Below are 57,671 nucleotides of genomic sequence, written 5' to 3' on the forward strand. Positions count from 1 at the left end.
TTGCTCGTGGTTAATCCCCAGCAGTTGCTTGGTGCGTTTTGGGTACTGCTGGATATAATGAAAAGGATTTTTCATGTTGGTAGACGGTGAAAAGACTGTTCTACCATTTTTTTGGGGTGCGGATTATATTTCGGACAGGTCTAATTTATCTCCGTTCCCACCCCACGCTGGCCCGATGGACTTTGCATCTACGACCCAGCTACTCGTATCCTGTTTACCGATAAACTCTTTGGTTGCCATGTCTACGGCGATGAAGTTTTTGATGACAACTGGAAAGGCTTAGATGAAGACCGACGCTTCTATTATGATTGCCTCCATGCGGCTCAATCCCGGCAGGTGGAAGTAGCCCTTGATAAATTGGCGGCTTTCTCAGCCAAGATGTATGCTCCCGGTCACGGGTCAGTTGTACGCTACAGCCTCAGCCGACTCACCCACGACTATCGGACGTGGAGCCAGCAGCAGAAAGAGCAAGACTTGACAGTCGCACTAATTTATGCATCCGCTTACGGGAATACGGCAACGCTGGCGCAAGCGATCGCAAAAGGCATCACCAAGGCAGGCGTTGGTGTAGAAACGATTAACTGCGAATTCACCGTTCCGGCAGAAATTGAAGCCGCCGTGCAAAAATGCGATGGCTTTATCATCGGTTCTCCTACTCTAGGGGGACATATGCCGACCCAAGTACAAACCGCCTTGGGAACTGTCCTCTCCACTGCTGCCAAAACCAAGTTAGCGGGTGTTTTTGGTTCATACGGCTGGAGTGGGGAAGCGGTTGATGAGATTGAAAGCAAACTCCAAGATGCGGGTTATCGCCTCGGCTTTGACACGATTCGGGTCAAGTTCAAACCCGATGATCTCACCCTGCAACAGTGCAAAGAAGCGGGGACGGATTTTGCTCAGTCGTTGAAAAAGTCCAAGAAATTCCGCACCCCCTCGCAACCGGTTAGTAACTCCCAAATTGACCGTACCGCACAAGCGGTAGGGCAAGTTGTCGGTTCGCTTTGCGTGTTAGCTGCCAAGCGCGGCGAGGTGAGTAGCGCCATGCTTGCATCCTGGGTTACGCAAGCGAGTTTTAATCCCCCTGGTTTGACTATTGCCGTAGCCAAAGATCGGGCGGTGGAGTCTCTAAGTCATACGGGAGATAAGTTTGTCTTGAATATTTTGAAGGAGGGGATGAACGTGAGGCGGCACTTCCTCAAGCCCTTTGCTCCGGCAGAAGACCGCTTTGCGGGTTTAGATACGCAGGAAGCTGAAAACGGCTGTCCGATTATCAATGACGCCCTTGCTTATTTGGAATGCACGGTTAAGAGTCGGATGGATTGCGGCGACCACTGGCTGGTTTATGCGGTTGTTGACAATGGTAAGGTGATACAGTCTACGGGGATGACGGCTGTGCATCACCGTAAATCGGGCTGCCAGTACTGAGATCGTTCTCAAACCGCTCGAAATTTGGACAAGATTCCCTTTTAGACTTTGGACAAAAGGGATGAATCGAATTCAAAACTTTGTTGAAGAACATGGCAAACGTGTGATTGCACTACCCCAAAAACAGCTTGTAAGCCGGATTCTTATTCTCATCCCAATAGCGATAACCCAGTGTATCGAGAAAAGCCTGCCATTGTTCCATCTCATGCGGTGGCACCTGCATTCCCACTACAATTCGCCCATAATCTGCCCCGTTGTTGCGGTAGTGAAACAGACTAATATTCCAGTTGGGACTCATGGAACCGACAAACTTCATTAATGCACCAGGACGTTCGGGAAACTCAAAACGGTAGAGTAATTCATGATGAGCGAGGGGAGAACGTCCGCCCACCATGTGCCGCAGATGCAGTTTCGTCAGTTCGTCATCGGTTAAGTCAAGGGTTTTGAATCCACAAGCTTCAAAGGATTCAGCCATCTTTGCCGCGTCGGCACGGTTTTGGATTTGCACACCGACAAAAATATGGGCTTCTTTTTCATCAGCAATGCGGTAGTTAAACTCGGTGAGGTTGCGTTTGCCCATACAGTCACAGAACTTGCGGAGACTGCCCGGTTCTTCGGGAATCGTGACGGCAAAGATGGCTTCGCGGCGTTCGCCAAATTCTGCCCGTTCTGCCACAAAGCGGAGGCGATCGAAGTTCATGTTAGCACCGCAGGCAACGGCAATTAAGGTTTGGTCTTGGATTTGCTCTCGTTCTGCATAGGCTTTAGCGGCTGCGATCGCAAGTGCTCCGGCTGGTTCTAAAATCGATCGCGTATCCTCAAACACGTCTTTAATCGCGGCACAGGTATCATCGGTATCCACCAGGATAATTTCATCGACATAGTCCTGACATAGGCGGAAGGTTTCTTCCCCCACTTCCCGCACCGCTACCCCGTCAGCAAATAAGCCCACTTGAGGCAATCGCACCCGTTTCCCTGCTTTGAGCGATTGATTCATGGCATCGGCATCCACTGGCTCAACACCTATAATCTTGATATCGGGGCGCAACCGTTTCACATACGCCCCTATACCGGCAATCAATCCACCACCCCCAATTGCTACAAAAATGGCATGGATGGGTTGCTGGTATTGCCGCAGAATTTCCATCCCAATGGTTCCCTGTCCGGCAATCACATGCGGATCGTCAAAAGGGTGAATAAAGGTTAAGCCCTTGTCTGCTTCCAGTTGACGGGCATAGGCATAGGCATCATCGTAGGTATCCCCCTGCAACACCACCTCTCCCCCACGGGCTTTGACGGCATCTATCTTCACCTGAGGTGTAGTGACTGGCATGACAATAATCGCTTGTGTTCCTAGCTGACGGGCGGCAAGGGCGACTCCTTGAGCATGGTTCCCGGCAGATGCAGCAATGACGCCTTGTGCTAGCAAGTCCGGCGGCAGTTGCGCCATCTTGTTGTAAGCACCCCGCAGTTTGAAGGAAAAGACGGATTGCATATCTTCCCGCTTGAGCAGGAGTTTGTTATTGAGTCGTGCTGAGAGGTTGGGGGCGTATTCTAGGGGCGTTTCTTGCGCGACATCGTAGACACGAGCCGTCAGGATTTGTACCAGGTAGTCGCAGAGCATGGGGTGAAGGGGGTGAGCAGATGCGGGGTGTAAAGAAAATTTTACTTTACTCGTGGGTTGAGATCCCCGACTTCTTTAAGAAGTCGGGGATCTGCGGGAACACTACTAAAGACGTTCTGTAACTCCTACCCATGCCCGAAAGACGGATTCCACTTCAGACCGGGAACTTTTACCATATCTACAATCGGGGGAAGAATCACCAAGCGATTTTTTTCGAGCGAGAGAACTATCTTTATTTTCTGCGATTAGTGAGGCAGCATCTCACAAGTAATGGAGTAGATGTTGTTGCTTACTGTCTCATGCCCAATCATTACCATTTTTTGGTTTACCTGAGAGATGAAACCCTGTCTAATGCCATGAAATCGCTCTCACTCTCCTACACAAAAGCTATTAATCAACGGTTCAATCGGGTTGGGGTATTATTTCAGGGGCGGTTTCAAAGTATCCACGTTGACCGAACCGATTATCTGGTTAATCTCTCACGCTATATCCATCTCAATCCGGTGAAAGTAGGACTGGTGCAGCAGGCTGGAGAATGGGAGTTTTCAAGTTATTTGGAATATGCAGGATTACGCAGAGGAACGTTACCCAAGACAGAGTTACTCGAAACACTGATTGAGGGAGAATTAACTTATCAGCAGTTTTTAGCAGATTATAAATTGCCCAATAGCATTGGTTTTAAACGGCTACTGCTGGACGAGTAGCCGGAGAGATTAGATCCCCGACTTCTTAGAGAAGTCGGGGATCTTCGGTCATTTTGGGAGCGATCGCTTCGTTATGAAACAATCGAGTCTAGTTCGCACACCTCGACCGTCCTAACTGAACATACAGCAAGGTCAATGTACCTACATGAACATTTCTACAAAGGAAGGAAAGTACTTATACAATTCTGCATAGCGTTTAACATCCTTGAGGGGGATACAGATTCGAGCTACGGCATTGCAATCATTTGTAGGCAATTGGCTATCTAAATACTGAATTTCCTTAAGTGTAAGATTTGGCACCTCTATTTCATAAGGATTATCTGATTCTGTTACCTTGAAATACTTACTAAAATTACATTGTTCAGCTACATTGCAGTAGCTCTGTTCAAAAACAAGCCATCCGACTGTTAACATGCGAGAACCGTCAGCATAACGAAAGTTAAAAATCTGTTTATAATTAAGCTTTTCCTCTTGCGAACGATATCAATGTCATCTAAAATTGTTTTTTCTAGTGGACTATCATAATCAAGCCATACAATTGATTTTTTACTCCATGGAAGTTTAGGCAGAACGTCATAGGAATCTCCGTACTCGATTTTAATACACCCAAAAGGTTTATTATATTCAAAACGCTCTTTGGCATCTTTGTCTTTTTCTATACTTATCATGTCTTCAATATGTAAAGACTTGTGAAAAAAAATGAAGTCACTAAAGTAAGTTGAACCAAAACCTACATATCTATAAGTTGTAAGTTCTCCGAACTACGAAAGTTAAGAGGATTTGGATGGATATCTACCTCATTTAGGCTAATACTTAAACCCTTCTTTATTTTTAATGAATATGCAATTGTTAATTCTTCCCTTAATTGGGACAAAAAATTTTCTAATTTTAAGTCATCTGCCACACTTTCATGCAATTCTTCAATTAATATTCGAGTTCCAATGTCCCTGGCTTCGTATTCACCACCTTCTTGAACTTCTCCTTGGAATTCAAATGTCCATTCGTCTTTCCTTTTCCACTCCTCTACATTTTCCGAAACTACAAATTTTGAATTAGATGTAGTTGATTCAACTGTAAATTTATTCCCTATCTTGAAGAAAGACCGCTTCATTCCAATTCCGAATCTTCCAATTGATTTTGGTGTTGCTTCTGCATCATTTGCTCTGCCAAATTTGAAAGCCTACTCCTCTGCCTCTTTTACAGTTATTCCCCCGCAATTATCTTCAATTTTAAAGAACTGTTTGTTAGCCAAGATTTTTATCCAAAGCCCTTCATAATTCTGATTGCTCTGTAAGCGTGTTGCGCCATCTACTGAGTTATCCACAAGATCGACAATCGCCCGAATAAGCGGGATATCTCGCACCAACATGTATATGAATAACTCTTTAGTTGGTTCAGCATGAATTACCCGTCGATTATCACTCATTTAATTTCACCTCTTTCTGAATAGACTTTATGTTGCATAAAGCATTGATTTCCAGCGTTAAAGCGATCGCTTCAGATTCACCTGGATCGAGTTGCGCTCTATTTTGCAATTGCTCAACCATTACACGATTACTAACAGACCGAACCTCAAGCCATTGAAGAGACTGTACTTCAACAGTTCCAGGAACAGGCGGATCGACAGTCAATTCTTGGTAAACGGCAGTTGGAATGAAGATGCGATTGTAAAGCTGTTGAAGCAAGTGAAGGTGTCCGATTGCCGCCAGATTCGTGAAGACAGAAGTATCACTAATGACTATCACAACCGACCCAATCCCCGCAGATTTTTTAGATCTAGCTCGAAGTCTTCAACATCGTAAACATACAAAGGGATGTGGCGCTGTTTGAGCAATTCCCGGAAGGCGTTAGGTGGCATCTGGGCAAGGTGACTGGCGTGACCAATCGTTAGCCGACCTGCTTGAAATAGCAGTAGCGCAATTTCTTGCTTAAATTCGACTGCTTCCATTTGGCAGGCGCGAAGGGTTTCGTCAGAAATGAGGACACTCATAGTTGAGATATAGAAACCACTACTCTTTCAGGATAACTTCCTCCCTATGTACTCCACCGTTACGATCGCCGGTGCAGGTTGGTTTTGGCTGCATATAGGCGCTGTGCGATCGCGCAAGCGAGAGGAGATCTTCAGATCGCACTTCTTCTTAGTGTAGGGTCAAGGCGATCGCTCCCTTCATCCAATTAGCTATAGCCTAACGCACCGTACAAGATCGGCGATCGCAATGAGCGTTTGGCACAATTAAGTTAGGCGATTGCGCCAAGCACACTACGAATAAAGGCGATCGCTACTTTCCCAAAACAGTAGTTATAGTTTGTCAACCAACAAGCTAGCTCACAGAAGACTTTCTCCAAGTACAGATTGATGAGTAAACACCCCGATCAAACTATCGCGGAACAGCTTCTTTCTGACCTAAGACAAGAGAAGCAGTTAGTTGATTTGATTATTAGAGGATGTATCGAACTTCGGTGGGCGCTTGCAGAAGACGAGCAGGAAATTGCCGAAGCAATGATTTACAATGCCTTCGAGACTTATGCCATTGAGAGAGGGATGTCACGAAAAGCAGCGGAGAGATTCTGCGAGGAACATCTAGAAAAATTAATTCAATCCGTTCTGACAATCCTCTAGATCGGGCGTGGATTCCACAAATCGCTACCTTAATTTAGTTTCTATTTCGCTAAAAACCGTCTGAGCATTAGTTTGGATTGCTTTGTATCTATCTAAAATGGGTTCAATCTCTTGTTCTTCCCGTTCCACGTAGTCATGGAATTGCACAAAAATCCGCTCAACTTCTTCGTAGATGAGGCTAAGTTTCTGATTTAAGCGATCGGTCACATCAGCTTTGAACCTATCTTTCTCATTGTCCAACGCTTGTTCAAACCGACGAATGATTTGATTCCTCTGCCATACTATACCAGCGGCGAACACCACAATACCGATACCTGCAAAGGCAATCCCGATCGCATCTAGAATTGCTTCTGCAACCGTAAACTCAATAATCCGTAAAATCATCCCACCAACGGCAACAAACGCTCCTCCAACAATTTCGGCAGCCATGTTGTCGGCATTGGAAGACAAGGATTGGATCAGCCCTTGCTCACTAAAGAGCCGATTCACTTTGCATTTGACACTTTCAATGACTTCTTGACGACGTTCTAGAATTTTGAGTGAAATGCTGCTACTTTGAATTTGAGTGGTTTGGATGCTATTGAGGTCTTGAGTCAATCCCTCAAGGAGTTGACGAACTCCATCAACAAAGTGCTGTGCGCCTTCATTCGATACCTCTTCAAGTGAGGATTTCAAGTCTCGCTGACAGCGTTCTTTAAATTCATCAATCCATGCCTGCATCGAGGCTTGTTTATTGAAGATGCCAGCAAATGATCGCCGAATTACGGTAAATACCGCTAGGCTTTCTCGAAACTCACGTTTAATTCGGGTTGAAATACTGTCGTATCGTCCGACGAGTCTATCTACAAGGTTGTCAATTTCATAGCGCGATCGCGTCTTACCCGCTTCAATTTTCTGTTTGATGCTTTCTGTTGTTCGCTTATCTGTCTCTAGCTGAAGTTCTAATGCCCGAATGTCACCCGCGAGTGCATCAATAATTTTTTGAGTGGTTCCGCTAACCGATCGCAGTTTAATCTTATAACTCTCCCCACTAGAAACCATATCTTTGATATAGTCTCTAACTTCACTGAATCCGCTGCCTTCTTCATGATTTAGTTCCCGCTCAGCCGAGGTTGCAAATATTATGGGAGACTTAATCTGTTTTTGATTGGCATATTCTTTAACTCGTTCAATATTTCTCTCTAAATCGGCTGATTTTAGCAGGTCAGCTTGTTGTAAAATAAAAACAACTTTTTTTCGCCATTCGGCACTGACAAAATCTAGAAAATCCCAAGCGCTTTTCTGATACGGATTTTTGCCAAACAACACAAAGAAGGTTAGGTCGCTGTTGGGAATATATCGTTCTGTAATAATCTGATGTTCCTGGATAACAGTATTGGTTCCAGGTGTATCAACAATCGAGATATCTTTGAGAATCTCAAGGGGTAAGCCAATCTTTCTTAAGTTTGGTCCCATTGGTTGGACAAATCGTTCATCAGAATAAACGATTTGCTGAATCGAATCAGTCCGGGGTTCAATATCGGTTTCACAGACCTCTGCTTGTAAGAGAGCATTAATGAAGCTGCTTTTGCCTGCTTTCACTTCACCGACTACGACAAATAGAAAAGGCTCATTGATATTTTTTCTAAGGTTCTCAATGGTTTCTCGTAGCTCAGCATGGTTGATGTCAGCAGCTAGACGATGGACGTTGTGGAGTAATTTGTCCAAATGCGATCGATAATCTTGTAAGGCTTCATCAACAATTTGGCGGCTCATCGTGCCTCTCCTCACGCTAGTTGCTGTCGATTCTTGGATCTGCTTTCATTAATAGACTAAGGATGCTAACAGCGTCACTTCCTAAAGAGGCAAAATCTCTACTTATTAGGTTAGTGGCAGGTATGCGATCGATCTAGCAGTTGGTAGTTGAGCCATTTGGTTGTAACCACCTCGCCGTTTGAAGGGAAAGATTTATCGTTCGCGTAGGTTGTGTTTGGCTGTAAGTAGGTACTGGTGCGATCGCCCGCCCAGGAAACCCACTTGTTCTCGTGGAGCGATCGCTCCCACCAAAACCTACAGTTAGAGGATAGAATCAGTTTGTCGCAGCATTGGTTTCCTACAATGAGCTATACATTGCCTAAGCTGCTGAATTGGCATAAAATCGCTTAAGCTATAAGCCTTTCAGAGTTTTTGCGACCTAAAAGTTATAGCCACTCCAATAATTGTTATGCCGGGAGTCAAGCAGTATGACATTTAGCAGTATTGTTGCATTATTCAGTGCCATGGTTGTTCTGGCTGCTATTCCCAGCGTTAGTGTATTGGCTGTCTCCACAAGATCCGCTACATCTGGATTTATTCATGGTATTTTCACCAGCCTAGGGATAGTTCTTGGTGACATCATTTTCATAATAATAGCCATCTGGGGTTTATCGCTTCTTGCTGAAACGATGGGAAGCCTATTTGTCCTAATAAAATACCTTGGTGGCGCTTATCTTATATTGTTGGGAATAGGGCTATGTAGGTCAAAATTCAAGGATATAAAGACGGAGGAGATTGTTAAATCCTCTTTAATGTCCAGTTTTCTGACTGGGCTATTTATTACATTAGGCGATCAAAAAGCAACCTTATTTTATCTTGGTTTTTTTCCAGCTTTTCTTGATATTTCAAAAATATCTTATTTTGACACCGGCCTCATCATAGCAATTACTACAGTAGCCGTAGGCGGCGTAAAACTTGGTTATGCATTCATGGCGGATAAAGCTAGATTACTTATTAGTTCCCCAATAAGAAAAGGAATGAACATGGCCGCTGGCTGTGTAATGATTTCTGTTGGAGTATTTTTAGTAACAAAGGTTTAATCATATGACCCATCAATTCTTTTTCAGGATGGGTAAGAGGGAGATAGTTTTAATAATTTAACGGGTGTGTTGGGTAATAAAAGCGTCAACCCAACCTACAGTAGTGCGATCGCGTAGGTTGGTTTTACCTGGATGTAGGCACCAGTGCGCTAGCGGCAGCGAGAAGAGCATAGCAGCTCGCTCTTTTCAAGTGCCATCCACAATGGTAAGCGATCGCCCCAGCAGAAATCCCCGCATGACCACGCCTCCCTCTGCGGAACCCACAAACCACGCCCCCTTTTACCGGATGAAAATAAAATTGGTGGGGAAGGGAAAGTATGACGTATAAGGGAACCGCCGTATTCAATCTATCAAATTAGTGAATTTGTGCAACCAGTTATGACGAAAGAACCTCTCTGAGGAACGATTTGATCCATGAGCTAGATGAAGTAAAAATAGAAAGCTAAATCTGATGGAGATTGTATTCTGTGAAACTGAATTATTTGACGAAACCCCTTTCCCTTGTAGGACGCTGGATAGCTACAACTCTGTTTTGCCTGTCAGCGTTTGCCTTGGTTTGGCAAGGTGCGTTTTTCTCCAACACTGCGGCAATAGCTGCTCCTACTGCAAACTTGATCGCATCAGCAGGCACGAGCGATCAGGTTAAAGGGAAAGCGAGTGAAGATGCTGGACGAGCCAAAAATTTCATCGAAGATACGAAAGATAAGGTTAAGGAAACTGCAAATAAAAATGCCGATCGCGTTGACCAAGCAACGGATGAGAATGATAGTTTCGTTGAACGCAAAGCCAAGAGAGATAGGGATCGCATTGAGCAAAGAGCCGATGAAGATGCAGCTCGGACGGAGAAAGCAGTAGACAATACAAAGAATGCTATTGAACGCGCTGTTGATGGCATCAAGGATGTTTTTAACAACTAGAGAATAGATACTAGCTTGAAAGGTCAATGTACATTGTTTCCTTCATCGCATCTAATGGAACCTGAAGCAGCGATGTATATTGATTGGTTTTGGCAAGTCTTCTAAACTTGATTGTGCCAAAAACTCTGCGGAGTCAATCCAGTGTTTCGGAGACTCCCTTAATCAAACACCTCAACAAGAGCGATCGCTTCGTTACTAACACAGCTATTGGTTTGCGAAGCGATCAGCTAAGCTAGCGCCCAAGGGGCGCTAGCTCCTACCAAAACCTACACTCAGACGACAAAATCAGTTTGTCGAATCATTGGTTTCCTGCAATAATCTACACGTCGCCTAAGTTACTGACGTTTGAAGCCTTAATTGAGCAATACGGCGACGACCTGCGCTAGGAACTCACTCTTATAAAGAAAGGGCATAGGTGCATCTCCAAGTTGCAAAAACGCTATTCCCTCTGCTGGAATAGGTGTTTCAAATATTACCTGGTTTCAGCCAGCTAAATAACTCGCCAACGCTTAACTTTAAGCCTGCAATAAAATCTGGAATTGGGAGTAACTGCTCTGACTCTTGCAAAAAGATGGGTTGTTGATTAGCCGGATAGGCAAGCAGAGATTTCTCTGCCGGATCGATTAGCCAACCCATCTGGCAACCCGCATTGAGACAATGCAAAATATTGCTTGTTACTTTGGTTTGGTTTTGGTCTGGAGATAAAATCTCAATTGTCCAGTCTGGATGAGCGGCGAAAACATTTGCAATATCGCCCTCCTCATCTAAAGGAATGCGATTCCAAGTAAAAACAGCAATATCCGGCACGATGGAACGCCCACCAAAGGTACACCGCAGTTCTGGAAGGGCTAACGCAATCTAAGGTTTTTCAGCAATATTATTAATGACCGTTACCAGCCGACCTTGTAATTTGCTATGTTTTCCTTGGGGCATTGGTTTTTGGACGACTTGACCATTGATGTATTCACTAGCAGGCTCGGTCTCTGGTAATTGCAAAAACTCTGCCAGGGTTAATGGTTTAGTAGAGACTTGAACCATAGTTTGAAGCTCTGATGTTGAATATATTCATTTTCTCAAACTTCCACTGATAATGCGATCGCTCATCACCGTAGGTTGGGTTGGCGGTTGGAAACCCAACATCTGATGATTCACTTCAGGATGAGAGAATTACACGCAATCGCAAGTGAAATCTCAATTTGGTAGGAGCGAGAAGAAAGCGAAATGAGTAACTATCGAGAGAAACCTATCCGACCGGAAGTCCAAGCTGATATTGAAGAATGGATAGTGTATGGTCGCTCTACTTTCGCGCTATCCGATCACTCTTCCCCTGCTGAAACGATCAAAACTGTCGGTGAGTTTATCGACTCTTGGCAGGTAGAACGACAGAACGGTAATGTTGTTGATGATCCAGAAACTATTACTGATACAGCTCTCAGCTTAGCAACACTTTGGGGAGATGCAGTTTGCAGAGAATTTGGTTGGTATTGGGCTTGCCTTGAGTACGAAGGCCAAGATTTGTATGCTGTAGTTTCACCCAACCGCGCCCTCGCTTGCTTTCCTCTCAACGACATAAATACTTTATTGCAAGATCCTGAAAGCGATAACTGTGCAATCTTATCGTTTAATATGATAAAGGCAGGGAAGATACCTCACTCAGAACCTCATCAATATCTAACACTAGGATTTGCAGCGAGGCACACACCTGGATAGATGATGAAGGTCTAGATGAAGAAGTAGACAAGCTCGTTAACCAGATTAATAATTAGCGAGATTAGCAGGTAGTGCGATCGCTCATCGCCGTAGGTTAGCTTGACGCAGGAAACCCAACATCTCATCATTCACTACCAACACGACTATCAAATTCAAAATGATGGGGTAAAACAGCGATCGCAAAATCTTAATTTCTCAAAAAATCAGGAGTCAGAAGATGATAATTCTCTTTCTAACGCCTGATTTCCCCTAACTATAGGTTTTTAGCCGAACTTGATATTACTCCAGATTAACCAAATTCATCGGAGCAGAAGAGGTTGGATAGAGACCATCAAAACTCCCCACTTTCTGTAAAAATTCTTCAGTTAACTTGACGAATGCTCTAGAACCCGAAGAATTGGGAGTTGCCAGAACAGCTGGCATAAAACTATCCACCGCTTTAGCCACATTGACATCCATCGGAATGCGATTCTCAAACAGTTGAGCCGGACTGAATTCTGCGCTAACTCGCTGCATCACCTGTTTGTAATACCTGTCGAAAAGACCACCACTCGACAAAATAAACACAATTCCGAGTAATTGAGAGTTAAAACAGCTATCATCACCGTAACTGTTTTTCAGCTTGGCAATCCGTCTTTCTAAAAGCTGAATTCCCACAACGGATAAAGGTTCTGGTCTAGCTGGTAGTAAATAAAAGTTACTCGCAACAATGCCACTTCGAGTTAGAAGATTGTAACCCGGAGCGCAGTCGAGAATAATAAAATCGTAGTCATTAACGACAGGCTCTAAAATCCCCTTTATTAATTCTTCTTCAAAGCCATTCCAAACATCACTAAAATCACAATTATCATTATTAGAAGCTTTTTTGTGAAGAAGCTCAGAGACTAAATATTCATCATAAAGGTCAATATCTCCAGGTAACAAACTCAGTTCTGGAATTTGACAGATATCGGATTGAATAACCTCTTCTGTTGTCCGTTTAATCCGACTATTTGGTTTTATTTCTTTATAAATGAGCTGACCCAACGTGCGCTTTTCTCTCCTCACCTTCGCAAACTCTTGAGGCGGCATTAGACTCAGTGTGGCGCTAATTTGTGAATCTAAATCAACTACTAAAACGCGCTTTCCGTGATATTTTGCCAAGCAAGTAGCCAAGTTTACGGTGAGGGTTGTTTTCCCAACACCGCCCTTCATGTTAACTGTGGCAATGATCAATCCCATTAATCGAATCCTCTTGGAGAAACGTTGCCTAATTTGGCACCCACTAATCCAGCTAGGTTAAAAGCTGGTTCAGGGGAATGGGGAATTGGGAATTCTTACTCATCCTTACCATTCCCCGTTCCCTATTTTTACTCAGATCAAGAGTTTACAGCAGCAAACTCCTAACCTATTGATTAACTGAATTATTAAAACCGCTGGAGTTCGGAATCGTGAGTGTTCTGAGGACGGAATCGGAAGTCTCAGAATTAATCACGGTTGGGGGCGTGGGGGTGACAGGAGTTGCCACAGGTGTAGCCTCGGTGGGTGTGAGAACTGCTGTAGGTGTAGCTGTAGGCGTCGTAGGCGTGGCGGAGGGGGTGAGTGTAAAGGTGAGGGGAGCCGCCGATGCCTCTGGCGTGAGCAGGAGGGGAGCCGTTGAGGGGGCGGTGTTGAAAGTTGTTGGAGCAGTTGATACCTCTGGTGCCGTCCCCGTGGGAGTTGCGAAGGGAGTGGGAGCGACACTGGTAGGCATGACAGTATCAGTAACAGGTGTGCTCAGAGGGTCAACATTAGAGGTAGAGTCGTCCTTCTGCAAAGGGACGATGACAGGAGAAGATGAACTCGCTTGAGGCGAGGTGCTTTGTGCCAAGACTGGAACAGCACCCCAGACACTAGCGGCCATTCCACCCAGAACGACCAGTGTCTGGAGTAGGCGAAATTTATCTTTTGATGGATACCCTTTGAGTTGGGATGGGTCACATTCCAAGTTCTGAAATTCCCTACTACCAAGGCTGTGGAAATTCCCAATCCCAAATCCTAAATCCCAAATGGTATGACTGAGCATGGTTAGACGCTGGCACAATTGGCAGTTAAAACCGACCTGTAGAGGCGCAATAACAGCAAGTCTACTACAAGTCGGGGAATTCACGATGACCGAAGTTCCAAGTTTGGGGGATTTCTTATCTTGTGCGTCAGTCTGACTATTGTTCAAGCCATACCGAAACTGACCCATCCTTGCAGCGGAACTCGCCCCAACCATCGCCATTGGTGTGTACAGGTTCTTTGATATGCTCAGTCAGGTCATGGAAGAGCGCATTACGCTTACCGACTTCCATCCACTTGCTACCCCCTGGCCCATCACTCATCAGTACCGCCATGGCTTTAGGATGCTCTTGATTGCCTAAGCGCGTCCAGCCGATGATGTTTTGATCGTCGAAGTAGTCATACTGATTACCATAAGCATAGTTCTGGCGGGCATGTAGGAACTTGTCGATCAGCCAGCGATGGGAATCCAGCCAGATTTCATGCCCCTTATCTTTGTAATGTGCTCCGTAATAGTCGCCATAGAACACGCAGGGGTAGCCCTCTCGACGCAGCAGGATGATGGCATAAGCCAACGGCTTGAACCATGACTCAACAACAGATTCCAGCGATTGCAACGGCTGACTATCATGGTTTTCCACGAAGGTAACCGCGAGTGCCGGTTGCTGCTGCATCAGAGTGCCGTTCAATATGTTCCGCATATCGTAGTATCCACCCAGCTTACTCGCACGATGGAAGTTGTAATGCAGTGGCACATCAAACAGCGACATCTTTCCCTCTGTCGCACTAATATACCAGTGCAACGCGGCAATGTTGTCTGACCAGTATTCACCTACGGTAAATAAATTTTGCTGTGCATGGTGACGCACATGATTGAGCCAGTCTTTATAAAACCAGGAGGGGATATGCTTAATCGCATCGAGGCGGAAGCCATTGACACCCGTCGTCTTTAAGAACCACTCCCCCCAATACTTAAGTTCGCCCTGCACTTGCTCCTGTTCCATATCCAAGTCACAAGCCATGAGAAAGGAGTAGTTCCCTTTCTCCAAATCGACGAAGTTATCGAAGTTTTTGCCCTCTAAGAGGTAAACCGTACTATTGTCCCCCAAGCGATCCTTACGGTGGTTAACCGCATCAAAGTGCCACCAGTGCCATTCCATACTGGAGTGTTTACCGCTACGCCCTGGAAAGGTAAAGTTAGTGTAAATCTCAATGTGTTGCCAATCACTCAATGGATAATTGCGGTTATCTGTGCTGAAGGGTAGTGCTTTGACCGTTTCAGGGTTATCTCCGCCGTCTTTTTGATTGAGGACTACATCGGCGTAGGCGTGCATTCCAGCATTCTGCACGGCTTTGACGGCGGCAATCAACTGCTCTCGTGTGCCGTACTTGGTGCGTATTGAGTTTTTTTGGTTAAATTCACCTAAATCGAAGAGATCGTAAACCCCATAACCGACATCATACCCACCGCCTTGACCCTTATACGCAGGTGGTAACCATAAGGCTGTAAAACCGGCTTGAGCCAAGTCTGCCGCTTTGTTTTTAACTTCCTCCCACAAGGTGCCATCGGCTGGGATGTACCAGTGGAAATACTGCATCATCGTGCCATTAACATCTGCCATACGGATTTCTCGCGGAGATTGGGTTATGGGTTGTTACAAGAGAATGGAAAATCATTCCAGACGCAAGTGGGAACTAACAGTTAAAATCTCAAGGATGAAAGATAAAAGCCTGATTCTTCATGTTTGTTTAATGTTGGGGTTAAAAGGGTAATTCTTCTTCATCCTGCTCTGTGACTTTCAACTGCAAAATATTTGTGGTTTCTTCTTCTACTGGGAGCTGTGCGATCGCATCTCCTAATTCCTTCTGAAGTTGCTTGGTCAGCGTTACCGATAAATCCAACTCAATCCCCATCTCTTGCGTCATTCTTGCCAAGGGGCTAAAGGGTACTTTTTTGGTGGTTCGCTTTTGACTTGTTAACTTAAAACCCTTGATTTCTTTAACTTTTTGTGCATCCATCGCTGTCTTGAGACGTTCTTTAAGTTGGCTCATTTCAGTATCCAACTGCTTCCATCGATGCTCAATTTGCCGATACCTCAGAGTAAGTGCTTCGATATCTTCTGTTGCTGGATCAGGTTCACTGATCTGCAACAATCGATGGTGTACTTGAGCCACATAAACAGCGTCCATTTTGGCATAATGCAGTTGATTTGCACTGAGGGGACGCCGCCCCCAATCACTCCCTTGTTCCGTCTTGTCCAATGGGGGTAAATGACAGAGTTGCTCGGCTAAGGTTTTGAGCTGGTGATTAGGAACAGGCAGAAGGTAGTAAGGAATTTTTTTAGCCATTTCAAAAGTACAGGTAACATTTTTAGCCTTGCTTTTTCCCAACAAATTAAGGTCATAGCTAGCCTTATGGAAAACCTTTTCAATGGCAGGATTGAGCATAATTTGCTCGATGAACTCAGCGATAAGTGAGGGCTGATCGAGAACATCTAATATTGAGACTTTTTCTGCCATTGTCAGCAGCGCTTGATAATCGCCACTCAGAGGAGTCGAATGCTCTAAAACTTGAATTAAAGATAGTCTGGGAGAATCGGTTTTATAGTCAGCGACTTCTGTATCTATCCAAAGGATTTCAGCTTGAGCATACTCAGAAATTCTGAGCTTAATTTCGTTAGATTTTGTAAAGTATGGCATTACCTGAAAGTGAATGGAACGAGAATAAGTGAGAGAGCAGTATTGTTGAGCGGTTCAGCAATCTCAAGATGAAGAAATTAAAACATCCAGATGATTTACACGCTCGTCATTGTAACAATGTGCTTAAATACTTCAACGGCTATTGAGGAATCCCATGAGTGCATCTTCGTCTGGAGATAACCGCTGGCAATTCTGGATTGATCGGGGAGGGACGTTCACGGATATTGTGGCGCGACGCCCGGATGGCACGTTATTGATTCACAAGCTACTCAGCGAGAACCCGGAACACTATACAGATGCGCCAGTGCAGGGAATTCGAGACTTATTGGGGATTCCGGCTGAACTCCCGATTCCCGCTGAACAGATTGAAGTTGTGAAGATGGGGACGACGGTAGCGACGAATGCGCTGTTGGAACGAAAAGGCGATCGCACCGTTTTAGTGATTACCCAAGGTTTCCGGGATGCCTTGCGTATCGGCTATCAAAACCGTCCCGATATCTTTGCCCGTCAGATTATCCTACCGGAAATGCTCTACGAACAGGTGATTGAGGTGGAGGAGCGTTACAGTGCTCAGGGTGAAGAGTTAATTCCGGTCAATCTTGAGACAGTTCGGCAGTCTTTGCAGGAAGCTTACGAGGCGGGTATCCGTAGCTGTGCCATTGTTTTTATGCATGGATATCGCTATCCAGCACATGAGAAGGAGGTAGCCACAATAGCACACACTATCGGTTTTACCCAAGTTTCAGTATCTCATGAAGTGACACCGTTGATGAAGTTAGTCAGTCGGGGTGACACGACGGTTGTTGATGCCTATTTATCTCCGATTCTGCGTCGCTATGTGGATCGGGTGGGGAGTCAGTTGAATGTTGACAAGTTGCAGGATGAAGGTGATCAAGAGTTGGATGTTGACCGGTTACAGGCTGTAGGTATAGCCCAAACGACGCTTCAACCGACTAACGTGCAACTTTCAGCCTCCGTGACACTGATGTTCATGCAATCCAATGGTGGACTAACAGATGCGCGGCAGTTTCAGGGGAAAGATAGTATTTTATCTGGCCCTGCGGGGGGGATTGTCGGGGCAGTGCAGACAAGTGCGATCGCAGGATTCGATAAAATCATCAGCTTTGATATGGGTGGCACGTCTACCGATGTCGCCCACTACAACGGGGAATACGAACGCACTTTTGAGACGGAAGTCGCTGGCGTGCGGATGCGGACACCGATGATGTCCATTCACACCGTGGCGGCAGGAGGGGGTTCGATTCTGCAATATGATGGGGCGCGGTATCGGGTGGGGCCAGAGTCAGCCGGGGCAAATCCTGGCCCAGCGTCCTATTCTAAGGGTGGGCCATTGACGGTGACGGATGCCAATGTGATGGTGGGCAAGTTGCAACCGGAGTTTTTCCCCAAGGTGTTTGGCCCGAATGCCGATTTGCCGTTAGATGCTGACGTGGTAAGGCAGAAGTTTAGTCAATTGGCGGCGGACATTGGGGATAATCGCACACCGGAACAGGTAGCGGCGGGTTTTTTGGCGATCGCCGTTGAGAAAATGGCGAATGCGATTAAGAAAATCTCGCTTCAGCGGGGGTATGACGTTTCGGAGTATACCTTGTGCTGTTTTGGCGGTGCGGGGGGACAACATGCTTGTTTGATTGCCGATGCGTTGGGGATGAAGCAGGTGTTTATTCATCCGTTTGCGGGGGTGTTGTCGGCGTATGGGATGGGTTTGGCGGATGTCCGGGTATTGCGGGAACGGGCAGTAGAGGCGAAGTTAGATGAGGGGTTGGTGTCTGAGTTAGAGACATTGTTGGAGGAGTTGGCGAGAGAGGGGAAGGAGGAAATTAACCACAGAGACGCAGAGAACACAGAGAACAAAGAAGAAGAGGAGGAGGATTTTCAAGTTTTTGGCAAGCTGCATCTGCGGTATGAGGGGACGGATACGGCGCTGATTGTGGATTTTGGGACTGTTGCGGCGATGCAGCAGCAGTTTGAGGCGGCGCATCGGCAACAGTATGGATTTATTGCACCGGAGAAGGGGTTGATTGTTGAGGCGGTTTCGGCTGAGGTGGTTAAACAGACGTATAACCCGGAAGAACCGATCATTGAACGTCAGACAGATGCCAAAGCGCAACCCGTCGCAACCGTTCAGATGTACACGGCGGATGCATGGCACGAGACGCCAGTCTATCAGCGAGAGAATTTACAACCGGGAGACTGTATCATTGGCCCTGCGTTAATTATTGAAGCCACTGGCACCAACGTCATCGAACCCAACTGGCAGGCAGAACTTAGCGATCGCAATCATCTCATTCTCAACCGTTCAACCTCTGATTCCCCCTCTGCCTCAGCCTCCTCTCGTCTGGGACAGTTCAATTGTGCCAACCCCGATCCCATCCTGTTGGAAATCTTCAACAACCTATTTCGTTCCATTGCCGAGCAAATGGGGATTACGCTACAAAATACCAGTTCCTCCGTCAACATCAAAGAACGTCTCGACTTTTCCTGCGCCATCTTTGACCAACAAGGGCAGTTAGTTGCGAATGCACCCCATATCCCTGTGCATTTAGGCTCAATGAGCGAAAGCGTGAGAAGTTTAATTGAAGCACACGGCGATACCCTTCAACCGGGAGATGTCTACGTTCTGAATAACCCTTACAACGGCGGTACTCATCTCCCCGATATTACGGTGATTACCCCAGTCTTTGCACCCTCCCCCTCTCCCACTCTTCCACTCTTCTACGTGGCTTCGCGGGGACACCATGCCGACATCGGCGGTATTACTCCCGGTTCTATGCCTCCCAATAGTACAACCGTCGAGCAGGAAGGGGTGTTAATTGACAACTTCCAATTAGTTGAACAAGGACGTTTCCGGGAACAGGAATTGAGAGAACTTCTCACTTCTAGCACTTACCCAGTCAGGAATATCGAGCAAAATATTGCCGACTTGAAAGCGCAAATTGCTGCCAATGAACGCGGTGTGCAAGAGTTGCTACGGATGGTGCAGCACTACTCCTTAGAGATCGTGCACGCTTACATGGGTTATGTACAGGATAATGCCGAGGCATCCGTGCGTCGTGCGATCGCAGTTCTCAATGACGGCAGTTTCACCGCTAAGCTGGATGATGGCAATCAAATTCAGGTAAGCATTACCATCGATCGCCACAACCTCAGCGCCAAGATTGATTTTAGTGGCACGTCTCCCCAATTAGAGAGTAATTTCAATGCGCCGTCTGCCGTGTGCAAAGCCGCAGTTTTGTATGTCTTCCGCACTTTGGTAAATGACGATATTCCCCTCAATGCCGGTTGCCTCAAACCCCTAGAAATTATCATTCCCGAAGGTTGTATGTTGAACCCACGCTATCCTGCGGCGGTAGTTGCGGGAAATGTGGAAACCTCCCAAGCCATTACCGATGCGTTGTATGGTGCCTTGGGAGTCTTAGCCGCATCTCAAGGAACAATGAATAATTTTACCTTCGGGAATGGGCGCTATCAATACTACGAAACCATCTGCGGCGGTTCCGGTGCGGGTGCTGATTTCGATGGCACAGATGCCGTACATACTCACATGACTAATTCTCGCCTAACTGACCCCGAAGTGTTGGAATGGCGGTTCCCGGTTTTGTTAGAAGATTTCTGCATTCGTCCCAATAGTGGCGGTAAGGGACATCATCATGGTGGCAATGGGGTAATTCGGCGGGTTCGTTTCTTGGAACCCATGACAGCGGCAATTCTATCGAGTCATCGTGTTGTTCCTCCCTTTGGATTGGAGAGAGGTGAAACGGGTGCTTTAGGGAAAAATTATGTGCAACGAAGTGATGGAACGGTAGAGGAATTGGGAAGTACTGCGGTTGCACAGATGAATCCGGGAGATGTGTTTACAATTGAAACACCTGGAGGCGGGGGATATGGTTCGCACGCTACCTAATTTTAAGGTAACAATTTATGAAAACAGCAACTCCTGAAATTGCCGAACAACGGGTCATTTTGTCCAATATCAGTTGGCAAACGTTTGAGCAATTACTCACAGAATTAGGAGATAAAAGAGCCACAAAATTGGCTTACAACGAAGGATCATTAGAGATAATGACACCTTTAGGGCCGCATGAAAATAGTAACCGCTTTATCGACGATATGATTCGAGCGATTGCTGATGAATTAAACCTGAATCTCAAAAAATTTGGTTCTCTGACATTGAAGCGATCCAAAAAGTTTAAAGGAGCGGAACCTGACTCCTGTTACTATATTCAAAATGAACCCATAGTCAGAAACAAGCAAGAGATTGACCTCAATAATGACCCACCTCCAGATTTAGTGTTGGAAATCGATATCACCAGTGGTTCTATGGACAAGCAGCCAATTTATGCAGCAATTGGTGTACCTGAATTTTGGCACTATAACGGCAATAAATTAGAGATTTTTGTTTTAAATCCATCAAATCAAGAGTATCAAAAAGTTAACCAGAGTCCGACTTTTCCTTGGATGCCTCTTGATATTATCCCTAGAGTTATTCGTCAAAGTTTAGTCGATGGAGAGACAGCAACTTTACGTGCTTTTAGGATTTGGGTGAGAGAGCAAGAGAATGGGTGAAGTTCCTTGGCAATACAATTCAATAGGACATGTACTCATACCTCAACAAATGTTGTGTGATGTTGTGGTTTCCTAGTATTGGAATCAGAGCATCCATACTCTCAGGCATAAGTTGGCACCTGAATCCCTAAATTTTCCATTAATGCACTAATGGATGTCCTACGAAGACGTGCCAATTCTGCTAAGTATTCTATGCGTTGTGCTTGCAGTTTTTCTATCTGTTCAGTTAATTGAAGTAATTCGCCATGTTCCTCATGAGTGAGAGTTTCAGTCTGTCGCTTAGCCATCAATTCTTCATAGTGCTTCTGAATATCTGAAGGGATACCCTGATTAATTTTTAGTAACAATTCGGCTTCAGCTTCTGGTAACGTTGAGGCTTTGCGTTGCGCCTGTAGCACTAAGACTTGAGATACAAATTCCTCTAAATCTGGCAAGCTGAGTTGATCGACAGCTTTGAGCAACTCTTCTGAAGACAGTTGCACTTCAACTTTAATGGTTGACATTTTCTGCCCCTTGCCGATTAATCTGTCGATATTTTATCAATCCTTAAGTCATGCGATCCGCTTGCTCAACAGAGGAGTTGCTTCAAACAAAGCTAGTACAGTAAGCGATCGCAAACCTTTAACCCATCTCTTCTCCCTACCCACAAGGCATAGCCTTCTCCGCACATTCTGCTCACAGTACCCTTGCTATTCGTTGCAGTCTATGCAATGATTAAGGGCTATAAGGATATAGTACTGTATTCCGACCGACTAACCGTAGATTACCAAAATCATCAGCCCAACTTGGACGATGCAGATTGGCTCCGACAACTACGAATTTGAGGCTAGTCTCAAGTCGTGAGAACGCTTGGAACTGCGTTGAACTGGGCAGGGTATCTCTGTTTCGCTTAGCCCCCAAGCGACTCAAACCCAGATGATGCGTCACGCCAGACACAGAAAAAGGAAATAGGGAGATGTAAGCAATCCTGAATCTGATGAATTCATGCGTTGCATCGTTTCTCTCCCTATTCCCCGAACAACACTAAGGATGATTGTGCCATGTTATTAAATGTCAGAAAACCACCCAATTATCTAGATATAGCGGTTTCCTTATCGCAGGAACTAGCTCAAGCTGCGAAGAAACGCGATGCCCAAGCAGAAATTTCAGAAGATGAAATCCAGAAACTACGTGAAAGTGGGCTGCTCGAATTACTGGTACCGCAGGAATATGGGGGTACAGGAGCCACTTGGGTAGACGCGCTAAAAATTGTCTATGAACTGTCCAAAGCCGAGGGTTCAATCGGACAGTTGTATGGCAACCATCTGAACTTAACCGTTTTAAGTCATCTTTCTGGAACGCCACAGCAAAAAGAAAAGTATTATCGCTACACCGCCCAGAATCATGGGTTGTGGGCTAGTGCGATTGACACATGGGATACGAGACTCAGCATTATTCCAGAAGGCGATCGCTTCCGCCTCAATGGAGTCAAACGCTTTGATTCACTCCTTGCGGCAGCAGATCTGCGGGTATTCTCTGCTTGGCAAGAAGGCGTTCAACAGCCATTCTTCTGCATGATTCCCAAAGATCGTTTGGGGGTTACCTCTGATTGGGACAAAATTGGGCAAGAGCGAGGCGATAGCGGTACGTTCACCTTCCACAACGTCCTGATCGAGAAGGATGAGATTTTGGCTCCCCATCATCTCCCGGATAGTGCCTTTGCCACATTGACGGGAATCATTGCCCAGTTAACAAAAACCTATGTGGGGTTGGGAATTGGGCAAGGTGCTTTGCAAGCGATCGAACAGGAGACTATACGCCAACCCAAGCTCACTTCAACCGTAGATAGTGTAGCTTTAGACCCCTACACCCTCGGTAATTACGGCGATGTGTGGATTGAATTGAAAACAGCCATTCGGCTGGCAGATGACGTAGCAGAATACCTACAAGTGGCATGGGAAAAGGGGTTTCAGCTCACCCATGAAGAACGGCAAGACGTAGCGAATGCCGTTTTTTCCGCTGAGGTATATGCCACACGAGTGGGCTTGATGATTACCAACTGCATGTTTGAGGTTATTGGTAACTCCCCAACAGTTTCAAACAGTCGTTTCGAGCGTTATTGGCAAAATCTGCGTACCTTTGGGGGTGTGTCAATGCCCTGGCATGGTGTACCCCAAACTTGGACTCTCACTCATTTCCCACGACAACAAACTCCCTGCTGAAATCGGCTTGGGTAGGCGTAATTATCTAAAGCTATAGAACCCGTCTCAGTGACGTACTCCAGTTTCCGAGCGCTTTTCAAGTCGGTTGCTCGCTTCTGCTGAGCTGAATTCATTTAATAGGATAGGTTGCAAGATGAAACTCTGTATTGTGACACATAATGTCATTCCCAATGATGGTCAGGGTCGGCTGAATTATGAGATTATCCGAGAAGCCAGTCAGCAGGGTCATCAGGTGACTGTGGTTTCGAGCCAATTAGCCCCAGAACTGCAACACAACAGCCAAGTTAACTGGATTTCAATTCCTGTCAAAGGGTTACCCACCCAACTTGTGCGCGAGGTGGTATTCTCTAGTCGCAGTGCGGATTGGTTACGTCAACATCGTAAAGAGTTTGACTTGGTGATCGCCAACGGCGCAGTCACTTCGGCGGCGGCAGATGTGAATATGGTATCGTTTGTGCATCGTGCGTGGCTCTCGTCTCCCTTCCATGTTTCGCGGGTTCGTCGAGATGTTTATGGTCTTTACCAATGGCTCTACACATTCTTAAATGCTCATTGGGAAAGAACAGCCTTTCGTCAAGCCAAAGTGGTTGTGGGAGTATCGCAGCGGGTTAAGAGAGAATTAGTCGAGACGGGTATCCCACCAACGCGCATTCGCGTCATTCCCTGTGGCGTTAATTTGCAGGAGTTTTCTCCAGGTTCGGCTAATCGCCGCCTATGGGGTCTACCGGAGGACGTACCCTTGGCTCTGTTTGCGGGAGACATCCGCCTCAATCGCAAGAACTTAGATACGGTTCTGCACGCTTTGGTGGATGTGCCTGATTTACACTTAGCCGTTGCAGGGGAAACAGAAGGTAGCCTCTATCCCGATATTGCGGCACAACTCGGATTAAGTCAGCGGGTGCATTTCCTGGGATTACAACCGAGCATCTCGGAACTCCTGCGAGCCGTTGATTTGTTTGTCTTTCCTTCACGGTACGAGCCTTTTGGTTTAGTTGTGCTGGAAGCGATGGCTACTGGCTTACCCGTCATTACCGCAATTACAACGGGTGCGGCTGAGGTTGTCACGCCCGACTCTGGAATTGTCTTGTCTGACTCAGAGGACGCGCAGACATTAGCACAGGCACTTTTGCACCTGACACGAGACCCAGTTCTGCGGTATCACATGGGTCATGCCGCTCGAACGGTAGCGCAGCAACATAGCTGGACAGCTATGGCTCACACCTACGTCAACTTATTTGAGGAGATAGCTAGTCGTAAGGCGCAGCTTTCTCCAAGTTGGTTGAAGTCTAATATTCCAGCGTTAGAGTTATAAATCTGAAGTGGATTGAGTGCAATTGGGTAGTTTTATGTCAATTAAAAGCCGACCTTTGATGGGTCGGCTCGAGTTTATCTGGAGAGTGTTTCTATCCCTATCGGCAAAAACTATCTCCGTTTATTTGGAATCAGCATGACGGGCACTTCCCCAAGCCGACGAAAGGGATATAGGCGTTCTAGGGCGAGTAGCAGAAAAACAATTAAAAATTGAACAGGCCACGGGGCTAGAGCAAACCCAAAAATTAAGCAGAGAATGGCACAGCCGGCCGCCAAAATGCGGGAAATTTCGTGAGAAGCTTTCAGTAATATTAAAAGGCTTCCGAAAGCCAGGATTAAAAGAAGGAAAAATAAAGGAAGCATATCAATAACCTAATGTAAATTTTCAGGAGACTTTGAGCAGTCTCTATGGCTGCGAAACCCAACCCTGATTGTAGGCTAACACTGATTGATAAGAAAAACTTGTGATTTAAATAAAAAATCCTAATTTATTCAGAAATCTTTGCATAACTTTTTGTAGAATTCTGAATAGAGTCTTGCATAAAATTCACGAGCCAGTTTTTGAGGTAATAAGTGGCACGACAGTCATCCTCGTTGTAGCGCAAAATAACATCAAGAACAGATCGATCGCTCGTCTCTAACCATTGATTGTACAAACAAACGCATTGGGAACCTGTAATCCCCGCATCACGCCACTCAAAGCCTATCCATCGAGCGAGGTGTTTGAGAGAATAGCTCTCCACGGGCAAGGTTGCTGTGTTCATTACATACCAATGCACATCCACAAACTGAGAGAGCAGCCGTTGCAGTTGAGGTTGTGGGGTTTGATAGAGCTTGGCTAAACGCTTAATTGTCTCAACTTCATAGTCAGAGAAATGGAAGATGGGAGCATCTGGGTAGAGCGATACCAAATCTAAAAATTGTTCCCAGATTAAAGCTTCATCACTGGGATATTTGGCAAATAAAGGATAAAACGTTTCAGTATCACTACGATAATCGATGACTAAAACACCTAGCAAATAGTCAAGATTCAGCTCTGGCTCTGCCTCAATATCAAAATAAAGTTCAACTGATGCTGTCGGTAAAGTTTCAGTGTGGGTGAAAAGCTGCGTTGTCTGGGTTTCTTCGCCGTTTCTTTGACGAAGAATCGCTCGATTCTGCACATTGGATTGCGCTTGTTGCACTAAATCCAACGCGACTTCGTTACCAACGACTGGTTCGAGTAAGCTAATGGTAGATTGGGCTAGAGATTCTACGGTGGTCACACCCAACACTTGCAAATCTCGATAACGACTGGGCGTTACCCCAGGTAAGAGAGAAATGTGCTGCTTGGCTTTGGCGATCGCATAACAACTGCTGTACCAGTGGCAAAGACTACATTTCTGACGAGAAATAAATACCTCTGGCTCCTGTTGCTGGAGCAATGTTTCGGTGCAATCTGAAACAACCTCTTGCATCAGTGGCACCCATCGTTCTAGACTCACGCTGTAGGCATCTTGGCGACGTAAAATCAACTGAGCCGTATTGGGTAAGACTCCTTGTACATCTGCTAACAAATGGGCTGTAAACGCTGCAACAATTTGATACTCTGGTTTGGGACGCTTACCGAGCTTAATCAGCGTAGGAACATACAGCCAATCCCCTAAATGCGATGACCCAGGCTGTTTGACCAATAAATCGGGACGGCTCAACAAGGTTATCCCTTGGGTTGTTTGCCTCAGTAGAACCCCTTGGGAAATTTGTTCTACCCCCTGCTGCATTAATTTCAATGTCGCCTGTGCCCCAGCTTCCCAATCTCCCCTGGGATACTTAGGGGACTGATGGGGTGAGGCATCAAAAATCGCTTGCCGATACGCCCAGCTATCCTGTCGCAGTTTTAGCAAAAAGTCCTGTTCTGGGTCTCGTTCGGCTGGGTCGCTGTAAACATCCAGAAATACCCGACGTTGGCAGCGTTTGTAATATAGGAGTAAATCGTCCGTGATCAGCATGGCTTCAAGCTCTGACGGCTCTGCCGGAACCATGACTGACACCAATTAGCTGGTTTAACAATAATTTGGGAATAACAAAACTGTTCCATTATAAATATCTTTTAAGGCAATGAGTGAGGCTAGGGAAGGTAGTTCTTCAACGATCAAGCCTTTAATGACAGGTTAACTGAATTTTTCATGATCGTTACATTCCCATTTATCCGTTCTCCAAACACGCTTCTGGGCATAGGATTTTCCTAAGATCAATTAAGCTGTAGGGTTAGGAGTCAAAGGAGCGATTGTGGGTTTTAAAGTTGGTTTGCTAGGCGTCGGAACCGTTGGCACGGGAACAGCACAGATTTTGCTCAATCCAGAGGGGCGTCAGCCGTTGTTGGAAGAGATTGAGATTCATCGGGTGGGGGTGCGATCGCTCGATAAGCCGAGAGAGGTTAAACTACCACCAGAATTGATCACCACGGACTTAGAATCCATTGTGACTGACCCAGCCGTGGATATTGTCGTTGAAGTACTGGGCGGCTTAGAACCGGCGCGATCGCTCATTCTCAAAGCCATTGCCCAAGGCAAGCATGTTGTTACCGCCAACAAAGCTGTGATTTCCCGCTATGGGGCTGAAATTTTTACAGCAGCGCAAGAGGCAGGAGTCTACGTTCTTTTAGAAGCGGCGGTTGGAGGCGGTATCCCCGTGATTCAACCTCTCAAGCAGTCTTTAGGCGTCAATCGCATCCAGAGCGTGATTGGTATTGTCAACGGTACAACGAATTACATTTTGACTCGGATGCAAACTGAAGGGGGTGAATTTGCCGACATCCTCGCTGATGCCCAGAGTTTGGGTTATGCCGAGGCTGACCCCACCGCTGATGTGGATGGCTTGGATGCAGCGGATAAGATTGCCATTCTCGCTTCTTTGGCCTTCGCTGGACGAATTAAACTCGAAGATGTCTACTGTGAAGGAATTCGCCAAATCAGTGCGGCGGATATTTCCTATGCCCAGAAACTGGGATTTGTGATTAAGTTGCTGGCGTTTGCCAAGCGAGAAGAATTAGCGGGAACGGTTATCCCAGAGGAGGAACTGCTTCAGGTACGAGTTCATCCAACATTACTCCCCAAAACGCATCCACTAGCCAGTATTAATGGAGTTTACAACGCAATTTTAGTAGAAGGCGATCCGATTGGGCAGGTGGTGTTTTCCGGGCCGGGTGCGGGTTCTGGGCCAACAGCGAGTGCTGTAGTGTCGGATATTTTGAATATTACCGCTGTTCTGAAAACAGCTGGAGAGTCTCACCGATTGCATCCTTTGTTGAGTTGTGCCCATCAACATTATTGTGCGATCGCGCCAATGTCGGAACTGGTTACCCGATTTTATGCCCGTTTCCTGACTAAAGACTGTCCTGGCGTTATTGGCCACTTAGGAACCAGCTTTGGTAATCATAATGTGAGTTTGGAGTCAATTGTGCAGACTGGATTTCGGGACGAGTTCGCGGAAATTGTCGTTGTCACTCACGATGTTCGTGAAGGAAATTTCCGCAAGGCTTTGGATGAAATTCGGACGTTAGAAGCTGTCGATAGCATTCCCAGCATTTTACGAGTGCTTTAGATGTTGCATTTGCTTTTTTTAGAACCGCAAGTATTGCCTCTCTTTTCTTTGAATTTTTCAGAGAATTCTTCTTTTGCATCTTTGAGCATTCAACTTACCGAATGCACCTGAAGAAAAAGTAGTGAGGCGGGTTTAGCCTTGAATCTCAAACGCCTGTGGACAAGTAACAGTCGACTGTCTTGGCAGAAGCAGGAAGTAAACGCCAGAGAGGTTTAGCTAATGTTGAACAACTTTGGGTAAGTTTTACAGAACAGTCTGTAACATTAGACCGTCACTCACTTAAACCCTGGCGCGAATTTTCCTATAAAGTATGAACCCTTCATTATTGTCTCAAAGCACTCAAGCCCCCAGAGATTCCGCCTTCAAGTCTCTCCCTGATGTATCCGTGGTCGTGCCAATTTACAATGAGGTGGAAAGTTTGCCTCACTTGATTGAGGCGATCGCATCCACACTTAGCCCCACAGAAATAAACTACGAACTCATCTGTGTGGATGATGGCTCTAAAGATGGCTCCGCTGAACTGCTTAAACAACTAGCCCTCACCCGTCCTCATTTACGTGCTGTCCTTCTGCGTCGCAATTACGGTCAAACCGCAGCCATGGCAGCCGGGTTTAAACATGCACGAGGTCGCACCATTGTTACCTTAGATGGTGACCTGCAAAATGACCCCGCTGACATTCCCATGCTCATTGCCAAGCTAGACGAAGGCTATGACTTAGTCACCGGCTGGCGCAAAAATCGCCAGGATGCAGCCTTAACTCGATTACTGCCGTCCAAAATTGCCAACTGGCTGATTCGACAAATTACTGGGGTACACGTTCATGACTACGGCTGTTCTCTCAAAGTCTACCGTGCAGAACTAATCGCCGATATGAACCTCTACGGTGAGTTGCACCGATTCTTACCCGCCTTGGCGTTTATCGAAGGAGCCAGAATTACCGAGTTACCCGTGCGCCACCATGCCCGCCGTCACGGTAGTAGTAAATATGGATTAGGGCGTACATTCCGGGTTGTGCTGGATTTATTCACGATTTATTTTATGAAAAAATTCCTGACGCGACCCATGCATGTTTTTGGGCTATTAGGAATTATTTCAACCGTGTTGGGAATAGGATTAGGCGTATATCTCACCATTCTCAAGTTGGGTTTTGGTGAAGACATCGGCAATCGACCGTTATTAATTTTGGCAGTCGTTTTGCTCTTAACCGGTATCCAACTGTTTTGTTTTGGTCTGTTGGGTGAGCTATTAATGCGAACTTATCACGAATCTCAAGGAAGACCAATCTATCGGGTGAGGGAAGTGGTCGAGTCTAATGTTACAGAATATAAAGAGGGAGATTAAACCCGCTTGACGTTTGCGGGAAAACCAGGTGTGTGAAAATTTTTAGTACCCTTGAACCGCAAGCCCGAAAAAACCTATTCTTTTTATTTGTTGCTGGTCTCCTGTTTTGGGCGAGTTTGGCTTGTTTACTGCCGACACTGCCCTTATATGTGGAAGATGTAGGTGGTACCAAGCAGCAAATTGGTGTGGTCATTGGTGCGTTTGCGATCGGGTTACTGCTGTTTCGTCCGTGGTTGGGCAAGTTATCGGATCGCCGCAGTCGCAAGCTAGTGCTGCTAATTGGTTATGTGGTAGTCGCCACCGCACCTTTAGGCTACTTATTTGCCAAATCAATTCCTCTGTTGTTTTTGCTTCGGGTGTTTCACGGCATTAGTATTGCGGCTTATACCACCGGTAGCAGCGCTCTCGTCGTGGACTTGTCGCCAGTGGAAAAGCGAGGGGAGGTGATTGGCTACATGAGTTTAACCAATCCCATTGGGATGGCGATCGGCCCTGCGATGGGCACCTTTCTCCAAGCCAGAATGGGCTACATGCCTTTGTTTCTGTTCTCATTCGCGATCGGATTGCTTGGTTTATTGGTGGCGTTCCAAGTTCAAGAACCTCGCCTGATTCACCCTTCTGGTGGGAAACTGAGCATGGATGCTCCGACTAACGCCTCGTCAGTGAAGCCTGATGACGATCAATTCTGGCAACTACTCGGCAGTCCTCGTCTGCGGATTCCTACCTTGGTTATGCTGCTGACCGGTTTAGTCTTTGGGGCACTCGCCACGTTTGTGGCGCTGTATATTCGAGAAGCCAAGATTGATTTTGATGCGGGATGGTTTTATACCGCCGCTGCCATATCCAGTTTTTGCAGTCGCTTTTTCACAGGACAGGCGAGCGATCGCTATGGTCGAGGATTATTTATCACAGTAAGTTTAGTCTTCTATAGCCTGTCGATGCTGATACTTTCCCAAGCACAGAGTCCAGTTTCCTTTTTGCTGGCGGGTTTTTTAGAGGGGGTGGCGAGTGGAACCTTGATCCCCAGTATGATTGCCCTGATTTCTGACCGTTCTCATGCCCATGAACGCGGACGAGTTTTCTCCTTATGTCTGGGTGGGCTAGATATGGGGATTGCGATCGCAGGGCCAGTTCTGGGTACGTTTGCCCAACAGATAGGCTATCAAGGTATCTTTGCCCTCACCTGCGGTATAGCTCTCCTCGCTCTGCTTATTTTCATGACCCAGAACAGTAAGGATTTACGCCATTCTCTCCGGTTTGCTACGGGGCGCGATCGGGATATTTACGCTTTATAGCAAAAGGCAGAAGGTAGAAGGCAGAGGGGAGAAGGCTTTTATGTTTATTACTGGTATAGCAGTCGCCAAGGCAATTAGGACTCTCGCCAAATCGTGAAACCTTGACCCGTCAATATGCATCCCTTCTGTCCTCACTCTCATCTCCGGTCTGCCCTGTGCCTCCTCACTAAAGCTCCGGTGCCTTTTGCTATACTCAAATTTTGCCGTGAACGACTTCAACGCCAACCGAACCAACGCAGGATAGGCACAAGGATGTAATAACTCACTCCCACCCAGAAGGCTAGGATAACTCCCCAGAGGCCAAAAAAAGCAATGGTATCGATGAACTTATCAGAGTGAGAGAAGATATCAATCACAGAGGCCGCATTTAATACGTTTAACCAGACTAAACCCCCAAATAGGGTACCTGTACCCAAGGCTGCAACGAAGGCGTGAACGAGGTAATGGCTGGGTAATCCCAACCCTAAAACTAAAGGCACAACCCCAACCGCGGTCACCAATCCTAACAAGCGTTCTGGTAGTGCAACAGTGCCACTGGCTTGCCAAATAAACCAAGTTATGGTAAAGCCGAAAATTCCCGTAATCCCAGATACGATAAAGCGTCGCTCTTGACCAAAGCCCCCCGCAAGGGTCAACCCCCAGGCAGTAGACCATCCTGCGATCGCAAACATCAACATTCCTCGCCATTCTGTAATTTGCAGTTGGGGAAAGAGAAGCCACTGTTGGGACGCCATCCAATTGGCTAAGTGATCATCTACGAGAGTTCCATGGATCAAAGCCAACCCAAGGGCAGCACCCGTAGTAGCACCCAGTCCTCCTAACACCATCTCCAAGGTAGTGTCCAGACAGGCGAAAACGATGCCAGTGACCACACCAAACACAAAACGCACGAGGCTGATCGCGCCTTGACCGAATGCCCCAAGCACACTTTCCGCTACCGCCAGTGCCTGATCCAGGGTCGTGGTAATGATATCCGACAAGGGCACCGTGGGTCGTGAAGTGGGCGGCCTCCTCATGGGAGAACTCCAATCCAAACGCCGCTGAATCTCAGCCGCCGTAGCTGGGCGTTGTTGGGGGTCGAGGCGTACCATGTCATCGAGTAAGCCAGCCAGAGCAGGGGTTACGACCGCTTGAGAGCGCCAGCGCAAATCTCCCGTCTCCGGGTCTTGCAAATCCTCCAATTCCTGACCCGTGAGCAACTGAATCATCGTCCGACCTAGGGCGTAGAAATCCGCCGTTGGCCCGACCGCTTCCCCTGTAATCTGCTCCGGTGGACTGTAGCCGGGAGAAACCAAACGTGTCGAAACCCTCTGAGAACCCAGCGACATCGAGCCGAATTGTTTCGCACCCCCAAAATCAATCGCCACTAACTGACCCGTTCCCTCGCGCAGCATCAAGTTTGAGGGTTTGATATCCCGATGAATAATTCCAGAACGGTGCAACTCTCCTAAAATCTCCACAGATTGGTCAAGCCAATCCCGCACGACTTGCTCCGAACACCCCTGAGGATGGTCGTTGAAAACATCCTGCAATGTCTGACCGTTGATTTTTTCCATGACCAAGCAGGAGAGTAAGCGCTCTGGGGGATACCCCAGTCTCACCGTAAAGTAGCTATCTTGCTCAACCCTGGGGACACCCGGATGCTTCAGGCGTTGTAAAACCGATGCCTCTTGCTCAAATAGCTGTAATGCCTTGGGGGAAGTTTCCACCAAAACCTTCAACACCTGCTCCTTGTTGCGCCCCAGATCCCAGATGGTGTAGATGGCGGCAAAACCTCCCGTCCCCAACTTCTGGAGAGGAATATAGCGATTATTCAATAGCAGAGCCGCTCCACAGCCATTACAAAACTTATTCCCCCAAGGTTGCGGATAAGGGCGGGGACAATCGGGGTTAATGCAGTGAACCGCCTGGGCAACAGACTGATGCACAACGACCTAGATACACAGTGCCCCTCGATTCTACACAACAAGGAAGGGGGAATGAAGGTTATCGGTGTTTCTCCCATCCTCCCATCCTCACGCTTAGCTCCGGTCCCCCTCCTCCCACTCCCATCCTCACGCTTAGCTCCGGTCCCCCTCCCATCCTCCCACTCCTTCCACCTCGCGGGTGGGAAACTTTCGCCGCCTTGCACTAGTGAGTGCTGAGAACGGTTTGTAGATTTTTCAACAATTCATTTGAGGTGTAGGGTTTGGGCAAAAAAGTTTTGACGCAACTCCCAACGAATTCAACCATCTTATGGTTTGATACCAATCCGCTGACACCAATAATCTTGACCTGCGGATTAATTTTTTGTAACACCCGAATGGTTGTTGGCCCATCCATCGACGGCATCATCATATCAATCAAAACTGCCCGGACTTCCTCCTTATGTTCCGTATACAGGGCGAGAGCTTCAATCCCATCACTCGCATCTAAAACTCTGTAGCCATTGGCTTCCAGCAAGGTTTTACTAACTTCACGAATAGATTTTTCGTCATCCACCAACAGAATTAATTCCCCATGTCCTGCCAGTAATTCATGAGGCTCGGCTTGAGTTCCATCGATTTCGCTGCTTTGTGTAACCGGGAAGTACACCTTAAACTCGGTTCCTGTTCCGACTTCGCTATAGACGTTCACAAAACCACCGTGGCTTTTGATAATGCCGATCGCGGTTGAAAGACCCAGTCCTGTTCCTTTACCCAGCTCTTTGGTAGTGAAAAAAGGCTCAAAAATTTTATCGATGATTTCTTTAGAAATACCACTTCCTGTATCCGATACCGTAATTACCACATAAGGCCCAACCTTAGCATCCAAATTGATGCGGGCATAGTTCTCATCAACCCATAAATTTGTCGCCGCAATCTTCAAAATCCCCCCTTCCGACATGGCATCACGCGCATTAACGCAGAGGTTCATGAGTACCTGATGCAGTTGGGTCGCTTCTCCCCGAATCGTCCAAAGATTTTGCGCGGGTAAATCGGTGTGAATCTCAATTGCTCTGGAAAAGGTTTGTTTAACAATCTGCTCAATTTCTGAAATTAATTTCTCCACCTTTAATGTGCTGCGCCGACCTTCGAGTCCGCGTGAAAACAACAGGACTTGCTTCACCAAATCTGCCCCACGTCGAACATTGGTTTCCATGATGGAAAGCCACTCTAGGCTCTGCTCATCATGAAGTTTAGCTTCCAATAGTTGAACGGTCATCATAATCGGGGTCAGTGCATTGTTGAGGTCGTGGGCAATACCGCTGGCCAAGGTTCCCAGACTCTCCATGCGCTGAGCTCGGAGAAACTGCGCTTCGAGTTGTTTTTTCTCGGTAATGTCAGTGTTGACGGTGAGGATAGATTTGGGTAGCCCCTGTTCATCACAGACTAAAGTCCAGCGCGTCGTCACGACAATTTCCTTCCCTTGTTTGGTGACATGACGTAACTCACCCTGCCAAGAGCCACACTCAGCCAGAAGTTGCGGTGGGTCTTCTATATCACATAAGGCTTCCCGATACAAGAGTTTCAGGGCATTTTTTCCGATCGCTTCTTCGGCTGTCCAACCATACACCTGTTCCGCCCCTTTGTTCCAAAATAGAATTTGGTTATCCAAGTCTTGAACGAGAATCGCATCCGTGGTGATATCGAGCAAGGCGGCTTGTTCGCGGATTTTTTGTTCAGAGAGATGGCGTTGCTGGATTTCTTGTTCCAGACGCTGATTTTGTTCTTGGAGGGTTTTCGTCAGCTTACGTAGGCGTAACTGGAGCTGGACACGCGCTAAAACCTCTTCATGCTGAAGCGGTTTGGTAATGTAATCCACCGCACCCAGATTTAACCCTTTAACCTTATCCGTCGTCTCCGATAGCGCCGTCATGAAAATCACAGGGATGTCCTTGGTGAGTTCATTGGCTTTCAAACGGCGGCAGGTTTCAAACCCGTCCATTTCTGGCATGAGTACATCCAATAAAATGAGGTCGGGTGGGGCATATTCAGCCCGCTCAAGCGCACTTGCGCCATCTTCAGCAATCAAAACCTTAAACCCGGCAAGACCTAAGAAATCAAACAGCATTTCTAAATTGGTGGGCGTGTCATCCACGATGAGAATGACACCTTGATTCGTTGGATCAGCACTCATTTTGCCTCTTCATATTCTTTAATAATTCGAGGATTTGTTTTCCTTTAAAACTTTTGGCAAGTTGACGCAGATGGGTGGCTAACGGCAGCCATTGGGGGTCTAATGCCTCAAGCTGTGAGGCTTGTTCCATAATGCCTCTAAGGTCACCCATCATGGCCAGATCGAATAAGATTTCCAGCTCCTGTGCTGGCAACGGGATGAATTCCGGGCCAGTAAGCTGCTTGTTGCCATTGAGCAGTTGCTCTTGACCCATGACGGCTGACTCCTGTAAGAGCGACACCTGCGTCGCTCCTACTCCTGACGTCTCATAAACCCATTCCAGCCCCAAGTAACCTCGTAATTTTTCTAAAAGATCTGCCTCTCGGACGGGTTTGGGGAGAAAATCATCACAACCGACTTCCCGACTTTGTTGGCGATCGAAGTCAAACACGCTAGCTGAGATGGCAATCACGACAACTCCCTCCAACTCCGGCAATAGCCGGATGCGACGGGTGGTTTCAAAGCCGTCCAGTACGGGCATGACTAAATCCATAAATATTAAATCGGGCTTAAACTCACGCGCTTGGGCAAGACACTCTAAGCCATTCGGTACTTCTAGCACTTCAAACCCCAAAGGCTCTAGCAGATTGATCAGGACAGAGCGATTCGTCCACTTGTCATCTACCACCAGAACTTTCCGTTTGGAGCCTTTGAAGCCAATAATATGGCGTTCATCTACCTTGGCAATATCCGCTCCTTGGTCAACTTCAGGCAAATCCAAATCCAACCAGAAAACGCTTCCTTCTCCTAGGGTACTCTTTACCTCCAGTGACGCACCCATCATCTCAACGAATTGACGGCTGATTGCCAGTCCCAAGCCGGTTCCTTCGGTTTCGCGGCTGTGTTCGCCTACTTGCTGGAAGGGTAAAAAGATTTCTTCTAATTGATTGGGTGCAATGCCAATCCCTGTGTCTTCCACCTGAACTCGGAGTTTCCCCTGCTGATAGCCGACTTTGAACGTTACACGACCCTTTTGTGTAAACTTAACGGCATTACCGAGTAAGTTAATCAAAACTTGCCGCAGTCGTTTCTCATCGGCTCTAATGGCTTTGGGCAGTGGAGTCAAGGTTTCGTAAACCAACACAAGACCCTTTTGTTCGGCACGAATTCGACAAATTTCCGCAATGCCTTCCAGAAATTCAGAGAGAGCAAAATCTTTCGGGTAAAGCTCCATTTTCCGGGCTTCGATTTTAGAGAGGTCTAAAATATCGTTAATCAGCGTCAGCAGGTGTTCACCGCACTGATGAATAATCCCAATCCCATTTTTTTGCCGATCGCTTAATGTTTTGTCTTTTTTAAAGATTTGGGTGTAACCTAAAATGCCATTGAGCGGGGTACGGAGTTCGTGGCTCATGTTCGCGAGGAATTCGCTCTTGGCTCGGTTTGCTGCGTCGGCGGCTTGTTCGGCTCGTTGGCGTTCACGAATTTCCTGGTGCAGATGCAAGTTTTTATCTTGTAACTCTAGCGTTCGCTCTTTGACTTTTGTTTCCAGGGTTCGGCTGTAGTCCGCTAATTGCTCGTGAGATTGTTTCAGGTTAGTGTTAGCATCTTCTAAATCCTGATAGAGACGAGCATTTTCAATGGAGATGGCGGCTTGAGAGGATAACAATTGTAAAACTTCCAATCGCTCTGGCGTAAAGGCACCTGTCGTCAGATTATTTTCTAAATAAAGAATGCCAATGAGTTTTCCTTGGTAAACAATCGGTGTACATAAAATAGATTTAGGTTGATGCTGAACGATGTAGGAATCGGTGCTAAATAATCCTTCCTCAGTGGCATCGTTGAGTACAACATATTCCTGTGTTCTAGCGACATAATTGATGACGGATAGAGGCAGTTGCTGACTGGTTTCTACAGGCATCGATTGCTCTACGGTTACCTCTTGTTGCTCCACTCTTCCTGAGGCTTCAATCAGTAACTGGTTGGCCTTTTCTAAAATCAAAAATCCTGTTTCTGCCCCCGCATTTTCGATGACAATTTGCATCAATTTGGTCAATAACTGACCGAGTACAATCTCGCCGGAAAGGGCTTGAGAGGCTTTGATAACAGTGGCTAAATCCAACATGCCAGAACTTCCTTGAGTTGTAGCACTGATGGTTCGATTCACTTCTATATTGGTGTTTTTTGGGTTCGGTGTTCGGGAAAAAAGTTGAGGGTATTGAATTTCTAACTCTCTCCGTTTAAGTGTGGCTCCCCAGCTCACATAGGCGTAGTAAGATTGGGTGAGATAGTCAATCGCCATTTTTTCTCGATTTCGCGAGAAATAAAATTTGGCGGCGAGTTCACTTGCGAGTGCTTCTTCCTGGAGGAAGCCCTGTTTTCTTGCCCCAGCGATCGCGCGATCATAAAACTCCATGGCATCTAAAGGTTGCCCCAAAAAACGTGTCTTTTCCGCTTCTACTAAGTCATACTTATGTTGATAGTTGTCTGGAGCATGAAACGCCCATTTTTTCAGGGTTTCCTGATTCAGGCTAACTTGCAATAGAGCAGTTTTTTGGTCGCTTTCCGGAAGGCTGGCAGCCTGAGCGAGGAGTGCCAATGAATAATAGAAATTATGTTGACCATTAATCATCATTCCCAGCACGCCGCCTGTATGTTTTAATGCTGCTGAGGCATGGGCAACGGACTGAGCGTAATCTTGGGAAAAATAACAGAAAATTGCGTTAGCGAGATAACCTGCAAAAATACACATATGATTATTGATGGCAATTAGACGTTGCAGGTTTTCCGCGTCAGTTACCATCTCGTTATGTAGACTGTATCGTTCCTCAGCTTTATCTAAGAGTTTTAATCCCAAGCGCCGCCATACATTCAGGTAGTCACTTTCTAAGGTTTGTTTCCGTTTCAGCAGACATTCAAAATATTGAGCCTGCTTTTGGGACACCACTTCCAGGGATTCCCCGCTAAACAATAAGTGGTCACAATAGTAAAATGTATTGTAGCCAGCCCAAGCCATATCTCCAGTTTCCAAGGCACTTTGAATGGCCTCTTGCAAAGGCGCTAACGTTACCTTAAAATGCTCTTTCCAAACACTGGCATGAGGATAAAATAGACCATATATTTTGGCTTTAAGTTCTTTGGCATTAAATTGCTCTAACAATCTTAAACCCAGCCGTCCAGAGTGATAAGCCGCATCTATCTCTCCTACACCCGATAGGTAAACCGCATAAAGGGCATAGGCAAAAGCGGATTGGGGGGAATGACCATATTCAATCGAGAGATTAACCTGAGTTAAAAGAATCGGCAAGAAAATGGGATTATTGCTCATATAAGCTGCCGGTGCAAGACTCATCAAAAGATGCAAAGCCGCTAATTTATAGGGATCTGTCATCACCGGAAAGTCTTCTAAATCCTCAAGCTGAGGCAAAGTAGGCACGACTCCACCTTCGTTAGGCGTGGGAGATAAAGAAACACCTAGCATCTGGAGTACTTGCACACCAGTTTCTATAGCTTTTAGCATCTGGTTTTGTGCAATATAAAACTGGATGTTTAGTGCATACACCTTCATTTGATCGAGCAAATTCGTGGCTTTTTGCAGTACAATTTCTGCGAGTTCACCAGCTTGTTCAAAGTTAGTATTAAGGTATTGTGCTTCCACCGCTTCTACATACAGATTGAGTGTCAGCTCGTAGTGATGAATCCAGCTATCTTCGCTCAGGAGTTCTAGACCTAGCGATAAATATTTCACCGCTGTTTCATAAGCTGTTGCTGATTTCGCTTTTTTCCCGGCTATCCAATTTAATCTTGCTAGTTCATCTTTTTGGGATTGCTGTAGAATTAACTCAGAACCAACATTTAGCTGGTTGACAATTTCAAATATATTTTCCTCAAGCTCTGTCTCCGAGGTATGTTTGAGTAACAATTCACCAATTTTCAGGTGAGTCTTTTTTTTCTCTTCTATGGGAATAATGGAATAAGCCGCTTGCTGTACTCGGTCATGAAGAAATTTGTAAGAAATTTGCAATTGAGACATGGGAATAATTGATTGTTCCTGTTCCATATCCCAATCCCCAACGAGAGGAATTTTGTAAGATTGACTCTGAGGTAAAACGAGGCCAACTTTCAACGATTCCCACAAATTTTGTGCGGTTTCGGATAAAGATTTTTCATTAACAATGCTCAGAACGTCTAAAGTAAACTTATCTCCAATACAGGCGGCTAATTTTAAAATATCCTGAGTTGTTGGTGATAGCTTTTGAATCTGGTTGACCATCAATTCCACAACATTATCAGTGATATCGATGCCTCGTAGAAGGTCAATATTCCACTGCCAAGTTCCTTTGCTGAAATTAAAAGTAAATAGGTTGTCCTGATACAGGGATTTGAGCAACTGAGTTAAGAAAAATGGATTTCCTTGAGTTTTGTTAAACACTAACTCAGCCAGAGGTTTAGAATTTTTCTCATTACTACGGAGAGTCTCACCCACTAATTGAATGACATGATTGAGGTGCAAAGGTTGTAGAACAATGTTATTAATAGTTGCACCAATGGCATTAATTTCCTCTAACGTCAAAATCAATGGATGAGTGGCATTGACTTCGTTATCTCGATACGCCCCAATGAGTAATAAATAGCGGCTATCCCGGTCACTCATGAGCAGGTCAATAAACTTCAGAGAGGCTGAATCCGCCCACTGTAAATCATCTAGGAAGAGTACTAAAGGATGTTCTTGGGTGGTAAATACATGAAGAAATTGTTGAAAGATTCGATTAAATCGGTTTTGTGATTCAGTCGGTCCCAATTGAGGAATCGCTGGTTGAGAACCAACCACCCGCTCCACTTCAGGAATCACATCAATGATGACTTGAGCATTAGTACCTAATGCTTCTAATAGTTTTGTTCTCCAAATCGCTAGATTTTCAGCATTTTCTGTGAGCAATTGCCGCATTAATTCCTGAAAAGCTTGAATCAAAGAAGCATAAGGAATATTCCGCTTAAATTGGTCAAATTTACCGGAAATAAAGTAACCCTGTTGGCGTACCATTGGTTTATGAACTTCATTCACTAATGAAGACTTGCCAATCCCAGAGTAACCGCTAACTAAAATCATTTCTGTTGCCCCCAGACTCACTCGGTCAAAGGCATCCATAAGAAAGGTGACTTCTTGGTCGCGACCATAAAGTTTTTGTGGGATGAGAAATTGGCTGTATAAATCTAGCTGACCCACATCGAAGGAGGAAATCTGACCCGACTCCTCTAGCATCTTCAGACAAGTTTCCAGGTCAGCCTTTAATCCCAAGGCAGTTTGATATCGTTCTTCAGCGGTTTTCGCTAATAATTTCATCACAATATCGGAAACAGGTTGGGGAATTTCTGGATTGACTTCTCTAGGAGATATGGGTGTTCTTGCAATATGGCAATGAACCAATTCCAATGGCTCGGTCGATTGAAAAGGTAGCTGTCCCGTCAGCATTTCATAGAACGTAATGCCTAAAGAATAAAAGTCCGTTCGATAATCAATGGAGCGGTTCATCCTCCCAGTTTGCTCTGGAGACATGTAGGCGAGGGTACCTTCAATCAAATCAGGATTACCAACGATCTGATTTTCAACGGATAAGCACGATGAAATACTAAAATCAATGATTTTTACTTGATGGGTTTTAGGGTTGATTAGGATATTGTAGGGCTTAATATCTTTATGAATAATATTCTCTCGATGCACCTGCTCAAGAATTGAAACAAGCTGAAGAGTAATTGGTAATAAATAGGTTAATTCCAATTTTCGGTTGATGAGATTTTTTTTTAGAGTTTCTCCCCCAAAATCTGATAAAACCAATGCCAACCCGTTTTTATATCTTTCCAACGATAAGGGTTTAACAATTCCTTCTATTTGCAAAGATTGAAGAATTTTATACTCATGTTTTAACCGAGATATCTGTTCTAAAGTGGGATACTCAGCTTTGATTGTTTTAATAATTACTGAGAATGATTCTATCTCTTTCGTCGCACGATAAACACGGGTGGTGGAACCGTCATAAATGACTTCAATTAGGTTGTAACCGGCAATGGTTAAGCTCATTTTCGTCCTCTCAAGAGAATTAATATTGATTACTATCTCTACCGATTAGGTAAGCCGCTAAACTTGGCAATAATTTAACCCAATCATGGGCTCTTCGATACGGGATACAACAAAACAGCGAATTTAGTATCTACTCAGAGCTAGAGCAGATATAGCCAGTTTAAATAATTCGTAAAAATTTTCTTCTCTTTCTCTGTGTTTTCTCTGTCTGGAGTGGGGCGCTTCGGCAAGCCGCTACACGTCTACGTTATTATTTACAACTCAAATAGACTGGCTATCAAACCGTAGCTTCAACGTATCGGAGTGCCAGGAAACTACCGCTTATGTGCACAGTCTATTATTGAACGCACCCCCCAATTTTATGACAGAAAAACTCTAGCTAGCCCCCCAAGCAATAGGAGGGCTGGGATAGGAAGGAGACTTGGCAGAATTGAGGTTTGGCTTAGTTTCTTCATCCAAAACCTTGACCACCTGGTTATATAAATCTTCTGCCTGTTGTAGAGAATCCCCGATACTGGTTACTCCCAGCTTACCAAACTCGGAGAGTGATCCCATTAAGTGAAACACGTTCCCGGTTTTGGTACTACTATCAAAGTGCAGGCGGTGATGGGCAATAATATCCATTAAGTCTTGGGGCATTAATCCTCGATAGCGCTCTTTTTGTAAATTGTCTGTGGCAATATAGTACTTCTCGCGACCCTCTTGGCTGTAAAATAAACCCGTAGATTGGTCGTAGCGACCATTGGTCAAAAACTTAAGGCTCATAAACGGATGAGTGGTGCCGCCTTTGCGTAAGTTGATTTCAATCGCCTGCAAATCCCATTTGGCACCGGGACTATCAGGCTGATGAACGGCAACAAAATCAACTCCGTAGCGCTCAATCGCTCCCTTGTTCGCCAAAACCCGACCCACACGCAGCCCCATCTCTTGCAAGCGCAGGCGATACGCTTCATCCCCAGGAAACTTGCAACCCAAATAGATTTGACCGTCTGGGCCACCTAAAATCTGATCGTGGGTTGAGAGGATCTGAACTTCCCCATTGGGACTGATATAGCCCTGGACACTGGGCGATCGCTTTTCTTCCCCCTCAATAAATGCCTCAACAATCGCCCCCAACTCTGGAATGCGGCTGGAAAAATTCTCCCACGTCTCATTCTTCGCTTGAAAGCTCAAGGATTCCATGCGCTCATGAAGTGTTGCCACTCGTTCGGCATGGGAGGCTTTGTCCGGAGCCACCTCTGGTATTTTTCTCAAGTCAAGGATGGCATTCCCCTCTCCGGAAAAGCCTTCATTGAGTTTAACCACGATCCGCTTTAGGGACGGTTGACGTTCCCACAACTCGGCAGCCGCTTCCACGAGATCATTCACGGTTTGCATAATCTCGCTGCCGTCGGGATAAGCCACACCACTTTCGGCAAAAATTTCCCGACTGCCGCTTTTTGTACCCCAATACAGCAAGTCTGGATCTGGGGCTAACAGTGGAATCCCCACTTTTACCGATAACTCTCGCTCTAGTTCCGATGAGTTATAACAAACCATGTACGACTTCTGAGGGCGAAGTGCTTGGCGAATCCGCTCAATTAACCGGGGACGCTCTAAAATCTTTTGGCTCAGGGGTTTGGAAGAGCCATCATAGGTCGAAAGCAGCAGCAAGCGATCGCGCGCATGGGAGAAAGGAATTCCCGGCAATAGCTGCAAATAATAATCAATGATAATCGGCGACAGAGGTATAGCCGTAATGTAAATTAACCGCGTGCGCGGATTGCGTAGACGAATCAAAGAAAACAACAGCCGTTCTTCGTAGTGCAGACAGCCCTCAATCTTCTTGAGTTCTCGCTGATCCATACTGACGGAAGGTACCACCAAGATATCGTGGTCGTCTTGGTCCAATAACTCAACGCTATCCCAGCGCTCACGCAACTGATTCTGAAGATGCCGAAACTGCTCTGCACATGCAGAGGAAGAAGAATTTAAAGTTTGCATTACCCCAACCCCGCCTTAATCCGGATAAATGCAATCTTAACGGTTACCGGGGAACCCGTTAACAAATCGCAATCAAGTTATACTTCATCGGGTCGACAAACAAAGGGGGCTGCTTGCGGTATTCACGCCAATATCTAACTTTGGGGTGTTACCACGAAGCCGTTTATTTTTTACCGACTTCCCCTAACGTCTTGGAACGTCCCGTATAGGAATTAATCTTGACTAAACTCGTTTTATTGAAGATATTAAACTTCAAAGGCTAAATTTTCAAGACAATTGAATAAAAAGTTGCCAAATAGACCGTCAGTGACGTTAAGTTATGCATCACCCCAAAGTCAACTTTGCGAATCAATTAGATCCTTTTCTTGCGCTTCGAGGGCTGGCTTGTCTGGTTGTGGTTTTTTATCATGTTGCTCCTCCTAGAAAATTTATCGTTTATCAAAATTATGACTTTAGCTGGATACTATTTGGTCATGGTTACGCCGCTGTTTTAGTTTTCTTTTGCTTATCCGGTTATTTGATGGGAAAAGTATTTTATTCGGGAAAATATACCCTTGACCGAACAGGTGTTTTTAATTTTTGGCGAAACCGTATTTTGAGGATTTTTCCTCTCTATTATTTTAGTATTTTGATTTTAGCCGTATTTGTTTATACACCAATTTTACAAATTCAGAACTGGGGAGCTTTATTTCGCTTATGTACTTTCACTTACAATCAAAGTCTTCCCGTGGAATTTAGTGGAAGTTTCTGGTCGCTCTCAACAGAAGTCCAGTTTTATCTTTTGGTTCCTCTAATTTATGCCGGTTTAAAAAATCGTCTTCAAAGCAAGAAACAAGTCATTTTTTCATTTGCAGCCATTCTTTTGCTAATCTGTCTCTTACGATTAGCCTTCATTATTATTTTTAAAACTCCAGAAAATCTCGATAACTACATTCAATATGTTTATACTCCCCTTCTGACAAATATTGATGTTTTTATGTGTGGTTTTTTGGTCAATGCTTGGCTGAAATGTAGAAAAGATAGTGAGTTCAAGCCAAACAAGGATTTAGCTATAAAGTTTTCTTTTTTTAATTTATCAATCTCGGCAAAAAAGATAATCGCTTTTATATTGATAATAATTCTATTTCTGTTCACGGCTTATTATTACTATCATCAAGGCCCTGGTGAGTCCGTTGTCTATCCAGCCGTAACCGCAATAATAACTTCAATTTTTATTGGCTTGTTTGAGTCAAGCGTTAATCATGAATCTTTTCATAAAAATGAAAAATTATCCTTTGATGCTATAGTCAGAAATCCTGTCAGAACCTTAGAAGTTGCAGGTGTTCTTTCTTATGGTGTCTATCTTTGGCATCAAGCTATTCTGGCAAAAATTACTACGATTATGACATCAACTCATCCTGTCGAAGTATTTTTGATTAAGCTTGTAGGAACACTCGTTTTATCAAGTGTACTGGCAACTGTAACCTATTATGCCATTGAGCTACCCGCCGCTCGATGGAAACTTTACCGAAGCTCTGCCAAAATCGATAACTCAACCTCTTCTTCCTAGTACAGTGTAGACATCTAAAGTCGCGACGATTTGAGCAAATGACAAGTTCAATATCACAAGCATAATCATTAAGCGATCGCCTTTGACACCGCTTAAAGTGGGAGAAGTATTCCACCCAAAGCTATGATTGAATGAATTTTTTTAAATGTTAAAATCTTTTGAATGGGTTTTCTTGTAACGAATGGGCTGTAATCCGTAGTCAGCTCATAAAACGGGTGTTGAGTCACGAATTTGTAAAATTTCTTCTAAAAGAAGGCGATCACCGTCTGAATTACCTTCCATCAATCCAGCCTTTGCTTTTTCCGTGACTTGTAGATGACTGTGGGGTTCTAACTTAAAATCTTGGTTTAAAACAAACCCCAGATTTTGAAGTTTTGTAAGTGCTAAATTATTCGTAAATTCAACTAAATCAACTTCTGGCTGGAGATAATAGGAATTACGTAAAATCCAACGACAAGCCTCAGGCTCAGTTTTAGCTAACATATAGATTGCCGTCGTCAAAACATCTTCAACACATTTAGGATTAGGTAAAACGGTAAGAAAGTTTTTCAAAGAAATAATCAGTGCTGGATTCTGACTTTTAAAAACATCTACAGTTAATTCAAGGTGAATATCATCGGTTTTGGCTAAACACATGCTCACGGGTCTTTTCCTTATCAATCAAAAGGAGACTCTTGGCAGATAGTACCACCAGCCTTAAAGTTGAGACCGCCAAGTCATGGAGACGATAAGTGTCAGCCACCTTTATGTGTGAGAGTCTTAGGCTACCTCAGCCAAGGCAAGAACGTCTCGTAGCTGCTCAACGGCTTCGAGTCCCGCACGTCGAAAGCAAAAGCTAGACCCATAAATGACGGTTCAACCAATGATTGGTCTGGCTATACCTTAAAAATTAGTCGATCAATGTGAATAATTTGTGAACAATCTAATAGACTCTTACCCTAATCAGCCCCGAAGATTAGCTATGGAGTGACTAATACTTCAGTTCGTCAGCCCCAATAAAGGTGGTTAAAGAAAAATCTCAGGAATCAGAACCCCAGCTAAATTTTAATAGCTATAAGGTCTGGTGATAGTCTTTTCCTAGTTGGAATTATAACTTCTCAATTTTTAAATTACTGATGCTTATGGCAATTTTGATTTACATACACTATGGATAGGGGCACGATCAACTCGTGCCCCTACAAAAACCCATATTCTACCCGAATGAAAACGGCTCTAATTTACTGACGAATTAGCCGCATTAGGCAGATTAATCGGTGGTGCCAGTTTGTAGCGATTCTTCAGCAACCTTCGTCCATTCGGTGTGGAATGCACCTGGTTTATCGGTACGTTCATAGGTGTGAGCACCGAAGTAGTCACGCTGTGCTTGAGTAAGGTTTTGTGGCAGGCGAGCGCGTCGGTAGCTGTCGAAGTAATCCAAGGATGCGCTGAATGCAGGAACCGCAATCCCTAGTTTGTTCGCCACTATCAGCACATCCCGCCAAGCATCTTGCCGATCCAAAATGCTTTGCTTAAATTCAGGAGCTAACAACAAGTTGGGCAAATTTTCGTCGTCCCTGAAAGCGGTCTTAATCTTATCGAGGAAGCCAGCGCGAATAATACAGCCACCTTTCCAAATTCGGGAAATTTCGCTCAAAGCAAGGTTGTAGTTCAAATCCTTAGATGCCTTACTCAACAGCGCCATCCCTTGAGCATAGGAACAAATCTTTGAGCAGTAAAGAGCATCTCGGATTTTGTTGATAAATTCTTTAGTATCCCCCTCATATTTGCCCGTGGGTCCCGGTAACTCTTGTGAGGCTGCCACCCGGTCTTGTTTATAGAAGGACATAATCCGAGCGTTGACCGCTGCAATCATGGTGGGGATGGGTACAGCAAGTTCTAAGGCACTCTGTACTGTCCAGCGTCCCGTTCCCTTTTGTCCAGCAGCATCCTGAATGACATCTACCAGCGGTAAGTTAGTGTCTGGGTCAATGAACCTGAAAATATCCGCTGTAATTTCAATCAAAAACGAGTTGAGTTCGTCGGTTGTGTTCCACTCCGTAAAAACTTCGTGTAGCTGCTGATGGTTCAGTCCCAACGTGTTCTTGAGTAGGTCGTAGGCTTCGGCAATAAGCTGCATATCGCCGTATTCAATCCCGTTGTGTACCATCTTGACGTAGTGACCTGCACCACCAGCGCCGATGTAGGTGACACAAGGCCCATCATCTACTTGAGCGGCTATTTTCGTCAGAATAGGTTGTAATTCTGCGTAAGCCTGCTGTGTACCCCCAGGCATTAAGCTTGGGCCATTCAGCGCTCCTTCTTCACCACCGCTGACGCCCATGCCCACAAATCCCAGTCCAGCCGCCTCTAATTCTTGGGTGCGTCGCTCTGTGTCTGGATAGTAGGAGTTACCGCCGTCAATGATCATGTCCCCCGGCTCTAGGAAGGGCTTGAGCTGGGCAATCACCGCATCAACCGGCGCACCCGCTTTCACCATAATCAGAATCTTACGGGGTCGTTCCAGCGATTTGACAAATTCTTCAATCGAGTAGGTCGCTGTGAAGTTCTTCCCCTTAGCCCGCACCTCCATAAACTTTTGGGTAACGGCAGCGGTACGATTGTAAACACTGACTGGAAAACCATTACGCTCCACATTCAGGGCAAGGTTTTCGCCCATAACGGCTAGACCAATCAGACCAAAACTTGGTTGTGTCATCTGAACTCTCTCCGGAACTCTGAGTATTACGGTTGTCTCAGCCTTCAGAGTATCTCGATCCCCGGAGTAGCCCTGTAAAGATATAGATTAAATTAAAAGTCTGCCTTGGTTTGATTGACGAAACTTTTATCCTATTTAAATAGGTTTAAGATGGAATTTTAGCATAAGTGGCTGGAATTAGCAAAGACAGCATGATCTGCAACGGCAGATTGACTTATTGGTATTTAAATCTACATTTTCAAGCCAAAATTTAGAGACACAGAGTAAGGAGTACCCACAAAATGTTGGCATACGTCCTGGCGTTGGTCATTGGTCTTGGTAGCCTGGGAATGTACCTGGCAGCCTTCTTTTTCCCAGAAGTTCATCGCAAAGAGGATTTTGCCTGGAGCGCAGTTGGACTATTCTACGCCCTGGTTTTATGGGTGTGTGCTGGACGCATTACCGGCGGCGTTCTTTTGGGGCAGACGGCAAGTGTAGCGCTGTTAGGTTGGTTTGGCTGGCAAACCCTGACCTTGAGGCGAGAGCTGACTTCCCCAGAACACAGAACACCCATTTCTCCAGAAGTGCAAGAGAAAATTCAAGGATTCTCATTCACCGGATTGGCACAAAAACTGCAACAGCAAGTCAGCGGTCTACAAAAGAAGAAGCCAGCGGAAGCCCCATCTTCCTCCGCTTCACCCGCAACGGCAAACACACCGAAAGACAAGAAAAGGGTGGCTGGGGGACAAGCAGCGACCCAGCCTCCTGATACAGCCTCAGCACCGACAGTTACCGCAGATACTCCAAAAAGCTCGAATTTCGTAACAATTCTTGACTCAAGAAATACCCCAACCGAGACAGAACTTCAGGAAACGGCAACCACAGAGGTAAGTGCATCCCCAACCCCAGTGGCTCAACCAGCGGTAGATAACGCCGAAATGTCAGCGTCTCCTGAACTGGTGCGACCGAATCCACCCGCACCTGAACTCGTAGAAGCGGCCCAAGAATCGGCTATGTCTAACGCGACAGACTCTGGTGTAGACGCTGCCATACCCATTGAGGAAATCGCGCCGGAAGTCGAACTGGCACCCCCGGCAGAGCCACCTGGTGATGGCGACCCGATTATGAGACAAAATCCTCCAGATGTGGACATTGTGATCGAAGGCGTTCCCATCGACCCAGAGAACCCACCAAAGCTCAGTTGAAGTTCCCCTAAATTCTCACAGATAATGGGAAAAGAGCCTATCCGAGAAATCCTTGATGGATAATGACGTTCCACCTATGTTGATGTGGGGTTTCAAATCTCGACACCACTTTTCGGATAGGCTTAAAAACGAGTCAACCTATCTCAGCGTCAGACTGTGACAGAAGCAAAATCTTACAAAGATACCGTCAATCTTCCCCAGACCAAATTTGATATGCGGGCGAATGCTGTCAAGCGCGAACCCGAACTGCAACAGTTTTGGGCAGAACACCAGATTTACGAGCAACTGTCACAGAACAACCCTGGTGAGATTTTTATTTTGCACGATGGGCCACCCTACGCCAATGGCTCCTTGCACATGGGGCACGCCCTCAACAAAATCCTCAAAGACATCATCAATAAATATCAACTGCTGCAAGGGCGTAAGGTTCGCTACGTTCCCGGATGGGACTGCCACGGCTTGCCGATTGAGCTAAAAGTCCTGCAAAATATGAAGTCCGAAGAACGGCAAAACTTGACACCCCTAACACTGCGTCACAAAGCGCGTGACTTTGCCCTGAAAGCCGTGGATGAGCAACGTCAGGGTTTTAAGCGTTATGGCGTCTGGGGAGACTGGGAGCATCCTTACCTGACTTTAACCCCAGAATACGAGGCGGCTCAGATTGGTGTCTTCGGTCAGATGGTCTTGAAAGGCTACATTTACCGAGGATTGAAGCCCGTCCACTGGAGTCCGAGTTCTCAAACTGCATTAGCAGAAGCGGAATTGGAATATCCCGAAGGTCATACCTCCCGTAGTCTCTACGCCGCTTTTAAAATGACTGAGCCAGCGGCAGGCGTAAAAGAGACATTAGAGCCATTTTTGCCTGATTTGGGTGTTGCCATCTGGACAACGACGCCTTGGACGCTTCCCGGTAACCTGGCTGTTGCCGTCAATCCAGAACTCAATTATGCCGTGGTACAGGTCGGCAGTGAAAGCCCGTACAAATACTTAATTGTGGCGGCAGACTTGGTGGAACGCCTGTCTGAAACATTCGGAACGCCGCTGACGGTGAAAGCCACAATGCCAGGAAAGGCATTGGAACACAGTATCTATCAGCATCCACTGTTTGATCGCCAAAGTCCAGTTGTGATTGGTGGTGATTATGTGACCACAGAATCGGGTACCGGATTGGTACACACGGCACCGGGACATGGTCAAGAAGACTATCAGGTTGGTCAACGCTATGGCTTGCCGATTCTTTCGCCCGTGGACGACAAAGGTAACTTTACCCAAGAAGCTGGAAAGTTTGCTGGATTAAATGTCCTCAAGGATGCCAATGAGGCCATTATCCAAGCCATGCAAGCAGCGGGTTCCTTGCTAAAGGAGGAGCCTTATCTCCATAAATACCCCTATGATTGGCGCACGAAGAAGCCGACTATCTTTAGGGCAACAGAGCAGTGGTTTGCTTCGGTCGAGGGATTCCGGGATGAGGCGCTAAAAGCGATCGCATCTGTAAAATGGATTCCGGCTCAAGGGGAAAACCGCATCACGCCAATGGTGGCAGAACGCTCCGATTGGTGCATTTCTCGGCAAAGGAATTGGGGTGTGCCCATCCCTGTCTTCTACGACGAAGCAACGAACGAACCGCTACTCACCGAAGAAACGATCGCACACGTTCAAGCCATCATTGCAGAAAAAGGCTCGGATGCCTGGTGGGAACTATCGGTAGAAGAGTTATTACCCGAAAACTACCGCAATAATGGCAAGTCCTACCGCAAAGGCACCGATACCATGGATGTCTGGTTCGACTCCGGTTCTTCGTGGGCGTCTGTTGTGAATCAACGTGATGAACTGCGCTATCCGGCTGACTTGTACTTAGAGGGTTCAGATCAACACCGAGGCTGGTTCCAGTCCAGTTTGCTCACCAGCGTTGCTAGCAACGGCTGTGCGCCTTACAAAACCGTCTTAACCCACGGCTTTACGGTGGATGAAGAGGGGCGCAAGATGAGTAAATCCCTGGGGAATGGGTTTGACCCGATGGAGGTGATTGAGGGCGGGACAATTCAACTCCAAAAAAAAGGTAAAAAAGAGAAGGTAACGATGCCGCCTTATGGGGCTGATGTGTTACGCCTCTGGGTGTCATCAGTGGACTACTCGGCAGATATTCCCCTAAGTACAACCATCCTCAAGCAGCTAGGAGATGTCCGGGGCAAGATTCGCAATACCGCCCGTTTCTTGTTGGGCAATTTACATGACTTTGACCCGGAAAAGCATACGGTGCCTTATGAGGAGTTGCCGGAATTAGACCGCTACATGCTGCACCGGATGACGGAGGTGTTTCAGGACGTTACCGAGGCGTTTGATAGTTATCAGTTCTTCCGCTTTTTCCAGACAATACAAAATTTCTGCGTGGTTGATTTGTCCAACTTCTATCTGGATATTGCCAAAGATCGTCTCTATATCAGTGCCCCCGACTCTCCCCGACGTCGTAGCTGTCAAACGGTGATGGTAGTAGCCTTGGAGAATTTAGCACGAGCGATCGCACCGGTACTATCTCACCTGGCAGAGGATATCTGGCAATACCTCCCCTACAAAACGCCCTATAAATCGGTGTTTGAAGCCGGGTGGGTGAAGTTAGAAGAGGAGTGGAAGGCAGACACTGATTTGGTTGACCGATGGGAAGGACTGCGAAAAATCCGTATAGGAGTTAACAAAGCCTTGGAGCAGGCAAGGGCTGATAAGAAGATTGGTTCTTCCCTAGAAGCTAAAGTGTTGATCTATGACCCTGGAAAGCTGTGGTATAGATGGTTGCAAACCCTCAATCCACAAGATAGTGTGGGCGACGGCAATTATGTTGATGAATTGCGCTATCTCTTCTTAGTTTCTCAGGTGGAATTGACAGACTCAGAGGAGGTTATAGAGAAAGCACAGTATCAAACTGCGATTATGGATTTGGGATCATCTGTCATGATGATTATGAGAGTAGGTATGGAAAACGCAGAAGGCGAGAAATGCGATCGCTGCTGGAATTATTCCACCCGTGTTGGCACAATATCAGAGCATCCTTTATTGTGCGATCGCTGTGTGTCTGCCTTGAAAGGTCAATTTTAATCGGGCTGTCCGCACCCACCTCTCTGATTTAAGCGGCGTGGCTAGCAACTCTTAAGAAAACATCTTCCTAGGGGCAAGGCATACCTTACCTTGCCCCTACCTGTAGGCAAATTTCCCTAAAACAAAACCCCACAACCTTTACAGATTGCAGGGCTTGCTTTATCTTTGATTTGGTGGCGGGAGGCGGATTTGAACCACCGACCTTCGGGTTATGAGCCCGACGAGCTACCAGGCTGCTCTATCCCGCGTCGTCGTCGCTTTTTCTAGTATAACCCTAAGTTTCCAAAAAAGACAACCCTTAAAGCATAGAAAGTTCACCCATGACCTCTAAACGCTTGTAGTTAGCGAGTTTCATGAATGTTTCGGACAGAGTTTCCGATACCGAGGGCGTAATCCAACCCATTTGCTTGAGTAGGTGGATAGCAACGGCATACTTGGCTCGTTTCGCGCCATCCATCACCTTAATCGCGATTCCCATGCCTTCCCCAATCCGACCAATGCATTGAACGCCCTCTGACCCGGCTTTACTCACCAGTTCTCCTTGTGACAATCGCATCAGTTCCGTATCAAATGCGCCTTCACCTGAAATCAGGTGAGGATGATGGGTCATGGCGCGGACAATGCGCTCCATTGCCAAGTTGTCACCGGAAGCCAACTGGGCATACAACGAGGCCATTTGCCGCAGTTGTACAAAGTAAGTCGGAGCACCACAGTCATCGTGTGCCTGAATCAACTCCTCTCCTGGCATCTTCATCAACTCAGCCACTTGGCTCAAGATGAGCTTTTGTACCGGATGGTGATACTGTAAATAGCTGGTGAGAGGCCATTGACGTTGTTGGCAAACGGCTAACATTCCTGCATGTTTACCAGAGCAGTTGTGTTGCAGTGGGCTTTTCGTCCCTTCGGGAATCGGACATTGCAGGGCTGACGGGTCTACATCACAGCGCCAAAGGATATGGAAAACCTGACGGACTTGTTCCACTTTGCCCTGATGGGAGCTACAGATAATCGCCAAATCCCGGTCATTCAGGTTATAGCGTTCTAGTGTGCCGGTGGTAGTAACCGCTAGCGCCTGAAAAGGTTTGAGAGCTGAACGAATAAAGGTTGAGGTCTCTGGGTTACCCGCCACAGATAAAACCCGTCCCCGGTTATCACAGACGACGGCTTGAACTCGATGGGTCGATTCGACGATTCCTTCGCGCAGCAATCGTACTTCTATGACTGGTGTTTGAGTGCGTTTTCCCCTTGTCATGCCTAAAACCTTAACCCTGTAAGGGGACGCAATAATTGCTGTTGGATCACAGCCGCGCTGATTCTGACTGACCGCCTAGAGTTTATAAAAAATTCCAAATTAAGCTACCACCAAAAACCAACAAAATAAGAATGCCAAATGTCCGCTTCAGACGTTTCAGAATGGGTTGGACTTGATAAGAGACAATCAGGCGATCGCGGGTCAAAATTTCTGGCGGCTTTGTCCAGGTTTGACCATCATACCAACCTGACTCCTCATAAAATATTGTCTCCTTTAATAGGCGATCACGCACGTAAGACCAACCCAAATAGAGCCGCAACAACGTCAACGCCAAGAACAAGCCTGCACCCGCCGCACCACAAAGCAGAAACTGTAGGGTATAACGAGTGGGCGCAAAACTGGCAGATGCCCAAGGGCCAGCCAGCATCCAACTCACTCCCCATACCCAAACCAGTTTCTTAATATAGTTTGGCAGATCCAGCGTTCCCCAGCGAAAGAACCAGGACTCTTGCAATTCCTGATACTCGTTGATTGGTTGTTGCTCAGTGGGAACTGGGCAGATAGAAACAGAAGAGTCCATCATATTTAGTCACTGTTGCGGTTGGGATACCTGAAATTCAATCTGTTCCGCGTGACCCCAGAACGCTTCCAAATTATAGAACTCTCGCTCTTGAGGCAGCAAGATGTGGACAATCACCTCACCGTAGTCCTGAAGAATCCAACTACTCTCAGCGACACCCTCCGTCCTGAGAGATCGCCGTTCCCACTCCATCTCTACCTTCTGTTCAATCGCTTGAGAAATTGCCCGAACCTGCGCCCTAGAATAACCTGTCACAATCACAAAGAAGTCTGCCAGGTAACTGACTTCAGCGACCCTTAGAATAACGATATCTCCGGCTTTGCGGTCATCTGCGGCCTCAGCAATGGTTAACGCCAGACCCTTGCTCATATCTTGTGTTTGAGTACTGGTAGACACTAAGGTAGAAGGCATCTTCAATTGATCTCTCATTAAATTCTAAATTCCTTGTTCAAAACTGAATAAACGTGTATCAAGGGGACTGGGGATAGAAACAGGATGAAGAATGAAAAGTAGACCAAGGCTCAATTGTCTTAGCTTTTAACCTTTCTCCTTCATGCTTGTTACCCTTTGGACTTCCCTGGTTTGACACCTTGTTCAATCACGCTCATGCTTTCTTTTTACAAATTGTTCTTTGAACGTCTCGCATCATGTCTGAAGCCTGTGATCCACTTTTTTCACACATCTCTATCTCTCATCCCCATTGACGCTGTTCCTCAGAAACAACTGGGAGTTTCCCTAACCTTTCTCAGTTAGTTGCTCTTGGCGTTCCGTCTGGTGGCGAGACAAACCAAGTGCCCAATTTCGAGTCAAAATTGTGCGTGGGTGAATCAAACAACGACTATCAAACAAAAAGCCCAACGAATACTCGCTGGTGAGGCAAATAGCTTTGTAAAGGTCTTGTTTGCTAACTTGCCGTAATCTTTCCAATTCCGGTGTCTGACCCCGACTCGGCTCCAGACTATCCGCGAGAAAAACGACACAGCTTAAGGGACTCATACCTGGACGGCCCAAGGTGTGATGTGCGATGGCCTCCATTACCTCTTCATCTTGCATCCCAAATTGCTCTTTGGCGACAATCGCGCTGACATCGGCGTGCAATAGATGAGGTGTGGCTTCACAGATTGGGTCTATTTCTATCCCTTTATCCCTTGCCATCTGCAACAACACATTGGGCTTAAAGTATTTAGCCAGGTCGTGCATCAGTCCAGCTTGAGCAGCCTTTGCGACATCCAGATGATAATGCCGAGCTAGTTCAACGGACATCTGCTCTACACCTAAAATATGCTGAAGCCGAGAAGCAGGAACGTTATCTGCTAACCAGGTTAAGACCTGATCACGCATCAAAAATACTCCTAAAGGCAATGTCTTAAATCGGCAAATTGTATTACAGCAAAGCTATCAAACTTAACCATCACGTCCTCAAACTCTAGTCTGGCGCAAATGAAGGTAGCGCTAGCTCTTTTACTGCTGCTTTCCTTACGCGCCGCCTTGCGGCATTCGCGCAGTTTACGCCTCATCCAATCGCGCCCGGTACGCGATCACTTTTTTCTTGCTGTCGAGTAACGTCTTACGCACTGACAACCAGGAGAACATGTTCGTGCCCTCATTTTAGCTTAACGCTTTTGAACGACAGCAAAAAGTTCTTCATATTGGTCGAGTGCTTGCTCCAAAGTGTAGTGAGCCAGAGCGTACTGCCTACTCTTTTCCCCTAGCATTTTAATCTTTTCCGGTTGGTAATACAGTTCCAAAATTGCTGCCGCTAGGGCATCCGGGTCTTCGGGAGGGACAACCAGACCACCGCCACTTTGTTCAATGGCTTTGGCGGCTGTGCCATTTGCCGGAACAGACGCCACCACAGCGCAACCACTCGCCAGCAGCACTTGAATTTTTGACGGCATATTGAAGGAAATCACGTTATGCTTTTGCACCACTAATCCCACATCGGCAGCGGCTAGCATTTCAGGTAGTTTTTCGCGCGGTTGAAGCGGTAGTAAAGTCACATTGTCAGCACCGCACCCATCGCAAAATTGCTGCAATCGCTGCAAGGCTTGTTCTTCCCCCACAATCACAATAGCTAAGCTGGGAATATGATGCAGGCGAATGGCGGCCTCAATCACCGTTTCTAATCCTTGTGTGAGAGCGATGTTGCCGGAGTAGAGGGCGACAAATTTATCAGTGAGTTGATGTTCAGCGCGGAAGGCGTTTTTTTCTTTGGGTAAAGGATGGATAAAATTAACATCTACCCAATTGGGTATTTGTACAAGTTTACGGGTAGGAACGCCTTTACTTATTAAGTGTTCGACAAAGTCCTCCGCAATCACACTGATCTTTGTGGCGGTGCGGTAAGCAAACTGTTCTAAAAGTTCAAAAATGCGGATTAGCTTGGGATTCTTGAGCAATCCGACATTAATCGCAGCCTCTGGCAAAATATCCTGAAGATTCAACACGATCGGTGCACGATGTATCCATCCTAAAAGTGCCGATGGAACGGACACGGGCAGGGGAGGCGCGGTGATAAAAATCACATCCGGACGCTTGCCTCTCAGAGCATGGATGAAGCTGGTAACAACGAAACTAGCTTCGAGTAACAATCGATCCAGTAAACTCGGTTTCGGACGAACCCAGACGTAACTGCGTTGAACCGCAACACCATTGGTCAGTTCGGTGAGGTAAAGTTTACCTCGGTATTCTTCATAAATCCGGCGTTGAGGATAGTTGGGCATTCCAGTCACTACACGAACTTCGTGCCCTCGCTTGACTAAACCTTCTGCTAACTCTGTGACTAGGGGGGCAATCCCAATTGGCTCTGGAAAATAATTATAGGTATAAATCAGAATGCGCATGGCTTGAGGTTGCAATCTGGGTAGATACTTGCCGAGTTATCGGGATTGTCCCTCCAGGCTATCCTTAGCTTCACTAAAGATGTTTAAAGATTCCTTGCCAAATCAAGAAGGCGTGGTGAACTTATGGAACTCCTGGAATCTTTGATATTTGGGGTTATACGGTAATACGTTGCTGCCTTGAGGCGTGTGTTGTAAAAATTAACCACTTGCTGGAGGCTCCCCGTGATTTGAAGCTAGAAACGCCGAGAGGGGATGAGCCACTGTGTGAATCTTTCGCAAGCTCTTCTGTTCAGAATTCCTCGTTTTTGACTCAAATGGCCTATCGTGATGCACTCTTGCGACGCTGAGCAAAGGCTCTCAATGCGATCGCCTACTGTTAATTCTCTGGTCAAGTTGGTGATTGTAGTGATAATAGACTTTATTGTCAACCGTTGGAGGGAGAATCATCGGTTGTGCTATTCGGCACCAGTATAGTTGCTCTCTAGGAAAACCGCCCTCTAGGGGAAGATACCTAAAAAACTACGAAGGATTTAGGGGGATGCGGCAGTCAGTGATGTGACTGCGGAGTGATCCAGATTGACAATGTGTGAGCCAAAATTGGAACGAGAACTCTAATTATTAAGGAGAAGACGATGATTGTGTCACGTCTGCATAAAATTCTGGCTCCCTTACTGCTGAGCCTGTTACTCCTAGTAACCTCCTGTGCCAGCAAGCCGCCTTCTCGTTTTGACCAAGCTCAACAGACAAGCAGCCAGCAGAAGAGTGGTCAGGCTGTAGTCAAAGATGCTACACAAGGAGCCAATTTCAATAAATTCTTCCCTAAAGCGGATAGCGGCTACCAGCGTGTTTATACTCAGGAGAAAAAAGGTTTTGCCCAAGCCAAGTTGACAAAAGACGGTAAAGATATTGCCACACTTTCTATCTCTGATATCAAAAGCACCCCCACTACGGCAAATAAATACCAACAAAGCACTAAAACCATTGCCGGTTATCCAGCGGCAACTGTTGGCAATAGTCAAACCAGTGTACTCGTCAATAATCGCTACCAGGTTACAGTCAGATCCACTGACCCCTCTTTTAATCGCGAAACTTGGTTGCAAAAATTTGACCTGGCGGGTCTTGCTCGACTCAATAAATAACAGGTGTGACAATCGAAACTGAAGTACAGTTTCAGCCCCTAAAGACGATAACTCGGGTAATTTTTTACTGCCTGCCACAACGGAAAGTGACGTGAGCCTCAAAACTCAAGGCGTGAGCGTTCAACCTAATAGAATGCTGACATTCGTGGTTGGGCGCGTTAGAGTAGCGGGGCGTAGTCCGGCGTGACGCTAGATGCATTAGTCAAGGGTAGGGCGTTAGAGAACTTTGCCCTCCCTAATCAGTTCGTACAAATCTTCAAAACTAAGGCAAGGAGCCTGCCCATGAGCAAACCAATTTTTGAACTTGTTGATGAGCTACCAACCAG

Annotated in this window: 40 protein-coding genes, 1 tRNA gene and 3 pseudogenes (1 of these 44 running past the window's edge); 19 read left to right on the forward strand and 25 right to left on the reverse strand. The window is 46.1% G+C overall.

Translation table 11 applies throughout. The annotated features are described in order from the left end of the window. Window positions 1-135 precede the first annotated feature (135 nt). A pseudogene (locus tag NDI48_07435) lies at window positions 136-1,425 on the forward strand (diflavin flavoprotein). 112 nt (window positions 1,426-1,537) lie between these two features. Here the strand turns inward: NDI48_07435 and ilvA are convergent. Next, window positions 1,538-3,049, reverse strand: coding sequence for a threonine ammonia-lyase, biosynthetic (gene ilvA / locus NDI48_07440; protein MEP0831043.1), 1,512 nt, complete (start codon window positions 3,047-3,049; stop codon window positions 1,538-1,540). A gap of 131 nt (window positions 3,050-3,180) precedes the next feature. On the opposite strand from ilvA, the gene NDI48_07445 reads away from it, so the two are divergent. After that, window positions 3,181-3,753: a transposase gene (locus NDI48_07445; protein ID MEP0831044.1), complete on the forward strand. Its 573-nt coding sequence runs from the start codon at window positions 3,181-3,183 to the stop codon at window positions 3,751-3,753. Window positions 3,754-4,160: 407 nt separating this feature from the next. Here NDI48_07445 and NDI48_07450 read toward each other — a convergent pair whose 3' ends face one another. From NDI48_07450 to NDI48_07465, 4 genes and pseudogenes are all read right to left on the reverse strand, one after another. Continuing rightward, window positions 4,161-4,421: a hypothetical protein gene (locus NDI48_07450; protein MEP0831045.1), complete on the reverse strand. Its 261-nt coding sequence runs from the start codon at window positions 4,419-4,421 to the stop codon at window positions 4,161-4,163. Window positions 4,422-4,483: 62 nt separating this feature from the next. Then, window positions 4,484-5,122: pseudogene (locus NDI48_07455) on the reverse strand (ATP-binding protein). A 49-nt stretch (window positions 5,123-5,171) separates the two neighbouring features. Beyond that, the gene (locus NDI48_07460; protein ID MEP0831046.1) at window positions 5,172-5,498 is read right to left on the reverse strand and encodes a hypothetical protein; all 327 of its coding nucleotides are present in this window, start codon (window positions 5,496-5,498) and stop codon (window positions 5,172-5,174) included. After that, entirely contained in the window at window positions 5,495-5,743 is a 249-nt protein-coding gene (locus NDI48_07465) for a UPF0175 family protein (GenBank protein ID MEP0831047.1), read from the reverse strand. Before NDI48_07465 ends, NDI48_07460 begins: the two co-directional genes overlap by 4 nt. Window positions 5,744-6,109: 366 nt before the next feature. Between NDI48_07465 and NDI48_07470 the strand changes: the two genes are divergently transcribed. Then, window positions 6,110-6,373 (forward strand): hypothetical protein, encoded by a 264-nt coding sequence (locus NDI48_07470; GenBank protein MEP0831048.1) that lies wholly within the window; start codon window positions 6,110-6,112, stop codon window positions 6,371-6,373. A gap of 24 nt (window positions 6,374-6,397) precedes the next feature. On the opposite strand, the gene NDI48_07475 is transcribed toward NDI48_07470, so the two are convergent. After that, window positions 6,398-8,128 (reverse strand): dynamin family protein, encoded by a 1,731-nt coding sequence (locus NDI48_07475; protein ID MEP0831049.1) that lies wholly within the window; start codon window positions 8,126-8,128, stop codon window positions 6,398-6,400. A 467-nt stretch (window positions 8,129-8,595) separates the two neighbouring features. Here NDI48_07475 and NDI48_07480 point away from each other — a divergent pair, with 467 nt between their 5' ends. Next, a complete protein-coding gene (locus NDI48_07480; protein MEP0831050.1) occupies window positions 8,596-9,207 on the forward strand; it encodes a LysE family translocator in 612 nt (203 codons plus the stop codon). 467 nt (window positions 9,208-9,674) lie between these two features. Then, window positions 9,675-10,124: a hypothetical protein gene (locus NDI48_07485; GenBank protein MEP0831051.1), complete on the forward strand. Its 450-nt coding sequence runs from the start codon at window positions 9,675-9,677 to the stop codon at window positions 10,122-10,124. Window positions 10,125-10,589: 465 nt separating this feature from the next. On the opposite strand, the pseudogene NDI48_07490 reads toward NDI48_07485, so the two are convergent. Then, window positions 10,590-11,162: pseudogene (locus NDI48_07490) on the reverse strand (Uma2 family endonuclease). Window positions 11,163-11,345: 183 nt separating this feature from the next. Between NDI48_07490 and NDI48_07495 the strand changes: the two are divergent. Both NDI48_07495 and NDI48_07500 read left to right on the forward strand, forming a co-directional pair. Beyond that, complete coding sequence (locus tag NDI48_07495) at window positions 11,346-11,834, forward strand: hypothetical protein (GenBank protein ID MEP0831052.1); 489 nt, start codon at window positions 11,346-11,348, stop codon at window positions 11,832-11,834. Window positions 11,835-11,933: 99 nt separating this feature from the next. Further along, window positions 11,934-12,077: a hypothetical protein gene (locus tag NDI48_07500; GenBank protein MEP0831053.1), complete on the forward strand. Its 144-nt coding sequence runs from the start codon at window positions 11,934-11,936 to the stop codon at window positions 12,075-12,077. Between the two features lie 36 nt (window positions 12,078-12,113). Here the strand turns inward: NDI48_07500 and NDI48_07505 are convergent, their stop codons facing one another. The 4 genes from NDI48_07505 to NDI48_07520 form a co-directional block, all read right to left on the reverse strand. Continuing rightward, on the reverse strand, window positions 12,114-13,055 hold the full coding sequence (locus tag NDI48_07505; GenBank protein ID MEP0831054.1) for a ParA family protein: 942 nt from the start codon (window positions 13,053-13,055) through the stop codon (window positions 12,114-12,116). 166 nt (window positions 13,056-13,221) lie between these two features. Beyond that, window positions 13,222-14,046: a hypothetical protein gene (locus NDI48_07510; GenBank protein MEP0831055.1), complete on the reverse strand. Its 825-nt coding sequence runs from the start codon at window positions 14,044-14,046 to the stop codon at window positions 13,222-13,224. Next, window positions 14,015-15,478: an alpha-amylase gene (locus NDI48_07515; protein ID MEP0831056.1), complete on the reverse strand. Its 1,464-nt coding sequence runs from the start codon at window positions 15,476-15,478 to the stop codon at window positions 14,015-14,017. Before NDI48_07515 ends, NDI48_07510 begins: the two co-directional genes overlap by 32 nt. A 139-nt stretch (window positions 15,479-15,617) precedes the next feature. Then, window positions 15,618-16,556 carry a ribonuclease D gene (locus NDI48_07520; protein MEP0831057.1) on the reverse strand — a complete coding sequence of 313 codons (939 nt, stop codon included), beginning with the start codon at window positions 16,554-16,556 and terminating at the stop codon, window positions 15,618-15,620. Between the two features lie 154 nt (window positions 16,557-16,710). On the opposite strand from NDI48_07520, the gene NDI48_07525 reads away from it, so the two are divergent. Next, on the forward strand, window positions 16,711-20,481 hold the full coding sequence (locus tag NDI48_07525) for a hydantoinase B/oxoprolinase family protein (protein ID MEP0831058.1): 3,771 nt from the start codon (window positions 16,711-16,713) through the stop codon (window positions 20,479-20,481). A 17-nt stretch (window positions 20,482-20,498) separates the two neighbouring features. Next, window positions 20,499-21,143, forward strand: coding sequence for a Uma2 family endonuclease (locus NDI48_07530; protein ID MEP0831059.1), 645 nt, complete (start codon window positions 20,499-20,501; stop codon window positions 21,141-21,143). Between the two features lie 101 nt (window positions 21,144-21,244). Here the strand turns inward: NDI48_07530 and NDI48_07535 are convergent, their stop codons facing one another. Then, window positions 21,245-21,646, reverse strand: a complete 402-nt coding sequence (locus NDI48_07535) for an STAS/SEC14 domain-containing protein (GenBank protein MEP0831060.1) — start codon at window positions 21,644-21,646, stop codon at window positions 21,245-21,247. A 537-nt stretch (window positions 21,647-22,183) separates the two neighbouring features. On the opposite strand from NDI48_07535, the gene NDI48_07540 reads away from it, so the two are divergent. Continuing rightward, on the forward strand, window positions 22,184-23,344 hold the full coding sequence (locus NDI48_07540) for an acyl-CoA dehydrogenase family protein (protein MEP0831061.1): 1,161 nt from the start codon (window positions 22,184-22,186) through the stop codon (window positions 23,342-23,344). A gap of 133 nt (window positions 23,345-23,477) precedes the next feature. Continuing rightward, window positions 23,478-24,656 (forward strand): glycosyltransferase family 4 protein, encoded by a 1,179-nt coding sequence (locus NDI48_07545; GenBank protein ID MEP0831062.1) that lies wholly within the window; start codon window positions 23,478-23,480, stop codon window positions 24,654-24,656. A gap of 487 nt (window positions 24,657-25,143) precedes the next feature. Here NDI48_07545 and NDI48_07550 read toward each other — a convergent pair whose 3' ends face one another. Further along, window positions 25,144-26,676 carry a TM0106 family RecB-like putative nuclease gene (locus tag NDI48_07550; GenBank protein ID MEP0831063.1) on the reverse strand — a complete coding sequence of 511 codons (1,533 nt, stop codon included), beginning with the start codon at window positions 26,674-26,676 and terminating at the stop codon, window positions 25,144-25,146. A gap of 247 nt (window positions 26,677-26,923) precedes the next feature. On the opposite strand from NDI48_07550, the gene NDI48_07555 reads away from it, so the two are divergent. The 3 genes from NDI48_07555 to NDI48_07565 all read left to right on the forward strand — a co-directional run bounded on the left by NDI48_07555 (window position 26,924) and on the right by NDI48_07565 (window position 30,874). After that, window positions 26,924-28,237, forward strand: a complete 1,314-nt coding sequence (locus tag NDI48_07555; protein MEP0831064.1) for a homoserine dehydrogenase — start codon at window positions 26,924-26,926, stop codon at window positions 28,235-28,237. 310 nt (window positions 28,238-28,547) lie between these two features. Next, window positions 28,548-29,579 carry a glycosyltransferase family 2 protein gene (locus NDI48_07560; GenBank protein ID MEP0831065.1) on the forward strand — a complete coding sequence of 344 codons (1,032 nt, stop codon included), beginning with the start codon at window positions 28,548-28,550 and terminating at the stop codon, window positions 29,577-29,579. Window positions 29,580-29,611: 32 nt separating this feature from the next. Beyond that, window positions 29,612-30,874 carry an MFS transporter gene (locus tag NDI48_07565; GenBank protein ID MEP0831066.1) on the forward strand — a complete coding sequence of 421 codons (1,263 nt, stop codon included), beginning with the start codon at window positions 29,612-29,614 and terminating at the stop codon, window positions 30,872-30,874. Window positions 30,875-31,089: 215 nt separating this feature from the next. Here the strand turns inward: NDI48_07565 and NDI48_07570 are convergent, their stop codons facing one another. The 4 genes from NDI48_07570 to NDI48_07585 form a co-directional block, all read right to left on the reverse strand. Then, the gene (locus tag NDI48_07570) at window positions 31,090-32,802 is read right to left on the reverse strand and encodes a serine/threonine protein kinase (protein ID MEP0831067.1); all 1,713 of its coding nucleotides are present in this window, start codon (window positions 32,800-32,802) and stop codon (window positions 31,090-31,092) included. 202 nt (window positions 32,803-33,004) lie between these two features. Next, a complete protein-coding gene (locus tag NDI48_07575) occupies window positions 33,005-34,972 on the reverse strand; it encodes a response regulator (GenBank protein MEP0831068.1) in 1,968 nt (655 codons plus the stop codon). Continuing rightward, window positions 34,962-41,030 carry an AAA family ATPase gene (locus tag NDI48_07580; protein ID MEP0831069.1) on the reverse strand — a complete coding sequence of 2,023 codons (6,069 nt, stop codon included), beginning with the start codon at window positions 41,028-41,030 and terminating at the stop codon, window positions 34,962-34,964. The genes NDI48_07575 and NDI48_07580 overlap by 11 nt, the downstream gene beginning before the upstream one ends. A 375-nt stretch (window positions 41,031-41,405) precedes the next feature. Then, the gene (locus tag NDI48_07585) at window positions 41,406-43,013 is read right to left on the reverse strand and encodes a peptide ligase PGM1-related protein (protein MEP0831070.1); all 1,608 of its coding nucleotides are present in this window, start codon (window positions 43,011-43,013) and stop codon (window positions 41,406-41,408) included. Window positions 43,014-43,332: 319 nt separating this feature from the next. On the opposite strand from NDI48_07585, the gene NDI48_07590 reads away from it, so the two are divergent. Then, window positions 43,333-44,562, forward strand: coding sequence for an acyltransferase (locus NDI48_07590; protein ID MEP0831071.1), 1,230 nt, complete (start codon window positions 43,333-43,335; stop codon window positions 44,560-44,562). A gap of 204 nt (window positions 44,563-44,766) precedes the next feature. On the opposite strand, the gene NDI48_07595 is transcribed toward NDI48_07590, so the two are convergent. Both NDI48_07595 and gndA read right to left on the reverse strand, forming a co-directional pair. Next, window positions 44,767-45,198: a hypothetical protein gene (locus tag NDI48_07595; protein ID MEP0831072.1), complete on the reverse strand. Its 432-nt coding sequence runs from the start codon at window positions 45,196-45,198 to the stop codon at window positions 44,767-44,769. A 610-nt stretch (window positions 45,199-45,808) separates the two neighbouring features. Then, entirely contained in the window at window positions 45,809-47,257 is a 1,449-nt protein-coding gene (gndA, locus tag NDI48_07600) for an NADP-dependent phosphogluconate dehydrogenase (protein MEP0831073.1), read from the reverse strand. A gap of 281 nt (window positions 47,258-47,538) precedes the next feature. On the opposite strand from gndA, the gene NDI48_07605 reads away from it, so the two are divergent. After that, entirely contained in the window at window positions 47,539-48,441 is a 903-nt protein-coding gene (locus tag NDI48_07605) for a hypothetical protein (protein MEP0831074.1), read from the forward strand. 156 nt (window positions 48,442-48,597) lie between these two features. Then, complete coding sequence (gene ileS, locus NDI48_07610) at window positions 48,598-51,531, forward strand: isoleucine--tRNA ligase (GenBank protein ID MEP0831075.1); 2,934 nt, start codon at window positions 48,598-48,600, stop codon at window positions 51,529-51,531. 171 nt (window positions 51,532-51,702) lie between these two features. On the opposite strand, the gene NDI48_07615 is transcribed toward ileS, so the two are convergent. From NDI48_07615 to NDI48_07640, 6 genes are all read right to left on the reverse strand, one after another. Then, window positions 51,703-51,779, reverse strand: a tRNA-Met gene (locus tag NDI48_07615). A gap of 50 nt (window positions 51,780-51,829) precedes the next feature. Then, window positions 51,830-52,783, reverse strand: a complete 954-nt coding sequence (locus tag NDI48_07620; GenBank protein ID MEP0831076.1) for an asparaginase — start codon at window positions 52,781-52,783, stop codon at window positions 51,830-51,832. An 82-nt stretch (window positions 52,784-52,865) separates the two neighbouring features. Next, window positions 52,866-53,366 (reverse strand): CGLD27 family protein, encoded by a 501-nt coding sequence (locus tag NDI48_07625; GenBank protein ID MEP0831077.1) that lies wholly within the window; start codon window positions 53,364-53,366, stop codon window positions 52,866-52,868. Window positions 53,367-53,372: 6 nt separating this feature from the next. After that, a complete protein-coding gene (gene rsfS / locus NDI48_07630; protein ID MEP0831078.1) occupies window positions 53,373-53,792 on the reverse strand; it encodes a ribosome silencing factor in 420 nt (139 codons plus the stop codon). A 306-nt stretch (window positions 53,793-54,098) separates the two neighbouring features. Then, complete coding sequence (yqeK, locus tag NDI48_07635; GenBank protein ID MEP0831079.1) at window positions 54,099-54,704, reverse strand: bis(5'-nucleosyl)-tetraphosphatase (symmetrical) YqeK; 606 nt, start codon at window positions 54,702-54,704, stop codon at window positions 54,099-54,101. A 272-nt stretch (window positions 54,705-54,976) separates the two neighbouring features. Then, the gene (locus NDI48_07640) at window positions 54,977-56,206 is read right to left on the reverse strand and encodes a glycosyltransferase family 4 protein (GenBank protein MEP0831080.1); all 1,230 of its coding nucleotides are present in this window, start codon (window positions 56,204-56,206) and stop codon (window positions 54,977-54,979) included. A gap of 632 nt (window positions 56,207-56,838) precedes the next feature. On the opposite strand from NDI48_07640, the gene NDI48_07645 reads away from it, so the two are divergent. Continuing rightward, window positions 56,839-57,345, forward strand: a complete 507-nt coding sequence (locus NDI48_07645) for a hypothetical protein (protein ID MEP0831081.1) — start codon at window positions 56,839-56,841, stop codon at window positions 57,343-57,345. 282 nt (window positions 57,346-57,627) lie between these two features. Next, on the forward strand, window positions 57,628-57,671 hold the beginning of the coding sequence (locus NDI48_07650; GenBank protein ID MEP0831082.1) for a hypothetical protein. Its footprint extends 844 nt past the window's final position; only the first 44 of its 888 coding nucleotides appear in the window; its start codon is at window positions 57,628-57,630; the stop codon falls past the right edge of the window.

Origin of the sequence: Microcoleus sp. AS-A8 (assembly GCA_039962225.1) — a bacterium.
Taxonomy (GTDB): Bacteria; Cyanobacteriota; Cyanobacteriia; order Cyanobacteriales; family Coleofasciculaceae; genus Allocoleopsis.

Bases quoted from the DNA above. Each gene is read 5' to 3' on its own strand.
- NDI48_07515 (MEP0831056.1), bottom strand. From the start codon at position 15,478: ATGGCAGATGTTAATGGCACGATGATGCAGTATTTCCACTGGTACATC.
- NDI48_07595 (MEP0831072.1), bottom strand. From the start codon at position 45,198: ATGTGTTTAGCCAAAACCGATGATATTCACCTTGAATTAACTGTAGAT.
- NDI48_07495 (MEP0831052.1), top strand. From the start codon at position 11,346: ATGAGTAACTATCGAGAGAAACCTATCCGACCGGAAGTCCAAGCTGAT.
- NDI48_07530 (MEP0831059.1), top strand. From the start codon at position 20,499: ATGAAAACAGCAACTCCTGAAATTGCCGAACAACGGGTCATTTTGTCC.
- NDI48_07465 (MEP0831047.1), bottom strand. From the start codon at position 5,743: ATGAGTGTCCTCATTTCTGACGAAACCCTTCGCGCCTGCCAAATGGAA.
- NDI48_07585 (MEP0831070.1), bottom strand. From the start codon at position 43,013: ATGCAAACTTTAAATTCTTCTTCCTCTGCATGTGCAGAGCAGTTTCGG.
- NDI48_07535 (MEP0831060.1), bottom strand. From the start codon at position 21,646: ATGTCAACCATTAAAGTTGAAGTGCAACTGTCTTCAGAAGAGTTGCTC.
- NDI48_07625 (MEP0831077.1), bottom strand. From the start codon at position 53,366: ATGATGGACTCTTCTGTTTCTATCTGCCCAGTTCCCACTGAGCAACAA.
- NDI48_07510 (MEP0831055.1), bottom strand. From the start codon at position 14,046: ATGGGTCAGTTTCGGTATGGCTTGAACAATAGTCAGACTGACGCACAA.
- NDI48_07445 (MEP0831044.1), top strand. From the start codon at position 3,181: ATGCCCGAAAGACGGATTCCACTTCAGACCGGGAACTTTTACCATATC.
- NDI48_07560 (MEP0831065.1), top strand. From the start codon at position 28,548: ATGAACCCTTCATTATTGTCTCAAAGCACTCAAGCCCCCAGAGATTCC.
- yqeK (MEP0831079.1), bottom strand. From the start codon at position 54,704: ATGCGTGATCAGGTCTTAACCTGGTTAGCAGATAACGTTCCTGCTTCT.
- NDI48_07575 (MEP0831068.1), bottom strand. From the start codon at position 34,972: ATGAGTGCTGATCCAACGAATCAAGGTGTCATTCTCATCGTGGATGAC.
- NDI48_07605 (MEP0831074.1), top strand. From the start codon at position 47,539: ATGTTGGCATACGTCCTGGCGTTGGTCATTGGTCTTGGTAGCCTGGGA.
- rsfS (MEP0831078.1), bottom strand. From the start codon at position 53,792: ATGAGAGATCAATTGAAGATGCCTTCTACCTTAGTGTCTACCAGTACT.
- NDI48_07640 (MEP0831080.1), bottom strand. From the start codon at position 56,206: ATGCGCATTCTGATTTATACCTATAATTATTTTCCAGAGCCAATTGGG.
- NDI48_07480 (MEP0831050.1), top strand. From the start codon at position 8,596: ATGACATTTAGCAGTATTGTTGCATTATTCAGTGCCATGGTTGTTCTG.
- NDI48_07520 (MEP0831057.1), bottom strand. From the start codon at position 16,556: ATGCCATACTTTACAAAATCTAACGAAATTAAGCTCAGAATTTCTGAG.
- NDI48_07590 (MEP0831071.1), top strand. From the start codon at position 43,333: ATGCATCACCCCAAAGTCAACTTTGCGAATCAATTAGATCCTTTTCTT.
- NDI48_07475 (MEP0831049.1), bottom strand. From the start codon at position 8,128: ATGAGCCGCCAAATTGTTGATGAAGCCTTACAAGATTATCGATCGCAT.
- ilvA (MEP0831043.1), bottom strand. From the start codon at position 3,049: ATGCTCTGCGACTACCTGGTACAAATCCTGACGGCTCGTGTCTACGAT.
- NDI48_07525 (MEP0831058.1), top strand. From the start codon at position 16,711: ATGAGTGCATCTTCGTCTGGAGATAACCGCTGGCAATTCTGGATTGAT.
- gndA (MEP0831073.1), bottom strand. From the start codon at position 47,257: ATGACACAACCAAGTTTTGGTCTGATTGGTCTAGCCGTTATGGGCGAA.
- NDI48_07470 (MEP0831048.1), top strand. From the start codon at position 6,110: ATGAGTAAACACCCCGATCAAACTATCGCGGAACAGCTTCTTTCTGAC.
- NDI48_07540 (MEP0831061.1), top strand. From the start codon at position 22,184: ATGTTATTAAATGTCAGAAAACCACCCAATTATCTAGATATAGCGGTT.
- NDI48_07450 (MEP0831045.1), bottom strand. From the start codon at position 4,421: ATGATAAGTATAGAAAAAGACAAAGATGCCAAAGAGCGTTTTGAATAT.
- NDI48_07620 (MEP0831076.1), bottom strand. From the start codon at position 52,783: ATGACAAGGGGAAAACGCACTCAAACACCAGTCATAGAAGTACGATTG.
- NDI48_07505 (MEP0831054.1), bottom strand. From the start codon at position 13,055: ATGGGATTGATCATTGCCACAGTTAACATGAAGGGCGGTGTTGGGAAA.
- NDI48_07550 (MEP0831063.1), bottom strand. From the start codon at position 26,676: ATGGTTCCGGCAGAGCCGTCAGAGCTTGAAGCCATGCTGATCACGGAC.
- NDI48_07645 (MEP0831081.1), top strand. From the start codon at position 56,839: ATGATTGTGTCACGTCTGCATAAAATTCTGGCTCCCTTACTGCTGAGC.
- NDI48_07545 (MEP0831062.1), top strand. From the start codon at position 23,478: ATGAAACTCTGTATTGTGACACATAATGTCATTCCCAATGATGGTCAG.
- NDI48_07580 (MEP0831069.1), bottom strand. From the start codon at position 41,030: ATGAGCTTAACCATTGCCGGTTACAACCTAATTGAAGTCATTTATGAC.